50 protein-coding genes (2 of these 50 running past the window's edge) are annotated in these 57,671 nt (G+C 54.9%); 3 read left to right on the forward strand and 47 right to left on the reverse strand.

Going from position 1 to position 57,671, the window contains the following annotated elements:
* The 4 genes from rpiB to RGB73_RS28450 all read right to left on the reverse strand — a co-directional run.
* On the reverse strand, positions 1-42 hold the beginning of the coding sequence (gene rpiB, locus RGB73_RS28435; protein WP_310766787.1) for a ribose 5-phosphate isomerase B. Its footprint begins 414 nt before the window's first position; only the first 42 of its 456 coding nucleotides appear in the window; its start codon is at positions 40-42; its stop codon lies beyond the left edge, outside the window.
* Positions 43-188: 146 nt separating this feature from the next.
* Positions 189-650 (reverse strand): low molecular weight protein arginine phosphatase, encoded by a 462-nt coding sequence (locus RGB73_RS28440; RefSeq protein ID WP_310766790.1) that lies wholly within the window; start codon positions 648-650, stop codon positions 189-191.
* A gap of 32 nt (positions 651-682) precedes the next feature.
* The gene (locus RGB73_RS28445; protein ID WP_310766794.1) at positions 683-1,243 is read right to left on the reverse strand and encodes a manganese efflux pump MntP; all 561 of its coding nucleotides are present in this window, start codon (positions 1,241-1,243) and stop codon (positions 683-685) included.
* 62 nt (positions 1,244-1,305) lie between these two features.
* Positions 1,306-2,397 (reverse strand): L-threonylcarbamoyladenylate synthase, encoded by a 1,092-nt coding sequence (locus tag RGB73_RS28450; protein WP_310766797.1) that lies wholly within the window; start codon positions 2,395-2,397, stop codon positions 1,306-1,308.
* A gap of 230 nt (positions 2,398-2,627) precedes the next feature.
* On the opposite strand from RGB73_RS28450, the gene RGB73_RS28455 reads away from it, so the two are divergent.
* A complete protein-coding gene (locus RGB73_RS28455) occupies positions 2,628-3,416 on the forward strand; it encodes a DUF3298 and DUF4163 domain-containing protein (protein ID WP_310766799.1) in 789 nt (262 codons plus the stop codon).
* A 63-nt stretch (positions 3,417-3,479) separates the two neighbouring features.
* On the opposite strand, the gene spoIIR is transcribed toward RGB73_RS28455, so the two are convergent.
* From spoIIR to RGB73_RS28525, 14 genes are all read right to left on the reverse strand, one after another.
* Complete coding sequence (gene spoIIR, locus RGB73_RS28460) at positions 3,480-4,331, reverse strand: stage II sporulation protein R (protein WP_310766802.1); 852 nt, start codon at positions 4,329-4,331, stop codon at positions 3,480-3,482.
* A gap of 161 nt (positions 4,332-4,492) precedes the next feature.
* The gene (gene prmC, locus RGB73_RS28465) at positions 4,493-5,383 is read right to left on the reverse strand and encodes a peptide chain release factor N(5)-glutamine methyltransferase (RefSeq protein WP_310766804.1); all 891 of its coding nucleotides are present in this window, start codon (positions 5,381-5,383) and stop codon (positions 4,493-4,495) included.
* Complete coding sequence (gene prfA / locus RGB73_RS28470; protein ID WP_310766807.1) at positions 5,367-6,443, reverse strand: peptide chain release factor 1; 1,077 nt, start codon at positions 6,441-6,443, stop codon at positions 5,367-5,369. The genes prmC and prfA overlap by 17 nt, the downstream gene beginning before the upstream one ends.
* A 166-nt stretch (positions 6,444-6,609) precedes the next feature.
* Complete coding sequence (locus RGB73_RS28475; protein ID WP_310766810.1) at positions 6,610-7,107, reverse strand: sporulation protein; 498 nt, start codon at positions 7,105-7,107, stop codon at positions 6,610-6,612.
* Positions 7,108-7,194: 87 nt separating this feature from the next.
* Positions 7,195-7,785, reverse strand: a complete 591-nt coding sequence (locus RGB73_RS28480) for a thymidine kinase (RefSeq protein WP_310766813.1) — start codon at positions 7,783-7,785, stop codon at positions 7,195-7,197.
* A 99-nt stretch (positions 7,786-7,884) separates the two neighbouring features.
* On the reverse strand, positions 7,885-8,085 hold the full coding sequence (gene rpmE / locus RGB73_RS28485; RefSeq protein ID WP_310766816.1) for a 50S ribosomal protein L31: 201 nt from the start codon (positions 8,083-8,085) through the stop codon (positions 7,885-7,887).
* Positions 8,086-8,188: 103 nt separating this feature from the next.
* Positions 8,189-9,454 (reverse strand): radical SAM family protein, encoded by a 1,266-nt coding sequence (locus RGB73_RS28490; protein ID WP_310766819.1) that lies wholly within the window; start codon positions 9,452-9,454, stop codon positions 8,189-8,191.
* 70 nt (positions 9,455-9,524) lie between these two features.
* A complete protein-coding gene (locus tag RGB73_RS28495; protein WP_310766822.1) occupies positions 9,525-10,427 on the reverse strand; it encodes a peptidoglycan DD-metalloendopeptidase family protein in 903 nt (300 codons plus the stop codon).
* 70 nt (positions 10,428-10,497) lie between these two features.
* Complete coding sequence (gene rho, locus RGB73_RS28500) at positions 10,498-11,775, reverse strand: transcription termination factor Rho (protein ID WP_310766824.1); 1,278 nt, start codon at positions 11,773-11,775, stop codon at positions 10,498-10,500.
* Between the two features lie 121 nt (positions 11,776-11,896).
* Positions 11,897-12,853, reverse strand: coding sequence for a class II fructose-bisphosphatase (glpX, locus tag RGB73_RS28505; RefSeq protein WP_310766827.1), 957 nt, complete (start codon positions 12,851-12,853; stop codon positions 11,897-11,899).
* A gap of 28 nt (positions 12,854-12,881) precedes the next feature.
* Positions 12,882-14,165 (reverse strand): UDP-N-acetylglucosamine 1-carboxyvinyltransferase, encoded by a 1,284-nt coding sequence (locus RGB73_RS28510; protein ID WP_310766829.1) that lies wholly within the window; start codon positions 14,163-14,165, stop codon positions 12,882-12,884.
* Positions 14,166-14,245: 80 nt separating this feature from the next.
* On the reverse strand, positions 14,246-14,890 hold the full coding sequence (gene fsa, locus RGB73_RS28515) for a fructose-6-phosphate aldolase (RefSeq protein ID WP_310766832.1): 645 nt from the start codon (positions 14,888-14,890) through the stop codon (positions 14,246-14,248).
* A 15-nt stretch (positions 14,891-14,905) separates the two neighbouring features.
* The gene (gene fba, locus RGB73_RS28520) at positions 14,906-15,760 is read right to left on the reverse strand and encodes a class II fructose-1,6-bisphosphate aldolase (RefSeq protein ID WP_310766835.1); all 855 of its coding nucleotides are present in this window, start codon (positions 15,758-15,760) and stop codon (positions 14,906-14,908) included.
* 98 nt (positions 15,761-15,858) lie between these two features.
* The gene (locus RGB73_RS28525; protein WP_203354473.1) at positions 15,859-16,233 is read right to left on the reverse strand and encodes a response regulator; all 375 of its coding nucleotides are present in this window, start codon (positions 16,231-16,233) and stop codon (positions 15,859-15,861) included.
* A gap of 155 nt (positions 16,234-16,388) precedes the next feature.
* Between RGB73_RS28525 and RGB73_RS28530 the strand changes: the two genes are divergently transcribed.
* Entirely contained in the window at positions 16,389-17,183 is a 795-nt protein-coding gene (locus RGB73_RS28530; RefSeq protein ID WP_310766844.1) for a lipid II flippase Amj family protein, read from the forward strand.
* Between the two features lie 64 nt (positions 17,184-17,247).
* On the opposite strand, the gene RGB73_RS28535 is transcribed toward RGB73_RS28530, so the two are convergent.
* The 18 genes from RGB73_RS28535 to speE all read right to left on the reverse strand — a co-directional run bounded on the left by RGB73_RS28535 (position 17,248) and on the right by speE (position 39,791).
* Positions 17,248-18,849 (reverse strand): CTP synthase, encoded by a 1,602-nt coding sequence (locus tag RGB73_RS28535; protein WP_310766847.1) that lies wholly within the window; start codon positions 18,847-18,849, stop codon positions 17,248-17,250.
* A gap of 208 nt (positions 18,850-19,057) precedes the next feature.
* Complete coding sequence (rpoE, locus tag RGB73_RS28540; protein WP_310766849.1) at positions 19,058-19,612, reverse strand: DNA-directed RNA polymerase subunit delta; 555 nt, start codon at positions 19,610-19,612, stop codon at positions 19,058-19,060.
* Between the two features lie 221 nt (positions 19,613-19,833).
* The gene (gene icmF, locus RGB73_RS28545; RefSeq protein ID WP_310766851.1) at positions 19,834-23,085 is read right to left on the reverse strand and encodes a fused isobutyryl-CoA mutase/GTPase IcmF; all 3,252 of its coding nucleotides are present in this window, start codon (positions 23,083-23,085) and stop codon (positions 19,834-19,836) included.
* A gap of 15 nt (positions 23,086-23,100) precedes the next feature.
* Positions 23,101-23,733, reverse strand: a complete 633-nt coding sequence (locus RGB73_RS28550) for a TetR/AcrR family transcriptional regulator (protein WP_310766853.1) — start codon at positions 23,731-23,733, stop codon at positions 23,101-23,103.
* Positions 23,734-23,958: 225 nt separating this feature from the next.
* Positions 23,959-25,101 (reverse strand): acyl-CoA dehydrogenase, encoded by a 1,143-nt coding sequence (locus tag RGB73_RS28555; protein ID WP_310766855.1) that lies wholly within the window; start codon positions 25,099-25,101, stop codon positions 23,959-23,961.
* An 80-nt stretch (positions 25,102-25,181) separates the two neighbouring features.
* Complete coding sequence (locus RGB73_RS28560; RefSeq protein WP_310766858.1) at positions 25,182-26,321, reverse strand: acyl-CoA dehydrogenase; 1,140 nt, start codon at positions 26,319-26,321, stop codon at positions 25,182-25,184.
* A 33-nt stretch (positions 26,322-26,354) separates the two neighbouring features.
* A complete protein-coding gene (locus tag RGB73_RS28565; protein WP_310766861.1) occupies positions 26,355-27,206 on the reverse strand; it encodes a 3-hydroxybutyryl-CoA dehydrogenase in 852 nt (283 codons plus the stop codon).
* 12 nt (positions 27,207-27,218) lie between these two features.
* Positions 27,219-28,397 (reverse strand): acetyl-CoA C-acetyltransferase, encoded by a 1,179-nt coding sequence (locus RGB73_RS28570; RefSeq protein ID WP_310766865.1) that lies wholly within the window; start codon positions 28,395-28,397, stop codon positions 27,219-27,221.
* Positions 28,398-28,567: 170 nt separating this feature from the next.
* Positions 28,568-29,623 carry a hypothetical protein gene (locus tag RGB73_RS28575; RefSeq protein WP_310766869.1) on the reverse strand — a complete coding sequence of 352 codons (1,056 nt, stop codon included), beginning with the start codon at positions 29,621-29,623 and terminating at the stop codon, positions 28,568-28,570.
* On the reverse strand, positions 29,620-30,159 hold the full coding sequence (locus RGB73_RS28580) for a sigma-70 family RNA polymerase sigma factor (protein WP_310766872.1): 540 nt from the start codon (positions 30,157-30,159) through the stop codon (positions 29,620-29,622). The genes RGB73_RS28575 and RGB73_RS28580 overlap by 4 nt, the downstream gene beginning before the upstream one ends.
* A 110-nt stretch (positions 30,160-30,269) precedes the next feature.
* The gene (locus RGB73_RS28585) at positions 30,270-32,345 is read right to left on the reverse strand and encodes a (Fe-S)-binding protein (protein ID WP_310766875.1); all 2,076 of its coding nucleotides are present in this window, start codon (positions 32,343-32,345) and stop codon (positions 30,270-30,272) included.
* Positions 32,346-32,644: 299 nt separating this feature from the next.
* Positions 32,645-34,003, reverse strand: a complete 1,359-nt coding sequence (gene kamA / locus RGB73_RS28590; protein WP_310766877.1) for a lysine 2,3-aminomutase — start codon at positions 34,001-34,003, stop codon at positions 32,645-32,647.
* A 204-nt stretch (positions 34,004-34,207) separates the two neighbouring features.
* A complete protein-coding gene (locus RGB73_RS28595) occupies positions 34,208-35,632 on the reverse strand; it encodes a sigma-54 interaction domain-containing protein (RefSeq protein WP_310766880.1) in 1,425 nt (474 codons plus the stop codon).
* An 82-nt stretch (positions 35,633-35,714) separates the two neighbouring features.
* Positions 35,715-36,107: a hypothetical protein gene (locus tag RGB73_RS28600; RefSeq protein WP_310766883.1), complete on the reverse strand. Its 393-nt coding sequence runs from the start codon at positions 36,105-36,107 to the stop codon at positions 35,715-35,717.
* A 73-nt stretch (positions 36,108-36,180) separates the two neighbouring features.
* On the reverse strand, positions 36,181-36,600 hold the full coding sequence (locus RGB73_RS28605) for a YwiB family protein (protein WP_310766886.1): 420 nt from the start codon (positions 36,598-36,600) through the stop codon (positions 36,181-36,183).
* 65 nt (positions 36,601-36,665) lie between these two features.
* Positions 36,666-37,910, reverse strand: a complete 1,245-nt coding sequence (locus RGB73_RS28610) for an MFS transporter (RefSeq protein WP_310766889.1) — start codon at positions 37,908-37,910, stop codon at positions 36,666-36,668.
* Positions 37,911-38,067: 157 nt separating this feature from the next.
* Positions 38,068-38,937: an agmatinase gene (gene speB, locus RGB73_RS28615; RefSeq protein ID WP_310766891.1), complete on the reverse strand. Its 870-nt coding sequence runs from the start codon at positions 38,935-38,937 to the stop codon at positions 38,068-38,070.
* Positions 38,938-38,957: 20 nt separating this feature from the next.
* Positions 38,958-39,791, reverse strand: coding sequence for a polyamine aminopropyltransferase (gene speE, locus RGB73_RS28620; RefSeq protein ID WP_310774590.1), 834 nt, complete (start codon positions 39,789-39,791; stop codon positions 38,958-38,960).
* 372 nt (positions 39,792-40,163) lie between these two features.
* Between speE and RGB73_RS28625 the strand changes: the two genes are divergently transcribed.
* Complete coding sequence (locus RGB73_RS28625) at positions 40,164-42,215, forward strand: transglycosylase domain-containing protein (protein WP_310766894.1); 2,052 nt, start codon at positions 40,164-40,166, stop codon at positions 42,213-42,215.
* Positions 42,216-42,252: 37 nt separating this feature from the next.
* On the opposite strand, the gene RGB73_RS28630 is transcribed toward RGB73_RS28625, so the two are convergent.
* The 11 genes from RGB73_RS28630 to RGB73_RS28680 all read right to left on the reverse strand — a co-directional run.
* Positions 42,253-42,507, reverse strand: coding sequence for a hypothetical protein (locus tag RGB73_RS28630; protein WP_310766898.1), 255 nt, complete (start codon positions 42,505-42,507; stop codon positions 42,253-42,255).
* A 270-nt stretch (positions 42,508-42,777) separates the two neighbouring features.
* The gene (locus RGB73_RS28635) at positions 42,778-43,275 is read right to left on the reverse strand and encodes a YwhD family protein (protein WP_310766902.1); all 498 of its coding nucleotides are present in this window, start codon (positions 43,273-43,275) and stop codon (positions 42,778-42,780) included.
* A gap of 82 nt (positions 43,276-43,357) precedes the next feature.
* Positions 43,358-43,690, reverse strand: a complete 333-nt coding sequence (locus tag RGB73_RS28640) for a hypothetical protein (protein WP_310766905.1) — start codon at positions 43,688-43,690, stop codon at positions 43,358-43,360.
* Positions 43,691-43,705: 15 nt separating this feature from the next.
* Entirely contained in the window at positions 43,706-46,516 is a 2,811-nt protein-coding gene (locus RGB73_RS28645; RefSeq protein WP_310766907.1) for a lipase/acyltransferase domain-containing protein, read from the reverse strand.
* Positions 46,517-46,585: 69 nt separating this feature from the next.
* The gene (locus RGB73_RS28650; protein ID WP_310766910.1) at positions 46,586-50,023 is read right to left on the reverse strand and encodes an ABC transporter permease; all 3,438 of its coding nucleotides are present in this window, start codon (positions 50,021-50,023) and stop codon (positions 46,586-46,588) included.
* Between the two features lie 520 nt (positions 50,024-50,543).
* Entirely contained in the window at positions 50,544-51,473 is a 930-nt protein-coding gene (locus tag RGB73_RS28655; protein WP_310766913.1) for an S-layer homology domain-containing protein, read from the reverse strand.
* A gap of 19 nt (positions 51,474-51,492) precedes the next feature.
* Positions 51,493-51,897, reverse strand: a complete 405-nt coding sequence (locus RGB73_RS28660; RefSeq protein ID WP_310774592.1) for a thioredoxin family protein — start codon at positions 51,895-51,897, stop codon at positions 51,493-51,495.
* 269 nt (positions 51,898-52,166) lie between these two features.
* On the reverse strand, positions 52,167-52,688 hold the full coding sequence (locus RGB73_RS28665) for a YwgA family protein (RefSeq protein ID WP_310766915.1): 522 nt from the start codon (positions 52,686-52,688) through the stop codon (positions 52,167-52,169).
* A complete protein-coding gene (locus RGB73_RS28670) occupies positions 52,681-53,976 on the reverse strand; it encodes an HD domain-containing protein (RefSeq protein WP_310766918.1) in 1,296 nt (431 codons plus the stop codon). The genes RGB73_RS28665 and RGB73_RS28670 overlap by 8 nt, the downstream gene beginning before the upstream one ends.
* Positions 53,977-54,298: 322 nt before the next feature.
* A complete protein-coding gene (locus RGB73_RS28675; RefSeq protein WP_310766920.1) occupies positions 54,299-57,412 on the reverse strand; it encodes an efflux RND transporter permease subunit in 3,114 nt (1,037 codons plus the stop codon).
* Positions 57,409-57,671, reverse strand: the end of a protein-coding gene (locus tag RGB73_RS28680) for an efflux RND transporter periplasmic adaptor subunit (RefSeq protein ID WP_310766922.1). It continues 970 nt past the right edge of the window; the window shows 263 of its 1,233 coding nt (coding positions 971-1,233); its start codon lies off the right edge, out of view; the stop codon is at positions 57,409-57,411. Before RGB73_RS28680 ends, RGB73_RS28675 begins: the two co-directional genes overlap by 4 nt.

Genomic DNA, 57,671 nt, shown 5'->3' on the forward strand with positions numbered 1-57,671 from the left:
CAGCTTGTATCCGCCGTGATCAGCAGCAATCGCCACTTTCATCTGTCATCCCTCGCTTGTTCATGGTCTCACTCATTATACATCATAATGCGGCAAGTAAAAAGTGAACATTTCCCTCTTCAACAGAAAAAACGTTCGTACTCTCACAAAAAACAAGGTACCTGGCACTTGCCAGCACCTCATTCTCATCACAATTCACGAAAGCGCTCTTTTTTAAGGAGAACAGACAGCCTGTCCAGCGACTCTTCCAGTTCTTCAGCGCATCTGCGATAGTCCTCCAGCGTCCCGCCAAACGGATCGGCTATATCGCCAAACCCTTCCACACCGACGAAATTACGCAACGTGTGCACCTTGTCAGCTGCTTCCGGAAAATACGCCAGGATGGCATGCCTGTGGCTGGCGGTCATCGTCAAAATCAAGTCCGACCAATCTATGAGCTCCGCATTCAGCCGACTGGACCGATGCTCATGCTCAATCCCGCGCTCCGCCAATACTTCTCTGGCATGCAAGGAAGCCGCCTGCCCATCGAACGCAGCCACGCCTGCCGAACGGACTTCGAAGCCTTCCCCCGCCGTCTTGACGCGGAACAGCGCTTCCGCCATGGGACTGCGGCAAGTGTTCCCCGTGCAAACAAATAAAATCCGTTTCACGCATCTCTCCTCCTTCTGCCTGCGCCTTTGTGCTACAACATAAATTTTAACCCAAAACAGAACAAAATAAGTCCACCTACTAATTCGCTGTAATCCCCCAGCCATCCTCCCACGCTTCTGCCCAGCAGCAAGCCGCAATAAGACATCGCGCCGCCCATGATGCCGAAAAGCGTAATGGCCAACAGTTTGTTCACTTCAATCAAACCGAAAGAAAAGCCCACCGTCAAGGCATCCAGGCTGACGCTGAAAGCAAACAGCAAGAGCCCGAAGCCTTTCGTTTTCAGCATGCTTTTTTGATCGCCGTTGACAAAGCCATTCCACAACATATGCATGCCAATCGCCATGAGGACTCCGCCGCCGATAAAAACGGCGATGTCCCCGACCAAATCGGACAAGTACGCGCCAACAGCAATCCCTACGATGGGCATGCCAATATGAAAAAGTCCGATCGTGATGCTGACTTTGAGAATTTCCCGCAATCGAATGCCTACCATGCCTACACCGATCCCGAGCGAAAAGGCATCCATGCTCAAGGCAAACGCGATCATGAGTAAGGTCAGAAATTGCCCCCACTGAAACAAGACGTGATCCAACTGGCCTCCCCCTCCCCGTCTCTTCAACCTATGCGGACAAGAAGGAGTTTAGACAAGGCAAATTAGACCTTTCGAATCCGGCCGCCGGCTGCTTTCTCCAGCCGATTCATGACCGCCATCCCGAGTCCGTCACGCGGGAAGGTTTCCCCTACGATGAACTGAACACCGGAATCGTCAAAGTCGCGCAGCGCCCCGTACAGCCGATGCGCGACTTCCTGCAAATCGGCCCGCGACCCCACGGATAGAACCACGTCGGCATCCGGGTGAGCGCGCCAGAAATCGGCCGATTCTTCCGTCGCCAGCACCCCGGTTTTGCGTCCGAGCCCTTTTGCTTCGCGCAGCATCTCTTTCATTTCTTCCCGCACCCGGGGGTCTTCCCCCGCTACCAGCCACATTTCTCCCTCTGGGGCATAGTGCGTGTACTTCATGCCAGGAGCTCGCGGCGTCTCCTCGGCTCCTGCCTGAAACGTCGGATCCAGCCTGACCGGACCGATCACTTCCTCCAACTGCTCGCGCGTAATTCCCCCCGGGCGCAGAATCATCGGCGGCTCGACCGTCACATCGATGACGGTGGACTCGACTCCTACACCTGTGGCGCCGCCGTCCACCACACCGGCTATGCGTCCCTCCAGGTCGGCCAGCACGTGTGAGGCTGTCGTGGGGCTCGGCCTTCCGGAGCGGTTGGCGCTGGGCGCGGCAATCGGGACTCCCGCCGCCCCGATCAATGCCAGTGCCACGGGATGATCAGGCATCCGCACACCGACGGAATGCAGCCCGGCAGTCACCAGTGAGGCCACCCGATCGCTATTCGGCAGGATGACGGTCAACGGCCCCGGCCAAAACGCATCCATCAATTGCGCTGCTTTCGCGGGCACTTCCGAGGCTACCGAAGGCAATTGCTCCATTGCCGCTATATGTACGATCAAAGGGTTGTCGCTCGGTCTGCCTTTTGCAGCAAATATTTTTTCCACCGCTTCGTTGGACAATGCGTTGGCACCCAAACCGTAAACAGTCTCTGTGGGAAATGCGACAACCTCGCCATTCTTGAGCAAGCTGGCCGCATCCACAATCTGTGTACAACTCTCCAGTTTCTCCACAGCATTTTCCACATGGTTATCCACAGTCCAAACTTTTGTCACGACTTTTTGTTCCATTTGAAAATATCCTTTCTCCAACACGTTTCGTAACGATAAGTGCCTTTAGTATAGATGTGCGGGGTAAAGTTTTCAACAACCTGTGGGTAACTTGTGAATAACTTTTCCCGTCTTCGTGGAAAAATGCGTTGTTACCATTTTTTAACCCAATCGTACCAGGCTCTTGTAGTAGGATAGGGATATCAACTCCATTTCATTTGTTCCCCAACAGAAAGGATCGTGGCATACCCATGAAATCATTCCAATCTTTGACTTTGAGCCTGGTCGGTACCGCCCTGCTGTTCAGCGCAGCTGCCGCTCCCGCATTCGCCGCTACTGCCCAATCGGCTGCCCCAGCCAAACCGGCCGTTCCTGCCGCAGCGGTCAAACAGGTAGACCACGGCGTCGTCATCGCGCCAAAGGTCATCCAAATGAAAACCGCTGAGTACGAGGCCAATATTTCGATCCCAGTCATCAGCGGCATGGCCGACAAAGCCTTTGAAGCAAAGCTGAATGCGGAGCTGCTTCAGTTTGCCCAGGCAGCGCTCAAGGAGCGGCAAGTCATGAGCAAGCAGGATGCGGCAGACTCCAAAAAGAACGGCTATCCAATGCGTCCCCACGCCCTGGATATTTCCTACAAGGTGCAGTCTGTCGGCAAGCTGGTGGCGTTCTCGGTGCAGACCTATATCTACGCCGGCGGGGCTCATGGCATAACAGACGTGACCTACTACAACATCGCCAACCTGAATACCGCGAAAAGGCTCCAGCTGTCCGATCTGTTCCAGTCGGGCTTCGACTACCGCTATGTCCTGAACAACCTGATCAAGCAGCAAATTCGGACGAACCCGGAGATCGCGGATGTGTACAGCTTCGAGACGATTGCAGACAACCAGTCCTTCTCGTTTGAAAACGGCAATCTCGTCATCCATTTCGGCCAGTATGAAATCGCGCCGTACGCGGCCGGCATGCCGTCCTTCACGATTCCGAAGCACAGCTTTGTGAACCTGCTGAAGCCGGAAGTAAAAGCGCTGCTCCCGTAACACTCTGCTCAACAGCGACAAACGACACCTGGACATCAGTCCGGGTGTCGTTTCTTTTCTGCGTTACGAGAACAGGCTCTCGAGTTTTTCCAACAAATAAAACCTCACTTGGATTTCCGGAGCAGGAGCCGCCGCAGGAGCGATTGGCTCGAGCTGTTGTTCTGGAGCCGTCTGCTCGGAATCCGTCGCAATCACGTCTCTCTCAACTTCGGCTTCGGCTGCCGCTTTGTCACCGACTTGCCTTTCCTCCAGACGCATTTGCCGCCATTCCTGCCACCCTTCCCTCATTCTGCCTTCCGCTGCAGCCGCAGCTTCTTCGGCAGGCTGGGCTTCGCTTTCCAACACGTCAGCCTTCGCTTGCTCCGTGCCGTCTGGCTCGATGATCCCGTTTGTTTGCGCTTGCTCCTGCGTTGCCGCCTGTACCGCATCGCCATTGGACATATCGATAAAGCAGAGCGGAGGAAACAGTACGCACCACCAGTTTTGCCCTTTCGCCTCGCCGATCTGCACCCGCAAGGCCGTGTAATCGCCGGCCGGATACACGTACGAGCCGTACAGCTTGGTCGGAAATGGTACCTGTCCGAAATCGACGACCGCCTTGTAGGAAAATCCGCGATCCCGAATTGTCTGGTCGACTACCTGCTGCATGATAGGCAGGTTGGCAGCCACGACCTTTTCGGCGTCTTCAAACGAGTCGATGTCTTTGGCCCATGTCTCCATTTGCGCGATGAGCGCGTCCCGAACTTCCCGCTTCAGCCATTGATCCTGAAACGAATCGCTGTTTGCGATGATTCGCAGCCGGATCGACTCTTGAGGGATCGGCCCGTTGTCCAACACATTGGCCGAAGTAAGCTGTCCCTCCCAGCTCATCATAAGCATGCATATGCAAAATACCATCCATAGCGTCCGTTTCATCGTTACCGTCTCCCTCTGTACTGTGCTCTTTCTTTCTCGTTTTTCTCTCTCTAGCAACAGTATGGGCAAGACGCTGCGAAATTAAACGCAAGGTTGCGAATTCAGCCGCGAATTTCGAATCTTCGCGCAGGAAGGATGAAAAAAGGCGTGTCGAGCGGGGGCTATTGCCTCATGCCGACCACTACCCGCTCAATTCCCGCCAAATCGGAAATGATGTGTACTTCTTCTATTACACCGGACGCCTTCATCAGCTCCGCTACGTCCCGAGCCTGATGGATACCCACTTCATAGGCTACGAGCCCTCGCGGCTTTAGCACAGTCGGCAGCGCTTCGCACAACCGCCGGTAGCAGTCGAGCCCGTCCGTGCCCCCGTCCAGCGCCAGACGCGGTTCGTGCTCAAGGACCTCTGCGTCGAGCTCGTCCACATCCGTACTGGGAATGTAAGGAGGATTGGATACGAGGATATCCACCTGCTCGCCTGCCGTAAGCAACGGCTGCACCAGATCTCCCTGCAAAAAGCGGATCCGCGCTCCCAGACGTTCTGCGTTTTCTTTGGCGATGGCCGTCGCATCCGGGGACAGATCCACTGTCGTCACGTTCCAGTCTGGACGCTCGCAGGCGAGAGTAATGCAAATGGCCCCGCTGCCCGTGCCGATGTCGGCCACATCCAATTTTTCACCGTCCGGCCAGAGCTTGGAGGCGTGCAGAAGCACCTGCTCCACTAGAATCTCCGTCTCGGGCCGAGGAATGAGTACGCCTGGACGCACGCTGAATGGCCGACCAAAAAACTCCTGGGTGCCAAACATGTACTGCAGCGGTTCATGCCGTGCCCGTCGCTCAAGCAGCCCACTCAATTGTCTGAGAGTCTCGGGAGCCACCTTTTCCATCATGGAGATCAAAAACCGCGTGCGGTCCCAGTCCAGACAATGACGGATGATCAGCTCCGCTTCGAACAGCGGGTCTTTGGCTCCGCTTTCGCGCAAAAAGGAAGAAGCCCGTGTCAGGGCTTCTCGGATCGTCGTGACGCCAGACCAATCAAGCTGTGTGGGCATGGCTTTTCAACAGCTCCGTCTGTTCATGCATAATCAGGTTGTCGATGACTTCGTCCAGTTCGCCTTCGAGAACCGATTCCAAACGATGCAGGGTCAGACCGATACGATGGTCTGTCACACGGCTTTGCGGATAGTTGTAAGTGCGAATGCGCTCGCTTCGGTCTCCGGTACCAACGAGGCTCTTGCGGTTGGCATCGGCTTCGGCGTTTTGCTGCTGCATGTAGTAGTCGTACAGGCGGGCGCGCAGGACGCGCAGCGCTTTGTCTTTGTTGGAGTGCTGGGACTTCTCGTCCTGACAGGATACCATGATGCCTGTCGGGATATGGGTCACGCGAACGGCGGACTTGGTCGTGTTGACGCTCTGTCCGCCCGCACCGCTGGAACAGAATGTATCGATGCGGATGTCTTTCTCATGCACTTCCACTTCGACTTCCTCTGCTTCCGGCAGCACCAGAACAGTCGCCGTCGAGGTATGGATGCGCCCGCCGGACTCGGTAGCCGGGATGCGCTGCACGCGGTGTGCGCCGCTCTCGAACTTCATTTTGCTGTAAGCACCGCGGCCGCTGAGCGAAAAGACGATTTCCTTGTAGCCGCCAAGCTCGGTCGGGCTTGCTTCCAGCACTTCCACTTTGAAGCCCTGGCGTTCGGCGAAGCGCGTGTACATGCGGAACAGAACCGCCGCAAACAAGGCAGCCTCGTCGCCGCCTGCCGCACCGCGCACTTCCACGATGACGTTTTTCTCATCGTTGGGATCCTTCGGCAGCAGCAGGATTTTCAGGCGTTCCTCCAGCTTTTCCTTGCGTGAAGTCAGTTCGCTGATTTCCAGCTTCACCATTTCGCGCATTTCATCGTCCAGCTTCTCTTCCAGCATGGCTTTGGCATCGTCCATCTGGGATACCACTGATTTATATTCACGGTAGGTCGTCACGGTTTCTTCCAGGGAAGACTGTTCCTTGGACAACTCACGCAAGCGTTTTGTATCGCTGATGACGTCGGGGTCACAAAGGAGATTGGTGACTTCTTCAAAACGCTCTTCAACTGCGGATAAGCGTGTAAACATTGTAACTTCACCCCAATCGCAAAAAGTACATCATAACAGATAAATTATAGGAGGAAACCAGAAATAAGTCAAAGCGCATTATTTTACTGGAAAGAGGAAAACAGGCCCGGCAATGCCGAGCCCTTCCTTTGGTCCACATCGCCGACTGCTCTCGCTCTCGGATCAGCTAGCGATGAAACCCTTCATTGGAGGTGACGTGGAAATCGTAGCGCGGGATCTTCTGCGTGAGGACGGCAATTACCTGTTGCTCGATGTTTCTCGCTTCGCTGGCGGTGACGTTGTGCACCAGATCAAGAGTAACATATGCGTTTCCGCCATTCAGTGTGATGCGGGCGCCTTCCACGCCAGGCACCGATTTGGCCATCTCTACCATGTTGTTCAGGTCGGGCTGGTATCCGCGCGTGTTCTGGTGCCCGATGATCAAATTCGGGTTTTGGTTGCGCCCCATCAGCCTGTCGCGATCCGTCGTCGGGGCCGCAGGGCGGTGGAGCGTATCGCCGGTGCGCTCCCCTTTAGCCGGTGTATTATGCTGTTCGTCAAGGGTTTGGGTCCCGTAGCTCTTTTCCTGTGTCAACGTGCGGTTGCATCCGGCAGTGAGCGAGGAAGCAAGGGCAAAGGCACACAGTACCGCTATCATGCCTTTCCCGATTGGCCTGCGTCGCATGAAAAAGCCACCTCCTGTTTTGCCCTTAGTGTGCGCATCGCGCTGTGTGCTCATGCACGGGCAAAAGGGGTGGCTGCAATGGTCCGATCAGTCTTCCGTACGCTCCGGCCCAGCCGGCGGGTGGTAGTAGTGGCGGCGGCACACGCTGCTGTACGTATCGTTACCGGCGATCTCGATCGTCTCCCCGGTGTAGACCGGTTTTCCGTTTTTAAATTTGAGGATATGCGTCGCTTTTTTGTTGCAATAGACGCAAACCGTTTTGATCTCTTCCACCTTGTCCGCCTCGCACAAAAGGGCGGCGCTTCCCGGGAAGAGCTCGTTTTTGAAGTTTTTCAACAGCCCGTAGACAATGACGGGGATGCCGAGCTCGTCCACAATGGCCACCAGCTGCTCGACGTGATGCTTTCCAATGAACTGCGCCTCGTCTACCAGCACGCAATGCGGCTTGACTTCCTCGGCGGCCACGATTGCCAGGATGTCCGTCTCGTCTGAGATCGGAATGGCTTCGCGGCTGATGCCTACACGGGAAGCCACTTTCCCCACGCCAAACCGGTCGTCGACTGCCGGCGTGAATACCATCACTTTCTTGCCGGACTGCTCGTAGTTATGCGCGACCGTCAAAAGCTGGATCGATTTGGAAGCGTTCATTGCCCCATAGCGAAAGTAAAGTTGTGCCACGTCCCTGTCTCCCTTACCAAAAGTGATCCCTCTGTCTTTTCTCCCAAGAAAAACAAAACCAGGCAGATCGCTCTACCTGGTTGCTCCAATCCTCTCCGATTAGGAAAGATTGTATTTGCGTTTGAAACGGTCTACACGGCCGCCAGCATCTACGAATTTTTGTTTACCGGTGAAGAAAGGATGGCAGTTGGAGCAGATCTCCACGCGCAGCGCTTGCTTTACAGAACCGGATTCAAATTCGTTACCGCATGCACATGTTACCTTCACAGTGTTGTACTGTGGATGAATACCTTGTTTCATCTCAAAATGCACCTCTTTCCGCCCTGAATCGTTTGCCGAGACAGAGTTATATAAACACATAAAAAAATAGTAGCACGATGCCCGTTCAAATGCAACAGACTCTTCACGCCATGTTTTTCCTGCGGCGCAGTTGCTCCGGCGGGATGTGGGTAAATGACCCGATCACCACGTCAGGCAGCTCCTCCTGATAGATCTCGATTGCCTGCTTCATGCCGAACACTTCGCCCTTGGCCGGCGGAATCATCGACAGATAGCTTTCCGGATCGATGTTCAGATTGCGCAGCTGAATCAGTTTGATTCCGGTGCGGCGAATGAAGTTTATCATCGCTTCCATCTCTTCCTCGCGGTCAAAAACACCGGGGAAGCACAAGTAGTTGATGGAGGTGTAGACCCCTTTGGAAGCGGCATACTCGGCCGATCGCGCCACGTTTTCCAGCGTGTAGTGACGAGGGCGGTAGTACGCGTTGTAATGCTCGTCGATCGCGCTGATGATGCTGACCCGCATCAGGTCGAGACCCGCGTCCACGATGCCTTTGATATGATCGGTCAGACCGGCATTCGTATTGATGTTGATGAAGCCCATATCGGTCTGCTCGCGCACGCGGCGCATCGCCGGAATGATGATGGACGCCATCGTGGACGGCTCGCCTTCACAGCCTTGACCAAAGCTGATGATGCTCTCCGGTGTCTGCAAGTGGTGCAGCATGACCTCCACCAGCTCGTCCTCCGTCGGCTTGAAGTTCATTCGCGTCTGCGGCGATGGGAAGCCGCTGTCCTCTGGCTGCTCGGAAATACAGCCGTAGCAGCCGGCGTTGCACGTATACGATACCGGCAAGCTGCCTTCCCAGCGGTGGAAGAAGTTGTTTGAGGCCGTCAGACATTCATACTCCAGCGCACAGTGGGACAAATGGTTCAGGATGCGGTTTTGCGGAAACTGCTCCAGCGTTTTTTCGACGCGCTGGCGCAGCTCGTCCATCGGAAAGTTGAGCGGATCCCACTTGTAGATGTCGTCGCTCGCCCGGCCGGCTACCCAAAACGCTCCGTCCTTCCACACCACTGCGGAATAGCCGAAGAGCGGCAGCTTGCTCTCCTTGTTCGTCTTCACATACCCTGGAAGCAAGAGCCTCGTGATCCCTTGGGGAACCAGCGCTCCCACCGCCGTGCAGCCGTCCAGCTTGACCATTTCGCCCGTATCCGGGTCCATGCCAATCGGTACGGTATCCGGCAGGCTGACCAGAGTCGCCCCCTCCGGCAGTGGTATCAGCTCTTCCTCCAGGATTTCCGTCAATATATCTCCGTTGCGCGCCACCGACAAGAGGCCTGGGTGGTCGTACACGTTGCCTTTTTCATCTGCGTACACTAAATACATGGGAAAAACTCCTCGCTTCTTTGCTGTGCCCATTGTATCGCATCGAAAAAGCAAAGTAAATTGCGCAAGGTTACTTGCCCAAATAAGGAAGCGGGTTGATCGGCACGTCGTCCTGCCTTACCTCAAAGTGCAGGTGGTACCCGGTAGAATCGCCGGTATGTCCCATGTATCCCAGTACATCGCCCGCGTTGACCGATTGGCCGGGAGCCACGATGATGCTGCGCATGTGGGCGTAGAAGGTTTGCAGGCCATCTCCGTGATCCAGCACGACCATCCGTCCGTACCCCGATCGGTTGGCCCCTGCTTCGACGACAACCCCGCCTTTTGCGGCGTAGATCGGCGCTTTTGCTTCTTCCTCGTTCCACAGGTCCACCCCTTTGTGGGCCTTCCCCCAGCGTACCCCGAATCCGCTTGTGATAGTGGCGCCTTTCACCGGCCACTCCATTCGTTCCCGTATTCTTCCTATGACTTGCCTGCTTGCCGCCTGGGACGTGTTTCTTCTTAGTTGCAAATCTTCCGCCTGCAGGGTCTTTTCCGCCACAATCGGAACGTAAACGACTTGTCCCACATACAGGTTGTCCGACAGCCATTTCAAGAGCGGATTGCGGTCCACCAAGAGCTCCCGGCTGACACCGTACCGCTTTGTTATGTACCCCAGCGTTTCCCCGCGTTTGACGACATGCTTCACCTCGTCACGGCTGATGATCAGCTTCATCCCGACGGCGACAAAGTGGGGGTTGTTGATTTTGTTCATTTCCACCAGCTTTCGGAGTGTAAGGCCGTACCGATTGGCAATGCCCGATAGCGTATCCCCCTGATTTACGGCATACACCATGACATTGTCTTTTTTCGGCGCATCCGATTTAGCCAGGCCCGCATACGGATTGAACGCCTGAAACAGCGTCTGTTCCACCACGGTCCGTTTGGCATCCGCCACACTCTCGATGTGAGCAGGCATTTGCGCGTAGTCCACAGAGCACTCCTCCTTCGCTCGAATTCTATTCCATACGGTATGCCAAAATGGCAAAAAAAATGACGGTGAGTCATGATGAACTCACCGTCGTATTGGCTTTGCCGCGTCCTTGCTTGGATTCCAGCGTTTGCAAAAACTCTTCGTTCGTCTTGGTATCCGCCAGCTTTTTGATGAACGAATCCACAAACTCGTTGGTCTCGTTCATGTTTTTGCGGATCATCCACAACTTGTCCAGCTCTTCCTTCGTCAGCAGCAGCTCCTCGCGCCGCGTCCCGGAACGGCGAATGTCGATAGCCGGGAAGATCCGGCGCTCCGCCAGCTTCCGATCCAGATGGAGCTCCATGTTGCCCGTTCCCTTGAACTCTTCGTAGATCACATCGTCCATCCGCGAGCCCGTCTCTACCAACGCAGTCGCCAGAATGGTCAGGCTGCCGCCCTCTTCGATGTTCCGCGCCGAACCAAAGAAACGCTTGGGACGATGGAAAGCCGCAGGATCGATACCGCCGGACAACGTGCGGCCGCTCGGCGGAATCACCAGGTTGTACGCCCTCGCCAGGCGCGTGATGGAATCGAGCAGGATGACCACGTCTTTCTTGTGTTCGACCAGACGCTTGGCACGCTCCAATACCAGCTCCGCTACCTTGATATGGTTTTCCGGCAGCTCGTCAAAAGTGGAGGCGACAACTTCGCCTTTTACGGAACGCTGCATGTCGGTCACTTCTTCAGGCCGCTCGTCGATGAGCAGCACAAACAAGTGAATGTCCGGCCGGCTCTCCGTGATGCTGTTGGCGATTTCTTTCAGCAGCATGGTTTTCCCGGCCTTCGGAGGGGCCACAATCAATCCACGCTGGCCAAGTCCAACAGGGGCGAGAAGGTCCATCAGGCGGGTGGATACGCGCTCGGGAGCGGTTTCCAGTACGAGCTTGGTTTGAGGATACAGCGGCGTCAAAGCGGGGAAATGCAGGCGCTCTGCAGCTGTTTCGGGGTCTTCTCCATTTACAGCCTCTACTTGCAGGAGACCGAAATAACGCTCGTTCTCCTTCGGCGGTCTTGCCTTACCCGATACTACGTCTCCCATCCGCAGATCGAAACGGCGGATCTGCGATTGGGAGATGTAAATATCCTCGGAGCTAGGGAGATAGTTGATCGGACGCAGGAAACCGTACCCTTCCGGCAAAATTTCCAATACGCCCTCCATAAACATGAGACCGTCTCTCTCCGCCCTGGCGCGCAGAATTGCGAAGATCAATTCCTTCTTTTTCAACTGTGAATAGTACGGAATGTGGTATTCTTTCGCCAGCTTGTAGAGATCGGTCAATTTCTTTTCTTCCAGTTCGGAAAGTAACATACATCCACCACTCTTTATTTACTCTTCTTGCGTCTCGTCTGATCGATGCCTAGCAGAACCGAGTCCATAGGCGATGCCAGAGCAGCAGTTGTTCGTTGCACCTGATACGAATATGATTCCCTTACAATGCCGGTTTGCGTTCCAACCGATGGTTCCCTTCGATGAAACGCACTGTTCCGGTCTTCGCACGCATGACCACCGAATGGGTCGTTGCGCGAGTTCCTTGGAAACGCACGCCTTTCAGCAGCTCTCCATCCGTCACGCCGGTTGCCGCAAAAATGGCGTCGTCGCCCTTGACCAAATCATCCATGAACAGCACCTGCTGCGGGTTGGTCAGGCCCATCTTGATGCAGCGTTCGATCTCTTCCTGGCTTTGCGGCAGCAGTCTACCCTGGATTTCTCCCCCCAGGCATTTCAAAGCCACAGCCGCAAGCACCCCTTCAGGCGCTCCTCCAGACCCGAACATGATGTCGACCCCGGTATCCGGAAAAGCGGTGTTGATGGCGGCCGCCACGTCCCCGTCGGAAATAAGACGGATGCGTGCTCCCGCTTCGCGGATTTCCTGGATCACTTTTTGGTGACGGTCCCGATCCAGTACGATCGCGACCAGATCGCTGATGTCTTTTCCTTGCGCCTGCGCTACCGCCTTCAGGTTGTCGCGTACAGGCGCGTTGATATCGATCTTGCCAACGGCTTTTGGGCCCACTGCTATTTTCTCCATGTACATGTCAGGCGCATGCAGCAGGTTTCCTCGGTCGGCGATGGCAATGACGGAGATGGCACCCCAGGTCCCTTTGGCGAGGATGTTCGTCCCCTCCAGCGGATCGACCGCCACATCGACGGCAGGAGCTACTCCCTGGCCCAGACGCTCGCCGATGTACAGCATGGGCGCCTCGTCCATTTCGCCTTCCCCGATCACGACAATTCCGTCCATCGGCACTTTTTCGAACTCTTTTCTCATTGCGGTAGTCGCCGCATCGTCAGCCTCATCTTTTTTGCCGAGACCCATCCAACTGGCGGAAGCCAATGCGGCCGCCTCGGTCACTCGTACCAGTTCAAGTGTTAAACTGCGTTCCATTCTGGAAGACTCCTCTCCTGGTAATTCCTTACCGTTGATGATTTTCCGAGCGATGCAAGCCTACCCGTTGTACATCGGCTCCTAGCATTTGCAGCTTGCCCACCAAATTTTCATAACCCCGATCAATATGCTCCAGCCCTTCCAGCTCGGTCGTCCCATTGGTGACCAATCCGGCGATGAACAGCGCGGCTCCGGCGCGAAGATCGGATGCGACTACCTTGGCTCCGTTCAGGCTGCTGCCTCCCTCGATCACGGCAGACCTGCCTTCTACCTTCAATGTCGCGCCCATGCGCCGCAGCTCGTCGATATGGCGAAAGCGCGAACTGTAAATATTGTCCGTCACAATGCTCGAGCCCTTCGCCAAAGTGAGCAGGGTCGTAAACGGCTGCTGCAGGTCCGTTGGGAATCCGGGATAAGGACTCGTCTTCACATCGATGGGGCGATAGACTTCCTGGCCGATGACCTGAATGCTATCGTCCATCTCCACGACTTGCACGCCGATCTCGCGAAGCTTCGCCGTCACCGACTCCAGATGCTTGGGGATGACGTTTTCGACCAGGACGTTGCCGTTCGTCGCCGCTGCTGCGATCATGTACGTCCCTGCCTCGATGCGGTCGGGAATGATCGTATGACGGCAGCCGCGCAGGCGCTCCACGCCCTGGATGCGAATCATGTCAGTGCCCGCACCTTTGATGTTCGCGCCCATATTGTTCAGCAAGGTAGCCACGTCGACGATCTCCGGCTCACGGGCAGCGTTTTCAATAACGGTCACGCCTTCCGCCTTGGCAGCGGCGAGCATGATATTGATCGTAGCCCCGACGCTGACGAGATCGAGGTAAATGCGTGCTCCTTGCAAGCGGCCGTTTTTGGCTTTGATCGTCATGACCCCGTTTTTGTTTTCCACCTGGGCGCCCATCGCCTCAAAGCCTTTGATATGCAAATCTACAGGACGCGGGCCGAGATCGCAGCCGCCCGGCAAACCCACTTGCGCTTCTCCGAATTTGGCCAGCAGCGCTCCCCAGAGATAGTAGGAAGCCCTCAGCTTTTTAATCCGTCCGTTGGGCATGAGCATCAGCTGCATCGCCCGTCCGTCGACTTCCATCCAGTCGTCTTCAAAGAGCACGTCGGCCCCCATTTCTTGCAGAAGCTGGCAGTAAATGTCTACATCCTGAATACGGGGCAAGTTCTCGATGACGACTGGCCCATCTGCCAATAGCGCGGCAGGAATCAAGGCAACAGCGCTGTTTTTCGCTCCACTGATGGTGACCGTCCCCGCGAGCGGTTTCCCACCATTGATGATCAACTTATCCATGCTCTGCTCTCCTCAGGCGTAATCGGGAAAGAAGCACCTTCCCCGGTGGAAAAGGTGCTTGAATCAAATCGGCACGTTTCTTATTTTTGCATGCTTGCCCAGTCAGCGAGGAACTTCTCCAGGCCGCTTTCCGTGAGCGGATGGGCAATCAGCTGTTTGAACACTTTGGCTGGAATGGTCGCGAAATGCGCTCCGCGTTTCGCCGCTTCCGTCACGTGAACAGGGTGGCGAACCGAGGCAGCGATGATCTCCGTCTCAATCCCGTGGACAGAATAAATTTCCGCAATGTCATCGATCAACTGCATGCCGTCCTGTCCGATGTCGTCCAGACGACCCAGGAACGGAGATACGAAGCTCGCTCCTGCGCGGGCGGCCAACAGCGCCTGGTTCGCGGAAAATACCAGGGTGACGTTGGTTTTGATCTTCTTTTTCGCGAAGTGCTTGGCGGCTTTCAAGCCTTCAGCGGTCATCGGAATCTTCACGACGATGTTTTTGGACAGCGAAGCCAGCTTCTCGCCTTCTTCAATCATGCCCTTCGCGTCGGTGCTGATGACTTCCGCGCTGATCGGACCATCCACGATGTCGATGATCTCTTTCAATGTCTCGATGAAATCCCGGCCTTCCTTGGCTACCAGGGAAGGGTTCGTGGTCACGCCCGCAAGCACACCCCACTCGTGGATTTCACGAATTTCGTCGACGTTTGCTGTATCTATCAGAAAACGCATGGGAATCCTCCTTGGTTACGCGCGGTTGCTGCTGCCGAACAAGCGCATTTTTCCTTTGACTACTTCCTTGATCGCGTCGCGAGCAGGGCCCAGATATTTGCGCGGGTCGATCTCGTTCGGCTTGGCTTCCAGCACTTTGCGTACCGTTTCGGTGCATGCGACTTGAGATTCGGTATTGACGTTGATTTTTCCTACGCCCAGGCTGATGGATTTGACAATCGCATCGTCCGGTACGCCGGAACCGCCGTGCAGCACGATAGGAGCGGCGATGTTGTTCGCCACTTTTTCGATGATGTCAAAGCGAATTTTCGGAACGCCCTTGTACATGCCGTGCGCAGTACCTACGGCGATCGCTACGTAGTCTACTTTTGTCTCTTCCCAGAAGCGGATCGCCTCTTCCGGATTTGCCAGAGTGGCATCTTCCTCATCCACGGACAGGTCATCCTCTACCCCGCCGATCGTACCGAGCTCGCCCTCAACAGAAACGCCAACAGCGTGTGCAGCCTCTACTACTTGTTTGGTCAAACGAATGTTGTCTTCAAACGAGTGATGAGAACCATCGAACATGACAGAAGAGAATCCGGCGCGGATGCACTTCATCACCATGTCAAAATTGCTGCCGTGATCCAGGTGCAATGCGACCGGGACACCTGCGCGCTCCGCCGCTACTTTCGCGATGGCCACGGTGTAGTCGATGCCCATGTATTTAAGAGCTCCCTCGGAAACCCCGAAAATGACAGGCGACTTTTCTTCCATCGCGGCTTCGGTAATGGCTTGAGTAAACTCTAGGTTGTTCAGGTTGAATTGTCCGACGGCGTATTTATGCTTCTTGACGTCTTCGGTAAAAGCGGTCATAGGTACCAGTGGCATGTTTGTAAATCCTCCTCTAGCAGACTTCAATCATGTGGCTTATTATATCACAGACACTTGGTTGTTAACAGGTACGCTTGTCTCGGGTGTCCTTGGGCCTAGCAAGCCAGCTGCTGATGAACGGCCATTCGCAGCTCGTCGATATCAAACGGTTTGGTAAAATGTGTCAACGCACCCAGCTGTGTCGCTTCCTTGATCATGTCGAGCTCGCCATACGCTGTCATCATGATGACTTTGATGTCCTGATTGATTTTCTTGATGTGCTTCAAAATCTCGATCCCGTCCATGCCAGGAATCTTCATATCGAGTATAACCAGATCGGGCGACTCTTTTTCCACGATTTCCAAGGCCATCTTTCCGTTTGCCGCCTGGAATGTCTTGTACCCTTCCTTGCCCAGCACCTCGTACAGCAAAATGCGGATTCCGTACTGATCGTCGACTACCAACACTTTTTTATCCTGCTTGTCCAACATTCAATTTCCCCCTGACCAGAGCCTTTTCCTTATGGACTTAAGTTCGCCTAAATTCAGGAAACTCCTTCCCAAACCCGGCGAAATTTTCCCGCGTTGCCGCTTTGGAGTATAATGGTTGTACCATTTTACAGCCGAGTGAGGAGCCCGCAAACGCAATGGACACTGTCCTTTTGATATGCTTGCTGACGTTCGTCATCCATACCACAGAGACTCTTTCCTACGCCGTGCGTTTTGCAGGCGTACAGACGGGGAGACTGGCCGTAGCCTTGTCCCTCGTCGGCATCATATTGCTGCTGTCCCGCACCTCGAACTTGATTCAAGGGCCGTTCACCGGGGGTCTGATCGACCAGGCGGCCTTGCAGCATACCGATCCGAGCCTGAAGCTGCACTTGATTATTGTCGCCTCCACCCTGGGAACACTGACAGCCATATTGTTGTTTCCAACTGCGGTACAGCTCTCGAAAAGACTGATCGCAAGGCTGGAGCTGGCCGGCTCGATCCCGCAAATGCTGCGCACGGCCGTGACAATCGACAGCCTCCGAAGCGTGCGGCACCACGTGCGAGTGCCCAGCCTCCCTGTTATTTCGCGCTTTCGGATCAAGGGGGTGCCCAAGCGCCTCCTGCTTCTCAACTGCATCGGAACGGGCATCTACACGAGCAGCGTCCTTTCCGTGCTGTACGCCACACTGCTGGCGCCGGATTACAAAGCAACCGTGTCGATGTCATCCGGGATGATCAATGGGTTTGCCACCATTTTCATGACGATCCTGGTCGATCCGCAGGTCGCGCTCATGACGGAAAAAGCGATGCAAGGCACATCCTCGCACGACTCAATCCGCGATATGTACCAGTGGCTGATGATCTCCCGCTTTTTCGGAACGCTGCTCGCCCAGGCGCTGCTCATCCCCTCCGCTTACTGGGTCGCGTGGATCGCCCCGCTCTTCCATTAAAAGACCGTACACAAAAAAGCACCTGCGGTTTTCTCACGCGCAGGTGCTTTTTCCTTGCTTCTCTTTATTTCCGGTGGGTCAGGGACGCTTTTACAAAGTCGCGGAACAGCGGTTGCGGGCGGTTCGGACGGGAGGTGAACTCCGGATGGAACTGGGTAGCCACGAACCAAGGATGCTCAGGTACTTCCACGATTTCCACCAGGCGGCCGTCCGGCGAGGTGCCGGCAAAACGCAAGCCCAGAGACGCCAGTTGCTCGCGGTATTCGTTGTTGACCTCGTAACGGTGGCGGTGACGCTCGTACACCAAGGTGCTGCCGTACGCCTGCTCGGTCAGGCTTCCCTCTTCGACTTTGGTCGGGCCGACACCCAGGCGCATCGTGCCGCCTTTGTCTTCGATGTCCTTTTGCTCCGGCAGAAGGTCGATGACAGGATAAGGCGTGTCCGGATTGATCTCGGAGCTGTTCGCCAGATCCATTCCCGCCACGTGGCGCGCAAATTCGATAACTGCGATCTGCATGCCAAGGCAAATGCCCAGGAACGGAACTTTATTTTCACGAGCGTAGCGCGTCGCGATGATTTTCCCTTCGATCCCGCGGTCTCCGAATCCGCCTGGGACGAGGATGCCATCGACATCGCCCAACAGCTCTTCGACGTTTTGCAGAGTGACTTCTTCGGCACTTACCCATTTGATGTCGATTTTGGAATCAATTGCATAGCCGCCGTGGTACAGCGCTTCTGCAACGGACAGGTAAGCGTCGTGCAGTTCCACGTATTTCCCGACAATCGCGATGCGCGTGGTCTTGGACAGGTTTTTGATCTTCGCGACCAGCGATTTCCACTCGGTCATGTCCGCTTCCTGGCAAGTCAGGCCCAGGTGGCGGCAGACGTAATCGTCCAGACCTTGTGCTTGCAGCTGCAACGGCACGTCATAGAGAGTCTCGGCGTCGACGCATTCCACGACTGCGTTTTTATCGATGTCACAGAACAGAGCCAGCTTGTCTTTCATCTCTTGAGTCATCGGCTGTTCGGTCCGGGTCACGATGACAGTAGGCTGGATGCCCAGGCTGCGCAGTTCCTTCACGCTGTGCTGGGTCGGCTTCGTTTTCATTTCGCCGGCAGCTTTGATGTAAGGAACGAGCGTCACATGGATGTACATGACGTTCTCGCGGCCGATGTCGCTCTTGATCTGGCGGATCGCTTCCAGGAACGGCAGGCTCTCGATGTCTCCGACAGTTCCGCCGATCTCGGTGATGACGACGTCTGCACCCGTCTCGCGGCCTGCACGGAATACGCGTTCCTTGATCTCGTTGGTGATGTGCGGAATGACCTGTACGGTACCGCCCAGATAGTCGCCGCGGCGTTCTTTCGCAATGACCGAAGAGTAAATTTTACCGGTCGTTACATTGGAGTTGGCGCTCAGGTTGATGTCGATAAAACGCTCGTAGTGCCCAAGGTCCAAGTCCGTTTCCGCTCCATCGTCCGTCACGAACACTTCCCCGTGCTGGTACGGGCTCATCGTCCCCGGGTCAACGTTGATGTATGGGTCAAACTTCTGGATGGTAACTTTTAGTCCCCGATTCTTCAGGAGTCGGCCCAGAGACGCCGCTGTAATCCCTTTTCCCAACGAGGATACGACCCCGCCTGTCACAAAAATATACTTCGTCATCGTTAACGTCCCCTCTTTCCCTTATCCTCAAGATGATTGAAAAACATATGAAGACGGCTCCCAAAAAAAAGAAAAACAAAAGCGAGTCCTATCCCGTGAACCAATGGGGTAGGGGCACTTTTGTTTTATAGTTTCCCATATTCAAACCTTCTTCATGTGAAGCCCAAGGAGTATTTTATCTGTCCCTCAAGCGGAAGTCAAGGACTTATCATTTGTCATCTTCGTCTTCGGCGTCCTCGTCCAGTTCTGCCTCTTCCAGCTCTTCTTCCTCGAACAGCTCCTCTTCGTCCTCGAGCTCTTCCTCATCGATCTCCGGGTCGATTTCATCGTCTTCGATTTCGGCCTCTTCGTCCACGAATTCTTCGTCGTCTTCAAAGATGACCACATCGTCTTCTTCGTAATCTTCGACGATTTCGTCTTCGGTATCGTAGTCGTCGAAGTCGTCGTCCAGGATGACCTTTTTCTTTTTGGTGCCTCCGCCTTCCTGGGTCTCCTCGACCGTATCGGTCGGATACCAGCGTTTGAGGCCCCATACGTTGTCGCCGAGGCAGACGAAACGGCCGTCGATGTTAATTTCTGTGTATACTTGAGCGATGATGGCCATGAGATCTTCTTTAGACATCTGGCGAATAGTCGCCAGTTCATCCATCAGTTCGCGGAAGTTGTAAGTCCGGTTGGTTTCGCGCAAAATTTCATACGCAATGTCAACCAATGCCATTTCACTCAGTTTTTCTGGATCAATATGGGCAAACAATTGACTCACTGAAGGGCACGTCCTTTCCATTGAAAACTATGGGATACCATGCGGCCTTTCCTTTTTGAGGCTCGGCCTTGTATCGGTAAATCAACAATAATTACGGATTCTTCGATTGTACACCATACGAAGGCTAACATACAGTATTCCTTATTTTAGACGAAAATGCAAGGCTTTCAAACGCTAAGAGAAGGAAAATCCCCCGGCCGACCTGCCGAGGGAGATCCATCCTACATATTCCGGCGGTATTGTCCGCCCACTTCATACAAGGCCGCGCTGATCTGCCCCAGCGAAGCCACCTTCACCGTCTCCATCAGCTCTGCGAAAATATTGCCGCCGGACATGGCGACCTCCTGCAGACGGCGCAGCGCCGGTCCGGCCTTGGCGCGGTTTCTTTCCTGGAAGGCGCGCAGGTTTTGGATCTGCTGCACCTTCTCTTCTTCCGTGGCGCGCGCCAGCTCGATCTCGTAGTCTTCCTCGGAGGAATTCGGATTGATAAAGGTGTTGACCCCGATGATCGGCAGCTCGCCCGTATGCTTCTTCATTTCGTAGTACATCGACTCATCCTGGATCTTGCCGCGCTGGTACTGGGTCTCCATCGCACCGAGAACGCCACCGCGGGAGCTGATCCGCTCGAATTCCTGCATGACCGCTTCCTCGACCAGATCCGTCAGTTCCTCGATGATGAACGCTCCTTGCAGCGGATTTTCGTTTTTCGCCAGCCCGAGCTCTTTATTGATGATCATCTGGATGGCCATGGCGCGGCGAACCGAGTTTTCCGTCGGTGTCGTGATTGCCTCGTCATAGGCGTTGGTGTGCAAGGAGTTGCAATTGTCATAGATGGCGACCAGCGCCTGAAGGGTAGTCCGGATGTCGTTGAAATCCATTTCCTGCGCGTGCAGCGAGCGACCCGACGTCTGAATGTGGTACTTCAGCTTTTGGCTGCGCTCGTTGGCACCGTAGCGGTTTTTCATCACGGTCGCCCAGATGCGGCGCGCGACCCGGCCAATCACGGTGTACTCGGGATCGAGGCCGTTGGAGAAAAAGAACGACAGGTTTGGCGCAAAGTCGTCAATGTTCATGCCCCGGCTCAGGTAGTACTCGACATACGTAAAGCCGTTTGCAAGTGTAAACGCCAGTTGGGTGATCGGGTTCGCACCCGCCTCCGCGATGTGGTAGCCCGAGATGGAGACGGAATAGTAGTTGCGCACTTTGTGGTCGATGAAATACTGCTGAATATCCCCCATCATCCGCAAGGCGAACTCTGTGGAGAAAATGCAGGTGTTTTGCCCCTGATCCTCCTTGAGAATGTCCGCTTGCACCGTCCCGCGCACCGTCGACAGCGTGTACGCCTTGATCTGTTCGCTTTCCTCAGCGGTAGGCTGACGCCCTTCCCGCGCTACGAATGCTTCGATCTGCTGCTCGATCGCCGTGTTCATGAACATCGCCAGGATCATCGGAGCCGGGCCGTTGATCGTCATCGACACCGACGTGCTCGGCGCACACAGGTCAAAGCCCGCATACAGCTTTTTCATGTCGTCCAGCGTACAGATGCTTACGCCGCTGGTGCCGATCTTGCCATAAATGTCCGGGCGGTAGTCGGGGTCTTCCCCGTACAGGGTCACAGAATCAAACGCCGTGCTCAACCGCTTGGCCTCATCGTTTTGCGACAAGAAGTGGAAGCGGCGGTTGGTGCGCTCCGGCGTGCCTTCTCCGGCAAATTGACGCTTCGGATCCTCCCCTTCCCGTTTGAACGGAAACACACCTGCCGTATACGGGAACTCACCTGGGAAGTTTTCCTTGAGGGACCATTTCAAGATTTCTCCCCAATCCTCGAACTGCGGCACCGATACTTTGGGAATGCGCGTACCGGACAGCGATTCGCTGAACAGCTTGGTCACGATCTCCTTGTCTCGGATTTTGGTCACGAATTGATCCTGCTTGTAGGCGGCCTTTAGCTTCGGCCACTGCTCCAAAATGCGCTTGCACTCCGGATGCAGCTTTTCCTCGAACAGCTCGATCTGTTTTTCCAGTACGGCTGCGACTTCACGAGCCGAGTCCTCGCCGGACGCCAGCAGCGTCTCCTTTGCGCCGTGCAGCTGGTACAGCTTTCGGGCAATCGCCGACTGTTCTTCCGCATACTGGCGGTAGCGGCGGACGGTATTTGCGATTTCTTGCAAGTAGTTGACCCTTTCTGTCGGAATCAACGAAGTTTTATGAATTTTGACAGGAGTCGTATCCAGTCCCTCGAGAGGCCAATCCACTCCTGTTTTCTCCACGATCTTGTGCATCAAGGCAGCGAACAGCACGTTGGTGCCCGGATCGTTGAATTGGCTGGCGATCGTGCCGTAGACCGGGACTTTCTCGTCTGGCAGCTCGAACTGCTGGTGGTTGCGCCGGTATTGTTTCCGAACCTCGCGCAGAGCGTCCTCCGAGCCTTTGCGCTCGAACTTGTTGATGGCAATCACGTCGGCAAAATCCAGCATGTCGATCTTCTCGAGCTGGGACGGCGCCCCGAATTCGCTGGTCATCACGTACATGGACACGTCGCACACCTCGGTGACCTGGGCATCCCCCTGACCGATTCCGCTCGTCTCCACGATGATCAGATCGAAATGGGCAGCCCGCGCCACGCGAATCGCGTCCTTCAATGCAGCTGACAGCTCCATCCCCGATTTGCGGGTAGCCAGGCTGCGCATGTAGACGCGCGGCGTGTTGTTGGCGTTCATCCGAATGCGGTCGCCAAGCAGCGCTCCGCCCGACTTTTGCTTGGACGGATCGACGGACAGGATGGCGACTGTCTTGTCAGTGTACTTGCGAATGAACCGGCGCACCAGTTCGTCCGTGAGCGAGCTTTTTCCTGCTCCGCCCGTACCGGTAATTCCCAGCACCGGGACCGCCCCCTGCGGCTCTGGCACGCTGCTTTGGAGCGGCTCCACCCATTCTTTTTGGTCGACGGCGTACTCTGCCACGGAGATTAGCCGCGCAACCGCCTGATGATTTTGCTCGCGCAGCTTTTCCACTTCATCGTTCAGCTCTTTGACCGTCGGAAAGTCGGCGTGCCGGATCATGTCGTTGATCATGCCCTGCAAGCCGAGCTGACGGCCGTCGTCCGGCGAATAGATTTTGCACACGCCGTATTTCTCCAACTCCCGAATTTCCCGTGGAACGATGACACCGCCCCCGCCCCCAAACACGCGGATATGCTCGGCTCCTCGCTCTTTCAACAAATCAATGATGTATTTGAAAAACTCCACATGCCCACCCTGGTAGGAGCTGATGGCAATCCCTTGCACATCCTCCTGGATCGCAGCGGTGACAATATCGCGGGCAGAGTGGTTGTGGCCAAGATGGATCACTTCCACTCCCGACGATTGCAAAATACGACGCATGATGTTGATCGAGGCATCGTGACCGTCATACAGGCTGGCTGCGGTCACAAAGCGAACTTTGTTTTGCGGACGATACACTTCCGTTTCCATCGTTCCACTCTCCCTTTATTCGGAGACACTGATTTCACGCAGCAACAAAGCGATCTGCTTCTCCGTGTACTCCTCCAGCGTATAGTGTTTGCGCAAAGCCCACCGGCGGAACACCCACATCTCGCCCAGCACCATGATATTGTCGGCCATGAGCTTGACGTGTTTTTCGTCCATGCTGATCGAACCGTCGGCGATCCCTTTGCGAATGATCTCTACGAAAACCTGGGCGATTTCCTCTTCCCGTCCCAGAACGTAACGCAGCGTTTCTTTCGGCAGCGATTTGGATTCCTGATAAATGAGCAAAACCCGGTCGCTCATCTGGTCCATCACGCGGATGAAGCTTTTCAGCGCCAGCTTTAAAATTTTCAGACCAGTCCCGTTAAAGTTGATCGCCTCGCGCAGACGGCTCTCCATCTCGGCATGGATCGCGTCGCACACCAAATACAGGACGTCTTCCTTCGATTCGATATACTCGTACAAGGTCCCGATACTAAAACCAGACGCACGGGCGATCTCTCTGGTCGTGGTTTTATGGAAGCCTTTATGGATGAACAAATTGACAGCCGCTTCGATGATTTGCTCCCGGCGCTTCTCGATCAGCTTCGGATCCTTCACTAAAGAAGGAATCGATTTTCGTTTCTCAGACACAACATTATCCACCTTTCCGACCGACTGAGCGTTTGGTCAGCCACCCTATCCAAAGCAAAGGCAAAACGCTCGTCTCTGTATCTTATCGCAACTATTATACGCGAGTAAAAGGCGGAAGCCAAACCTTTCTTTTGCAGTTCCGCTTGCATCGGCTCGGGCGAGCGAAGAAACAGCGGGGGCAGGGCGCCCTGCCCCCCCGGTCGGTAAATGGTGGTAGTATCGATCTTATTCTTTCAGCAAGTAGTTGCTGATGACTACCCGCTGAATTTCATTGGTTCCTTCGTAGATTTGCGTGATTTTCGCATCGCGCATGAAGCGCTCCACCGGATATTCCCGGGTGTAGCCGTACCCGCCGAATACCTGGACGGCTTCCGTGGTCACTTCCATCGCGGTGTCACCTGCGAACACCTTGGACATCGCGGATGCTTTTCCGTACGGCAGGCCTTGATCCTCGAGCCACGCCGCTTGGTACGTGAGCAGGCGGGAGGCTTCGATCTTGGTGGCCATGTCTGCGAGCTTGAATTGAATCGCTTGCAGGGAAGCGATCGGCTTGCCGAACTGATTGCGCTCCTTCGCGTAGCCGAGAGCGTGCTCGTATGCTCCCTGGGCGATGCCCAACGCTTGCGCCGCGATCCCGTTGCGTCCTCCATCCAGCGTCATCATGGCGATCTTGAAGCCCTGGCCTTCTTCCCCCAGCAAGTTCTCGGCCGGCACACGGACATCCTCGAAGTTCACGGCCAGCGTCGGCGAGGAGCGAATCCCCAGCTTTTTCTCTTTTTTGCCCATCGTAAATCCGTCCATGCCTTTTTCTACGATGAAAGCGCTGATGCCTTTGTGCTTCAGCTCCGGATTGGTCACGGCAAACACGATGTAGATCTCGGCTTCGCCCGCATTCGTGATGAAAATCTTACTTCCGTTCAGGATGTAATGGTCGCCATCGCGGACCGCCGTCGTTCGCATACCTGCGGAGTCGGAGCCGGAGCCTGGCTCGGTGAGGCAGTACGCCCCCATCTTTTTCCCTTCAGCCAGCGGGCGCAAAAACTTCTGCTTCTGCTCCTCCGATCCGAACTTGTAAAGCGGCCAGCTGGCGAGCGACACATGGGCGGACAGCGTCACTCCGATGGAAGCGTCCACGCGGGACAGCTCTTCGACAGCGATGACGTAGCTGAGGTAGTCCGCACCTGCCCCGCCGTACTTCTCCGGCCACGGAATGCCCGTCAAGCCGAGCTCCGCCATTTGCTCAAAAATGGAACGGTCAAACCGCTCTTCCTCGTCGCGCTCTGCTGCCGTCGGAGCCACTTGGTTTTCGGCAAAGTCACGGATCATTTTTCGCAGCATCTCATGTTCTTCCGTCAATTGAAAATTCATTTCTCCCACTCCCCCGTGTGCTTGTTCGGCCAATCCGCTCCGGCGCAGGACGCTCTTTCCGGGATTGACTCCTCTTTTCCTTACGAAAGCAAATGCTTGGCGATCACGATGCGTTGAATCTCGTTCGTCCCCTCGTAGATTTGCGTGACCTTGGCGTCGCGGAACAGCCGCTCTACCGGATAGTCGCGCGTATAGCCGTAGCCGCCAAAAATTTGCACGGCTTCCGTCGCAAGCTCCATTGCCGTATCGGTGGCAAAGCGCTTTGCCATCGAGGCTTGCAATCCACAGGCTTTTCCCTGGCTGCGCAGCCACGCTGCCTGGTAGACGAGCAATCTCGCGGCTTCCGCCTTGGTCGCCATGTCTGCGAGCTTGAATGCCACCGCCTGCTGCTTGCCGATCGGTTGGCCGAACTGTTTCCGCTCCTTGGCGTACTCGGTCGCATACCCAACCGCTGCCTCGGCAATCCCGAGCGCTTGCGCGGCAATGCCGATCCGCCCTGTGTCGAGATTGGCCATCGCGATGGTGAAGCCTTCCCCTTCTTTTCCGAGCAGGTTGGCCGCAGGGACTCGAGCGTTGTCAAACACCAGCTCGGTCGTATAAGAGCCGTTCAGCCCCATTTTCTTTTCCTTTTTCCCGACGATAAAGCCGGGGGTGTCCCTCTCCACGATAAAGGCGGAAATCCCCCTCGTTCCCTTGGAAGCATCCGTCACGGCAAATGCGATGTACGTGTCGGCTTCCCCGCCATTCGTGATGAACACTTTGTTTCCGTTCAGCACGTACTCGTCACCCTTGCGAACGGCTGATGTCCGTATGCTGCTCGCGTCAGATCCCGCATGCGGCTCCGTCAGGGCAAAGGCCCCCAAATACTCTCCCGCTGCCAGCTTGCTCACGAATTTGCGCTTCTGCTCGTCGGTTCCGAAGTACAGGATAGGGTTGGTGCCCACCGACGTGTGAACGGACAGGATGCAGCCCACTGTCGCGCTCACCTTGGAAATTTCGTGAATGGCGATGATATAGGAGAGGAAGTCCATACCCGCTCCGCCCCACTCTTCTCCGACAGGGATGCCCATCAGCCCCATCTCGCCCATCTTTTTCAAAACCGGTCGCGGAAACTGATCGATCTCCTCCATCACCGGGACAAAAGGGGCGATTTCCTTTTGAGCGAAATCCCGCACCATGCGGCGCATCATTTCGTGTTCTTCCATCAGTCGAAAATCCATGACAGTCCTACCTTTCTGCCTATCGATCGTCTGTCAGTTGTAAGTGTAGAACCCGCGACCGGATTTTTTGCCGAGCCAGCCCGCCTTTACGTATTTGCGGAGCAGCGGGCACGGACGGTACTTGGAATCGCCGAAGCCCTCGTGCAGTACTTCCATGATGTACAAGCACGTATCCAGCCCGATAAAGTCGGCCAGCGTGAGCGGCCCCATCGGATGGTTCATCCCCAGCTTCATGACCTCGTCGATTGCCTCGGGAGTCGCCACCCCTTCGTATACGCAGTAAATGGCTTCGTTGATCATCGGCATGAGCACCCGGTTGGAAACAAACCCTGGGAAATCGTTGACGCTGACCGGCACTTTTTTCATTTGCTTGGACAGATCCTCTGTCAGCTGATAGACCTCGTCCGCCGTCTGCAGGCCGCGGATGATCTCGACCAGCTTCATGACGGGCACGGGATTCATGAAGTGCATCCCGATGACCTTTTCCGGGCGCTTCGTCACTGCCGCGATTTCCGTAATCGGCAAGGAAGAAGTGTTGCTGGCGAGCACCGTATGCGGCGGACAAACTTCATCCAGCTTGGTGAAAATCTGCGTTTTGACCGCCATGTTTTCCGTCACGGCTTCGATGACGAAGTCGGCTTCCTTGCCGTCCGCCAAATCGGTAGAAGACACCAGCCGTGACAGCACCGTCTGCTTGTCTTCCTCGCTCAAGGCGCCTTTTTCCACGCTGCGGCTCAGGTTTTTCGCGATAGCCGCCAAGCCGCGGTCGACGAATTCTTGCTTGATATCGTTCAGATAGACGCGGAAGCCTGCCTGTGCCGCTACCTGGGCAATCCCGCTGCCCATCTGTCCCGCGCCGATGACCATCATTGTTTGTACATTCATGAAAAGGCCTCCTTACTCCACTTTAATCAAGACGGCATCGCCCTGTGCGGCTCCGCTGCAGATAGCTGCGATTCCGAGGCCGCTGCCCCGGCGCTTCAGCTCGTAGGCGAGGTGCAGGACGATCCTGGCGCCGCTCGCTCCGATCGGATGGCCGAGCGCGATTGCCCCGCCGTTCACATTCACTTTTTCCTCGTCCCAGCCCACAATCTTGCCGCTGGTCAGCGTCACCGCTGCGAATGCCTCGTTTACTTCAAATAGATCGATGTCTTCCAGAGCGACTCCCGTCTTTTTCAGCAGCTTTTGAATGGCGAGACCTGGGGTTGTCGCAATATACGGTGCCTCCGCTCCGACCTGGGCGTGCCCCAGAACGGTAGCCAGCGGTTTGATCCCCAGCTGCGCAGCCTTGTCATCCGACATCAGGACCATCGCTGCCGCCCCGTCGTTTATGCCCGGCGCATTGCCTGCCGTGATCGTCCCGTCCTTCTTGTAGACGGGCGCCAGCTTTGCCAGCACCTCCAGCGTGGTGTCCGGGCGCGGACCTTCATCCTGGCTGACGAGGATCGGGTCGCCCTTTCGCTGTGGAATCGACACAGGGACGATCTCTTCGGCAAAGATCCCGCTCTCGATCGCCCGTGCAGCCCGCTGCTGGCTGCGCAGCGCCCATCTGTCCTGCTCTTCGCGGGTAATACCGTACTCGTCCGCTACATTGCTGCCATGTACAGCCATCGGCACCTGGTCAAACGGACACGTGAGGCCGTCGTACATCATCAAATCCCGAACTGTCGCATCCCCCATCCGCATGCCGTACCGTGCGTCTGGCAAAGCGTACGGAACATTGCTCATGCTCTCCATCCCGCCGGCCACGATAATCTCACCGTCTCCCGCACGGATGATCTGATCCCCCATCGTGACGGCCCGCATCCCCGAAGCGCACACTTTGTTGATCGTCTCGCTGGCCACGTCCCAAGGCAATCCCGCCTTGCGGGCAGCCTGCCGGGAAGGCACCTGGCCCGCACCCGCCTGCACGACCATGCCCATGATGACCTCATCGACCTGCTCTCCGGACACTCCGGAGCGCGCCAACGCTTCCTTGATCACAACCGCGCCCAATTCGACTGCAGACAACGCTTTCAAAGCTCCGCCAAACTTGCCGAAAGGGGTACGTGCTCCCCCTGCAATCACTGTTTTCATGGATGTTGCCCTCCATTCAGTCGCTGTTGTCGCCCATCAACGAAGAGTGAATTGACCGAGCGTTCGTTCATATTTTCTTATCTTCATTTTGCCGCCTTCCTTCGGATTAGTCAATGAATTACGAAAAAAAGAACAGCCTGACTTCTCTCCGCCAGTCAGGCTGTTCGTTGTCATTGTATGGCCAACCAGCCAATTTTCCAGAAGCCCTTTTTGCTCGGCTGCAAACGATAGGCTGTTTTCTCGCGATTGTCCTTGTACGTTATCCATACGACCGCTTCCTTGTCTGCCGTAGGCTCTACCGAAAATCCACTTGCAAATTCACGCAAGGTCTTCACCTGTTTCCAGTTGTTCCTCTCTCCTATCGGATCGTTCTTTGCATCTGCCAAAAACTGCTCCAGCGTCGGCTTCTCGAATTCCCCGTCCTGAATGTGCAAGGCGTACTGCGTGACCAGATCACCTTCTTCCACCGCTTTTATATACAGCTTCAACACTTGGATGGGATTCAGTCCACGCAGCAGTTCGTCCTTCTGTTCATTCTTGAAGGCAGCATAGCTGGATTGCTCGGCAGGCGTCAAGTCAAAAACAGACGGGATGCGCGGAGCATCCATGATCTCTTCGGCGACCGTTCCGTTTCCTCTCATTTTGAATACGTGCACGTCATCGCCTTGCATATAGCTCAATGAATAACCGCAAAGCTTTTTCTCCTTCCACCCGACCAGCAAATACGCCCCCGCTTCTCTTTGGAGCAATTCTTCCTTTTCACCGAAAGCCCCGTCTTCCAGTCCCTTTCCTCCCTTGCGAAAAAAGGCGTAGCCCCAATACTCGTCTGCATCCTCTTCGATGGCATTGCTATGTCCCCTTACCGTGTAGACCAACGGCAGCTGTTGTTTCAACTCCTCCTGTGACAGTCCGATGCGAAGAACATTTTTGATCTCTTCCACCTGTTGCAAAACCACCTGATCATCCACGGCGGCAACAGGAGGAACCTCTGTACCGGAAACGCCGCTTCCGATTTGCTTCAGCAGATAATAGGGAGTGATCCCGATCAGGAGCACAGCTGCGAGCAAAGCGAAACCGACAGAATAAACGAGACGGCGGCTTCTGGCGTGGCTGCTCTCGATTTTCAGCCGTATCCGCTTCTCCAGGTCCGCCGTATCCTCTGTGCCCTGCAGCAACGTTTGGTCAGCTGTTTCTTTGAACCCCGCCAGCATTTGGTCCAGCTTCATTCGAGCTCCTCCTTTTCCCATGACGCCTTGAGCTTCTTGCGCGCCCGATGCAGCTTTGTATAGACCGCACCTGCGGACACTCCCAGAACCTCCGCTATTTGTTCTGCGGGCATTTCCTCATAATAGTGCAAAAGAATCAGCTGGCGGTCTTTGTACGGCAAAGCCATGACGTGCCTGGCAAAGCGGATGCGCAGCTCGTTTTGCACAACGGTTGACTCGATTCCCTCGACGATTTCCAGATCTATCTGCGGTTTGAAAAAAAGATGGCGAAACGACCACGAGCGCAAATGCCTTTTCGCTTCGTTGACGGCGATCCTGTACACCCATGTTTGCATGGAGCTCTCCATGCGAAAGCTGCCGAGATTCTTATAAGCGCGAAGGAACACTTCCTGCGTGATGTCCTCTGCCAGGCTTCGGTCTTTGACCATCAAATAAACAAGTCGCAGCACCTTCTGCAAATAGAGATGGATCAATTCTTCAAACAGCGCCTCCTTTGTTTTGTCCAGGCTCTTTTCCGCGAGTTCCAGGCTCCTCACTCCTTCCTACTCTTTAGATGCAGCTGCTTGCTTTCTCTTACCATTTTTCGGGCAGAAAAAAGAAAAAGCCCCGCCGCTGAATGATCAGCACGAGGCTCGCGTATCTGACGTTATATCGCGTCGGCCAAAATTTCCGCAACATCGCGGGTTTTGACGCTGTCTTCCTGTTCTTTCGTCTTGATCCCGTCGTTCATCATCGTCAGGCAGTACGGGCACGCGCTGGCGATTGCCGTCGGATTGACTTCCAGTGCCTGCTCCGTGCGGGTCACGTTGACGCGGGAGCCCTCGTGCTCCTCCATCCACATGAGGCCGCCGCCTGCGCCACAGCACATGCTGTCGCAGCCGCTGCGCTTCATTTCGACCACTTCCACTCCCGGAATCGCTTCGAGAATGACTCGCGGCTTGTCGTAAATCTCATTGTAGCGCCCCAGGTAACAGGAATCGTGGTACGTGATGCGCTCCCTGACTTCCTTGGTCGGTTTGAGGCGTCCTTCTTTCACCCACTGAGCGAGCAGCTCGGAGTGGTGGTACACTTCTGCCGTAAGTCCGAACTCCGGATATTCGTTTTTGAACGTGTTGTAGGCGTGCGGGTCGCACGTGACGATCTTTTTCACTTCGTATCCTTCGAACAGGGCGATGTTTTCCTGCGCGAGCTGCTGAAACAAAAACTCGTTCCCGATCCGCCGCGCGGTGTCGCCGGAGTTTTTCTCCTCGTTGCCGAGAATGGCGAACTTGATTCCCGCTTCGTGCATCAGCTTGACGAAGGCTTGGGAAATTTTTTGGCTGCGCAGGTCGTACGAGCCCATGGAGCCGACCCAGAACAGGTACTCGAACTCCTCCGCTTCTTTCACCGTCGGCACCGCGTACTCGCCGTTCAGCCCTTCGATCCACTTCGTCCGGTCTTTGCGGTTGATCCCCCAAGGGTTGCCCTGGCGCTCGATGTTGTTCAGCGCCCGCTGCGCTTCCGCCGGCATGCTTCCTTCCGTCATGACGAGATAGCGGCGCATGTCGATGATTTTTTCCACGTGCTCGTTCATGACCGGGCATTGGTCCTCGCAGTTGCGGCAGGTGGTACAAGCCCACAGCTCCTGCTCCGTGATGACATCGCCGATCAAGTTTTTGTCATAGATGGCGACAGCGCCTTCAGAAGCAGCCGCCACTTCCGTGGATTGCAGCGCGATTTGATTGGCGGTCGTCTGCGCAAAGGCAAAGCTCGGCATCCACGGGGTACGCGATGTCACCGCTGCTCCCTTTTCCGTCAAATGGTCGCGCATCTTCGTGATCAGATCCATCGGGGACAGCATCTTGCCGGTTCCCGAGGCTGGACACATATTCGTGCAGCGTCCGCACTCCACACAGGCGTACAGGTCGATCAATTGCGTCTGCGTGAAGTCCTCGATCTTGCCGACGCCGAATACTTCCTGCGTCTCGTCCTCGAAGTTGATGCTGGTCAGCTTGCCGGGCGGGTCGAGCTTTTTGAACCAGACGTTCACCGGCGCAAACAGCAGGTGAGCGTGCTTGGATTGCGGCACGTAGACGGCAAAGCCGAGCAGGATGATCAGGTGCGCCCACCAGAATACGTAAAAGAGGACGGCTCCTCCCGTCTGTCCGACGCCGATCGCCGAGAAAATGACGGCAAGCAGCGAAGAAATCGGAGCGAACCCGGACGGCTCATGTCCGAGCCAGAGCTGCTCGAATGCGAGAGAGAGTAGGACCGACGCCATCAGCGAAGAGATCAAAAGCAGCACAATTCCTGATTTGAAGCCGCGCTTGAGCCGTTTCAGCTTTTCGATATAACGGCGGTAAAACGCGTAGCCGACGGCAGCCAGGATGAGAAAGGTCGTGACCTCCTGCATCAGACTGAAGTATTTGTGAGCGCTGCCAAAGGGAAGCTCAAAGCCTTTCACCAGTCCCTTGATGATCAGCTCCAGGGCCCCGAACTGCAAAATGATGAAGCCGTAGAACATCACCACGTGCATGACGCCGCTCTTTTTGTCCTTCAAGAGCTTCTTTTGAAAGATGACATTGTCCAGCATCAGATTGATGCGTGCGCCGAAATCATCCTTCACGTCCGGCTTTTTCCCCAGTTTGATGAACAAATACCGCGTGTAGATGACATGTCCGGCCAAATAAAGTCCGTAAGCGAGCACCAGAAAAAAGGCGATCAGATTAATGAGTGCCAGCATGATTCTACTCCTCCTCAATGGTTTGCGTTTTCTTTTGTTTCTAGTTTATCAGAATTGGGCAAAAAAATGAATGACTATTCAGTCTTATTGTTGATCTTTTCCGAAAAGTGAAATAAAACTGAGCGATCGTTCGGCTCGGAGTATGTCTTGATCTTATCACACTTAAAGCAGGTCAACCATCATAAAAGTTGCCCGAGAAAAAAGTCTAACAAAACTTTATTGGTCGAAAATTCAATTAATTATTCACAAAAAAGTCGCCCGGCTCCCTACGCTCCAGGCGACTTTCTCTCAGATTCCCCTTATTTTCCCGACGCTTCTTTTGGCGAGGAATCCGTGTGTTCTTTTTTTATTTTCTGTTCCAGGCGCACATCTGCCAAAGACTTGACCTTCGTGGCTTTGATGCGCTTGTTGCGCGGCAGGTCCGCAGGCTCCAGATTGTCAGCCTCATCCTGCATGAGCGCAGCGATGCCCACCGCTTTGCCTTTGGCCTCCTGGCAGAACTCGCAGTTTTCCTCGTCGTGCTCGTGGTAATGCTTCGGCTCCGGATACGAGGTGATTACTCCCTCGAAGTTGCGCAGGACCACTTTGTCGGAGGATTGCGAGATGATGTAGTTCGGGCTCACCGGGATCTTTCCGCCGCCGTGCGGAGCATCTACCACGAACGTCGGCACTGCGTATCCGGAGGTATGGCCGCGCAGGTGCTCGATGATTTCGATCCCTTTGCTTACAGGCGCCCGGAAGTGGCCAATCCCCTCGGAGAGATCGCACTGATAGATGTAGTACGGGCGAACGCGGATTTTCACCAGATCCTGCACCAGCTTTTTCATGGTGTTGGCGCAGTCGTTGATGCCCGCGAGAATAACTGCCTGGTTGCCCAGCGGCACGCCCGCGTTGGCCAGCATTTCACAGGCCTTTTTCGCTTCCGGCGTAATTTCCTTCGGATGGTTGAAGTGCGTATTCAGCCAGATCGGATGGTACTTTTTCAAAATGTTGCACAGGTTCTCGGTAATGCGCTGCGGGAATACGACCGGGGCCCGGGTACCGATGCGTATGATTTCCACATGCTCGATCTCGCGCAGGCTGCTCAGGATGTACTCGAGAACGCGGTCGTTGATCAGAAGGCCGTCCCCGCCGGACAGCAGCACGTCGCGTACCTCCGGGGTGCGGCGGATGTAGTCGATACATGCGTCCAGCTGCTTTTTGGGAACGCCCATGCCGATCTGCCCGGAGAAGCGGCGGCGCGTGCAGTAGCGGCAATACATCGAGCACTGGTTGGTCACGAGGAACAGCACGCGGTCCGGATAGCGGTGCGTCAGGCCCGGAACCGGGGAATCCGCGTCCTCGTGCAGCGGGTCTTCCATGTCGTATTTCGTGCGGATGATCTCCGAAGAAATCGGTACGGACTGCATGCGCACCGGGTCTTTCGGGTCGTCCACGTCCATCAGGCTTGCATAGTAAGGAGTGATGTTCAGCGGAATGGTCTGCGTGGAAATTCGCACGCCTTCTTCCTCTTCCGGCGTCAGGTTCACCACTTTTTTCAAATCATCTACTGTTTTAATGGTGTGGGTCAGCTGCCACATCCAATCGTTCCATTGTTCGTCGGTCACGTCTTTCCAAAGCTCAATCTCGCGCCAGTCGCGCTTGGTCGCTACTGCCATCTGTGAAACATCTCCTCTCGTCAGTAGTGAAGCGATTGCCTTTCACTCACTGAAACAAGAGATGCAAGGGTCGTGCCAATCAAATCAAAAAATTTAGAAAATGGGGAATGCGCGTGTTTGCAGCGCATTTCTTCGCGTTTTTCATCGCAAGGGCGTCCTTCGCTTTGGTTCTCTCTACCGTTTCTAATGCCGAATATTCGGCAGTCACCTTGGAGGTGTCGTGCGCTGGCTCAGCTTGTATTGCAGGGTCTGCCTGGGAATCCCCAGGAGCTTGGCGGCTCGCAGCACATTGCCTTCCGTGGAGCTCATCGCTTCCTGGATCACGCGCTCCTCCAATTCCCGGACCAGCTCCGGAAGCGTTTTGCCCGATTCCATCTGAAGCGCCGTCTGCGTCACGAGCGGCTCCGCCTCCGCGAGACCCGCCGGCCTTTCCAACACATGCAAGGGCAAGTGCTCCATCTCGATCCAGTCCGAATCGACCATGTTCATCGCCGCCTCGATCACGTGCTCCAGCTCCCGCACATTGCCCGGCCACGGATAAGCGGCAAACAACCGCTTCACCTCCGGACTGATTCCCCGGACGCTCATGCCAAACTGCCGATTGAACTTTTCCAGAAAATGACCCGCCAGAAGCTCGATGTCTTCGCGCCTTTTGCGGAGCGGTGGCAATTCAAACGAGACGACATTGATCCGGTAGTACAGGTCTGTCCGCATCAATCCCTGCTGGACGAGCATTTTCGGCGGTTCATTGACGGCGGCGATCACGCGTACATCGACTTTGACCTGCTGGCTTCCGCCAATGCGGCGAATATGTCCGTCCTGCAGAACGCGGAGCAGCTTGGCCTGCAAATCCAACGGCATGCTGTTCAGTTCATCCAGGAACAATGTGCCTCCATCTGCCAGCTCGAACAGCCCGGGTCTGTCGTCTGCCCCTGTAAAGCTCCCTTTTGTCGTGCCGAACAGAATGCTCTCGAGCAGCGAGGAAGGGAGCGCCGCACAGTTCTGGGCGATAAACGGCCCCGAGCTGCGGGTAGACGCCTGATGGATCGACTGGACGAACAGCTCCTTGCCCGTGCCCGTCTCTCCGTAAATCATCACCGGCGACGACGTCCGCGCTGCCCGGCGAGCGCGTTCTTTGACCTGGTTCATCTGCTCGCTGCAGGTCAAAATGTCTTCGAACTGGAAGGAAAGTCCGTCCGCAGAGCGCTTGGTTCGCTTCGGCTTGCTGATTTTCGCCTGGAGATCCACCAGCCGCTCCGAGAGCTCCTTGAGTTTCCCGATATCCTTGGCCACTTCGACGGCCCCGACCAGCCTTTTTCCCACCCGTACCGGCAAGGTCGTATTGATCGTCTCGACCCGGACGCCCTTCCAGTTTTTATAGACCTGGGGCTGGTTGTAGATCGACTCTCCGCTGTCGATGACCCGCAGCAGCGTACTCGACTGCCGGTCCAACGAAGGAAACACTTCGAGCAGCGGCTTGCCGAGCACTTCCTCCGAGGTCAAGCCGTCCAGCTTGGCTGCCACGTGATTGTAGTAGATGGTGATCCCGTTCGCATCGACCACGTGAATCCCTTCGTCAATTGCCCCCAATATCGCCTGCAGCATCTCTACGGTTTCGGACATGGCCATACGCGGCATTCCTCCTTTCATCCATGCTGCCAAAAAATCATCACTATGCCGAATATTCGGCATATTTACTTTCTTATGGTCTTCAGCTCCTTGCCACTCGCAAGGAAAGCACGACTGTGAACAGCAAGTGTCCCGTGATCCAGATCCAAAACGCTTTCCATGACAAGGGAGAGCCGCTGAGCAGACTAAACGGCAAATAGGCTACAGCGAATGCCAGCATCCAGTACAGCGCGTATCTTCCCGCCGCCACCTTCCCGCCTCTAGGAAAATAGCGCAACCATGCATAGGCGATCCCCACACTGATCAGCAGATGGATCGACAGCTCGGCGACGGAGGGCAGTTGCTCCAGGCCGGGAACATAGCTGACATCGATCAGCACCGCAAACGTGCCAGTCCCAAACAGCCCGTCGGCTACTGCCAAAAACGCTGCCAGCGCCAGCCCTGCGAGCAGTCCGTTCCCCAAGGCAAAGAGCATGATGGCTTCCTCCTCCCGTCAGCCGCAAGTACTCCTATTGTACGTGCGGAAAACCGCCCTTGCCAAGGGCGGCTTATGATTGCGCCAGGATCTGAATCGACAGTTCGTGCTCCCCCGCATACTGTTCGTTCATCCACAGCTGATAAGAAAGCTCCACAGACAAGGGCATTTCGTTTTCGTAGCGGATGCGCAGCTTGTTGGTATGCGTCTCCATCGCGAATGGGCCATAGGGGCTCTGATAGCTGGAATGCGTGCTGGCCCCTTTCTCAAACTGCTGCCTGGTCGAGACTCCCCCCTGGCGTACCAGCGTGATCGACTTCTCCGTCAGCCTGAGGGTCGTGCTGACCTCCCCCGCTCCCTCTACCTGCTCCGTATAGGTCAGGTACCAGGCAGATGCCTTTTGCACGCATTTTCCCGGATAGCTGTGGGTTGTTTCTTCCCAGTCGCCTTCTACCCGATGTCTGGCTGTCAGTCTGATTTGCACGTCTTGCATGACGATTTCCACTCTCCACCGTTTCTTCGCGCATTGCGCGCTCGTTCATCCGTTCATTTTACCCGTTAACGCTCTTCGGTTGCAACCGCGACCTGTGCGGCGGCCTCCGCGAGCAAAAAGCGCATGGTCGCGGCGACTCCGACTGCGGCCAAAAGCAAGAGTCCCGCCAGAATCAAATAGCCGATGCTTGCTCCCGTATAGTCGATCATCGCCGTGAACCAGCCGATCAGAACCAGCCGCATCATCATTCCTACCGAGTTGAAGAAGCTCATGACCCGCCCCATCAAATGCTTGGGGACGACCGTCATATACAGCGATTGGCGGATCAGGCGAACCGACGCATTGCACCAGCCGTACACCATGTAGGACGCCACCAATGCCCAACCGTACGGCAAAGCCACCATCGCCACGATCACGACCGCGAACAGCAGTGTGGACCCTACCATTGAGGAAAGCTGCCCGAATTTCGCGACCACCACAGAGACGAGCACGCCTGCAGCTACCGCTCCGATGGCGTAGGCCATCTCCCCGAAGGAAAAAATCGAGACATCGGCTTTGAGCGTCTGACTCACGTAGACGGGCTTGAGCAAATTGCTCGCCATAATCGCGATGAACGGCATGAGCGCAGAGATGCCGAAAATCAAAAAGCCCCGTCTTTCCCGGATGTAGCGCCAGCTCTGCCCGAGCTGTCCCAGCCAAGTGACTCCCCGGTTCGCTTTGGCCTCGCCTTCCAGCGTAAAGGTGTACTTCATCGTGGAGAGCAGCCCGAATGCAAACAGATACGTCAGTGCATTGAACAGGATGACGATGTGCAGGCCGTAGGAATTCAGCAGCAGCCCGGCGAACCCGCCCGCCAGTACCGACGCGGTCTGGCCCTCGATCTCCAACAGGCTGTTGATGCTGTTGTAGTGCCGTGGTTCAAAGCCTTCCTGCACCAAGGCCGATTGGGCCGGATAATGAATCTGGTACATGAAGGTCGTCACGAGATAGATGGCGATCAGCATCCACTCGGCGTACGCCCCGAAAAAGCCCCATACGCCCAGCGCGCCCAGGACGGTAAAGCCGATCACGTTTTCGATCAGCAGCATCTTCTTGCGGGAGAATCGATCAATCAGCGTCCCGATATACGGACCGATAAAAAACATCAGGACGGCAGATGTGAACATCGTCGATCCCAGCAGCTGAGCGGAGCCGGTCGTTTCCACCAGATACCAGGCGATTCCGATCATCGTCATGCCCTGGCCGAACCCGGAAAAGAGATTGGAGAAAAACAGCTTGCGAAATTCGGGATGGGCGAACACTTCTTTCATAGGAAACATCTCCCTCTTGCCTTGTTACGTCCATCGTACCTTCGTTATTATATTTTGTAAACAGAAATGTTTAATAATAGGTCGATTCTTTCCCTGGGACATAGCAAAAAACGCCTCCGGTATGTCGTACCGAAGGCGTTTCATTGAAGATCGTCGTTTATTTTACAAAGCTGAGGAGCAGCTCACGGACAATTTTGGACGCCACGATTTGCGTCATCTCGCTGTGATCGTACACAGGCGCTACTTCCACCAGGTCGCAGCCGATGACATTGGCACCGTTGTTTGCCATATAGTGGATCGTGTCCAAAAGCTCGCGGGAAGTGATGCCGCCCGCTTCTGTGGTACCGGTACCCGGCGCGTGGGCAGGATCGAGCACGTCGATGTCGATCGTCAGGTAAATCGGGCGGTTGCCGATAGTCGGCAGCACCTTCTTCACCGGCTCGAGCACATCGTATTTGTACAGGTGCATGTTTTCCTTCGCCCACTCGAACTCTTCGCGCATCCCGCTGCGAATCCCGAACGAGTACACGTTCTTGCCGCCGATCAGGTTGCACACCTTTTTGATCGGAGTGGAGTGGGAATACTGGTAGCCCTCGTAGTTGTCGCGAAGATCGGTATGCGCGTCGAAGTGGAACACGACCATGTCCTTGTACTTTTCGTAGACCGCTTGGAACACCGGCCAGGAAACGAGGTGCTCACCGCCCAGGCCGAGCGGGAACTTGCCGTCTGCCAGCACTTTCGCCACGAAATTGCGGATCATGTCCAGACTGCCTTCCACATTCCCGAAAGGAAGCGGAATGTCGCCCGCATCAAAGTACTTGATGTCTTCCAAAAGGCGGTCGAGGTACGGGCTGTACTCTTCCAGCCCGATGGATACTTCGCGGATCCGGGCAGGGCCGAAACGGGAGCCCGGACGGAAGCTCACGGTCCAGTCCATCGGCATGCCGTAGATGACCGCTTGGCTTTCCTCGTAATTCCCGTGGCTGCGGATGAAGACGTTGCCGGAGTATGCTTCGTCGAAACGCATTCTTCTTCGTCCTCCTCCGATTAGTCGCGGGTCAGCTCAGCCACGAAGTTCGGGAGTTTGAAGACAGCGTGGTGAAGGTCCGCATTGTAGTATTTGGTATCCAGCGCTTTGATCTGGGAAGCGTCCACTTCCAACGGATCGTACTTTTTGGAAGCGATGGTGAAGCTCCAGAGGCCGGATGGATAAGTCGGGATGCTGCATGTATAGAGACGGGTCACAGGGAAGATCGATTTCAGGTCTTTAAACACGCGCTTGATCAGCTCGCGGTTGAACCATGGCGATTCGGTTTGCGCTACCATGATGCCATCCGGCTTCAGAGCGTCGAAGATCCCTTGGTAGAAGCCTTTTTCAAACAGGCCGACAGCCGGACCTACCGGTTCTGTGGAGTCGACCATGATCACATCGTACTCGCCTTTGTGATCGTGGATATGTTTGATGCCGTCGATCACTTGCACGTCTACGCGGGAATTGCCCGTCAGCGCGCTTGCGATGTCAGGGAAGTATTTTTTGCAGGATTCAATTACGCCACCGTCGATTTCAGCCAATACCGCTTTTTCCACGGATGGATGCTTCACGATTTCGCGGATCGCTCCGCCGTCGCCGCCGCCCACTACCAGGACCTTCTTCGGGTTCGGGTGGGTGTTGAGCGCTACATGAGAAATCATCTCGTGATAGACAAACTCATCGACATCGGTGGTCATAACCATGCCGTCGAGCACTAACATGCGACCAAATTGCTTGGTAGTAATGACGTCGATTTGTTGAAACTCGGTTTTTTCACTGTATAGGGTGTCGGTAATTTTCGTCGTAATCCCGTGATTTTCCGTTTGTTTCTCGGTGTACCACAATTCCATGTTCATGGCTATGTAACCTCCTTCAAGTAACCGCATGTATTCAAACCTCTATCATCGCTGGCCGAAATCAGGAAGGGCCGCGATTCAGTGGAAGGTTTCGCTCCGGGAATGAAATCAGGGCTTCTGCAAGCGAGCCAAACGCCGCCGAGCCTTGGCTGCTCTTGTTCCGTCTGTATTCGTATCCCGTTATACTTTCGACAGTACAAGAAAATTATAGTGGCTGTCCTTCAAATTGCAAGTTTTTTTTGGACTCTCTTCCTTTCCTTGGGGAAGGCAAGTTTATCCATTGAATTGCTGACCCATACTAGGATTAACTTGTGTCTTAGTATGTCCCGATTCCAATATTCCATCGGGAGAAAGGAGGATGGGCACATGGAAGTGATTCGGGAAGCGCCGTTGATTCGCTGCCTTCGCTGGGCCAAGAAATTCGTAAAATTTGTCATACTCAGCCTATTGTGCGTATCGTTTGCCATCCTGCTCCTGGTCTTGTATTTGCGCTCGCAGCCGCTGCCTGAGACGTTTGTCAAACAGACGACGACCATTTACGCCTCCACGGGAGAAGTGCTCGATACCATGCACCGCGGAGAAAACAGAATCGTTGTGCCTTTAAGTGAAATCTCCCCGGCTCTTGTCAACGCGACCATCGCGATTGAGGACAGGACGTTCCGGGAGCATTACGGCTTTGACTGGAAACGCCTGGCGAAGGCCGCCTATCTTGACGTCATTCATATGGACATGCGCCAGGGCGCCAGCACTATCACCCAGCAGCTGGCGCGAAACCTGTATTTGAGCCTGGATAAGACGTGGGAGAGGAAGTTCAAGGAAGCGCTCTTGGCTATTCAGCTGGAATTGAACTACAGCAAAGACGACATTCTCGAGATGTACATGAACCAGATCTACTACGGGCATTCCGCTTATGGAGCTCAAGCGGCAGCGCAGACGTACTTCGGCAAGGACGCCAAAAATTTGACCTTGGCTGAAAGCGCCATGCTGGCCGGCATTCCGAAAGGGCCATCGACCTACTCCCCTTATGCCGATTTTGAAAAGGCGAAAGCTCGGCAAAAGCTGATTTTGAACGCGATGGTACGGGATGGCGTCATCACCGACAAACAGGCGGAGCAGGCCTACGCCGAACCCCTCAAGCTCGTGGAACGCACCGCGAGTTCGGACACGGAGCTCGCTCCCTATTTCCGCGACTACATCGCGAATCTGGTCAAGAACAAGTACGGAATCGACGAGGAGCTGTTCATCCACGGCGGCTTGAAAATCCATACCACTTTAGACCCGGTCATGCAGAAAAAGGCCGAATCCGTCGTTGCATCGGTACTGCCGAAGGACAACCCCAACCTCCAGGTAGCACTCGTCGCCATGGACCCCGCTACCGGATACATCAAAGCGATGGTGGGAGGCAGAGATTACAAGCAAAGCCAGTATAACCGCGCACTTGGCAAGCGGCAGCCCGGCTCGTCGTTCAAGCCGATCATGTACCTCGCCGCCTTACAGAACGGGTATACGCCGCTGACCATGATGAAAAGCGAGCCGACCGTCTTTACGTACGACAACAACAAGCAGTACATACCCAGCAACTTCGGCGGCAAGTATGCCAATGCCATGATCAATATGCGGGAGGCGATCAAGACCTCCGACAACATTTACGCGGTCAAAACCATCGACTTTTTGGGACCGCAAAAGGTGGTAGATCAGGCGAAGCGATTGGGGATCACAAGTCCGCTGCAAGCAGTTCCCTCCCTTGCATTAGGGACGTCGCCTGTATCTCCTCTGGAGCTGAATGCCGCATACGCTGCCATCGCAAACAAAGGGGAAGCCGTGAAGCCGATTGCCATCACGTCGATCGAGGATAGTCAAGGGAATGTGCTGGTCGAAGAAAAAATCGAAAAAACGCCTGCTGCCGACCCCGTTGCATCCGCTCTATTGACGAATCTGATGCAAAGCGTTTTTGAGCGCGGGGGCACCGGTTTCAGGGTCGTGAACGAGCTGAACCGGCCTGTGGCAGGAAAAACCGGTTCCACAGACTACGATGCATGGCTGAGCGGATTTACGCCGCAGCTCGTATCGACTGTCTGGATCGGGTACGACAAAAACCAAAAGGTAGACGACGTCACGGAAGGCTATTTGTCCAAAAAAATTTGGGTGCAATTCATGGAAGGCGCCTTGAAGGACCAGCCTCCTGCCTTGTTCGACATGCCCGCGGGAGTCGTCTCCGTCTACATCGACCCGCACTCGGGCAAGCTGGCTACGGAAAATTGCCCCAACCCCGAACTGTTCTACTTCGCCAGCGGAACGGAACCGCAGGAATACTGCACGGACCACTTGCCGGCCAACCAGGCTCCTACACCGTTGAAGCCGCCGGATTCATCATCCTTCTGGCAACGCATGGGCAGCTGGTGGAAGCCAAGCGAGTAAAAGAAAGAGGACGTGGAAATGGACCACGTCCCTTTTTTTATCTCAGCGACTCCTGCTCGCCGCCTGCTATGACTCCGTTCCCATCCGTAAAGACATGGTCGTTGACGATGCTGATCATCCCCGCCTGATCTAGCTGCTCCAATACTTCAAACAAGCTGTCCCTTTTCCCGGCAGGTAGCTTGCGAATAAAGTTGTTGATTTCCTGGGGAGACACATGCGTGCGGAAATGGACCCCGCCATGCTTTACAAAATGGTCGTTGTTTGTATCCTGTACACGTGGATCTTCGCTCATCGGGTAACGCCCCTTCCGTCAGACTTTAGTCGTCATGCCTTTGTAGTGTTCCGCTCCGTCTGGGCGAACATGAGCTGAAAAAATAGCCTCTCAAGGCCAGGCACGAAAGGGGGCCAAAAAGCAAGACAAACAGGGAAAGAGTGACGGCTCTCTCCCTGTTTGATGACCTAGTGTACATGTACACAGTTATGAAAATAAGTTTACCTTACTCCTAAACTGGTAACAATTACTTTCACCATTTGTTCACAGACCGTTCACGATTTCCAAGGATTAGGACAAAGCTTGCTTTAATTCCTCCGAGGAATTGTCGTACATGGCCGCATTATTGTCGATCAAAAGCTTTTTCAGTGCTGCTTTTTCCTTCTCGCCCAATTCGGACAGCATGATGCGCCGTTTCATGGAATAATCCATGCGGTTGACGTGGTCTGCCAAAATTTTGTATCCGCGTCGAGCTTCCCGGTCGATCTCCATATAGCAGGCAGTCGCTCCCGCATAGTACGGCCCGGCTTCGTTCCGGTCAACCGTCACCCAGACGATCCAGTACGGTTTGCCGTTCGGCACGTCATCCTTGTTGGCCGTCCATTTGATGCCTTTTTCTACGGAGCTCTTCGCGTGCAGCGCTCCCATATCGATATACGCTTCGTCACCGTCGATAATGACGGAAGAAACGGCGTTCAAGTCGAGAACACCTTGACCGAAACCTCCGTGAACATCGGTCTTGCCGCTCATGATTGTAAAGCCGCCCTTTTTATTGTCAAAAATATCCACGTTCAAACCCTCCAGACTTCGTTCTCCTTTCTTTATTCTACTCGGAAACCAATACCGAAGCAATTTGCCTGTATGCCCGGTGTCAATTTGGAGGGTCCTGAGTGTCCTCGGTCTTTTCGTTCCGATGCCCACGCCGCAGTTTGTCGTAGATCCAAAGAACCATTGTAACGAACAGCGCTGTGTGGAGCCCCATCACCAGCTTGAGAATCCACAGTCCTCCCAGCATCCCGTCCGACGGAATGATGACGACGTAGTACAGGAAGCTGGAACAAAAGGAAGAGAGCAAGGTCGCCCAGATCCGAAAGCCAAACAGCGCGCGAATATACCCCGCCAGAAACAGTCCCACGAAGGGCCCAGCCAGTTGCCACGAATATAGGAAGGGGCCCAGAAACAGCCAAACCAGCAAGTTATCCATGCGAGCCCTCCTCGTCTATCGTGAATCACTGTGCACTTCCCTCATTCCTTCTTGATCCAGGCGGTACCTTTTCCCCGTTTCTTGCTCTTCCTCGGGATCCTCCGACGAAAAGCGCTCGATTCGCAGGTCGAAGCCAGCCTCTTCTTCCGGATGCGCGGGGACAAATTCCAGCTCTTCGCCATCTTTCACGTGGATGACGACGAGATTTCCATGATATTCGATAGAGAGATCGTCCCACACTTCTTTTTCCGTCGGGGAGAGGGTCATTTTCTTACCTGCCTTGGCAATCGTGACCTCAGGAAACCCGCCGTCTGCCCGGGAAAGAATGTAGGTCAAGTACTCACGCTGGTTGCTTGCTGATTTGCGCAGCCCCGGCTGCGTCGTCTCGTCTCCTTTGAGCAGCTGCGTTACCTGGCTGATGACCTCAGGAATAGTGGGCAGCTTTGCGTGCTCCCCTTTGACGTAGTACTTTTTCTTGATGTCCTTCTGGGCGTAGCTGGCACTGAGGTACGGGACCGTGCCATCCCCCATTCCTTTGTCGTAATACGGAGTCCATGTCTGATGGTATCCGTCGAAGAAATATCCCAGCAGCGTAGGCTCCCCTTGCCCGATAATGGAGTATTGCGGGACGTTGATCGTCTTGTTGTCCCACTTTTCGTGCAGCTTCCCCGCCTGCTTGACCAGCGGAGAATAGGAGAGTCGAATCGCTTTGTCCTGCAAAAATTCGTCGTAGCTGTATGGATCGTTCTGGTTCTTTTTCAGAAAGCCGGCGGTCTGAAAATATTTTTTGGACGGTAGCAGTTCATATACAGCGGGAGCGTACTCGGAAATGATTTTCCCTGTCCCCTCGTCCATCCACGGAATGGAGAAGTTGTAGCCGTACCGGATCGCCTGGTACGCTCTTGGGGCTCCCAGGAACGGCGTGCCCATATAGATGACCCGATGAACTTTCGATTGATAGGAGATGTTGTTCAAGAGCGTCTCCCGGATCAGCAGCCCTCCCATGCTGTGTGCAACCAGCTGTACCTTGCCCGCACCCGACCTCTCCAAAGCCGTATCGATCTTTTGCTTGAGCTCCGCCGCATTTTTGGCGTTGCTATAACGCCAATCGTACGGCATGGCAAACAACGTACGGAACTTCTTGTACCCCATTTTCTCCAATTGCTTGACCATGCTGTAATACTGCTCGGTCATGTTGCGCACGGGATCGAGCGGCGTATAGGAAAGGTATTCAATCGCACTGAACCCTTCATCGGCCCTCTCCGGGAAGATCTTCACATTGCTTTCTCTCGGCTTGACATCGACGCTGTTGGGACGGATCGGCTCCAGCGAGAGCAGCCTGCGATGTCTGGGATCGTTGATTCCAATCAGGCTGTCGGCGAGCCCGAGCCATATTTCCGAGATCTTCCCGTCTTCCTCCGCCTCCAGCCGGGAGCCTCCAATTCCCGGGATGAGAATGACCGGGATCGTCTCGATCGCCACATGCAGGCTGTACGAATTGGGAGTAAATCCGGATCGTTTGCTTGCAGCTACTTTGACGAGATACGTACCGGGGTCTGCCTGAAAGACGATTTGCTCACTGGCGTTTTTCGGTTTTTCAGACTTCCCCAAGACTTTGTTTCCCGTCTCGTCAAGCAGGTACAGGTCGACGTCCATACCTGTCGGCAATTCGTTCAGTTCCAGCTTGATCGTCGAAGCCAGCGTCATGCCGATGCGATAGAAATCAGTATCCGACAGGCTGTGGAGGTTCCCCTGAATCTTCGAGCTGTAGTCGCTCGGCAATTCATACGCATCCGAGACGGAGTCGTTCGGTTCGTACTGATCCAGCTTGCCGTCCCCCTGGTCCGCCATAAAATCTGCCCGCAGGCGGTAGTAGTAGTCTTTATGGTAAGAGTCCTTGCTGCCTTTCACCTGAATGTAGTACCAGGCCCCCCTTTCCATTCGAATCCCTTCGATCTCCTCGTCTGCGCTCCCTGGCTGTTCGGAGCGGGCCAGCTCCTGATCCTCTTCGGAAAATACGTAAACGCTGTAGTCTTGGCCAGCCGGGATGTCGCGGAGAGTGACGTTCATCGTCCCGTTGCTTGTTGCTTTGATTTTCCATGTGTCGACGTCCCCGCTTTTTCCGATCCGTCCATAGGCGTCCGTGGCGTCAAACAGCCAGTCTGCCTTGCTGAAGGAATCGTTCGGTTCCATCTCAAAGAGAGACTTCCTGCTGCGCAGCTCCACCTCTGTCGGCTTTTTGTCGCCCGAGTATTCGCTGTAAAAATCGTCAGCCCATCGCTCCACCTTCGCCTGTTGTCTGCTCGGCCCATCTGATTCCACCGGTTCCGATTTTTGATCAGCACTTTCCGCGTCGGATTTCCGCTCGGGCGTCCAATTCGCAGCATTCTCCAGCTCGAGCCTGTCCTCCCGCTCTTCCGCATGACGATCCCACGGGGCTTCTCTTACCTCTATCCCATTTTCGCCGAACGAGACAGTATCGGGCACAGGGATTCGCCAGCGAAGGATCGGCTTCTCTTCACCCGCCACTCTCCATTCAACGGTCAGCGGACTGTTCTCCGCACTCGGCCTCACTGCGACCGAAAAGCGCTTTTCCCCCCGCAGGGAGTAGGATGCCTCCTGCCCATCCTGCCGGAAGCCGACCACGAGCTCCTCATCTGCTCGGGAAAGCGACGCCTGGATGCGCAAATCGCCAGCCTCTTCCCAAGCCCATGCCTCTTTTACGATTGAACGCCGTTCCTTCGCCCACCCTGACGGAACCGCTCCTCCCCACACCAGCGCGATGATCAGCAGAAAAAACGCCAGGCGCTTGGCCGATTTCCCCACAAAAATAACCCCCTCGTCTCTTTTTCTTCCTTCACAGTAGAAAAAGAAAGAGAGGGGGTGCAAATATATTTACTGTGTCGTATGGTTGCGGATTCCTTGGCGTTCCCAGGCATTCGCGATGATGCGGAACCCTATCCGGTAATCGCCTGGGCCGTGTCCCTGCCCAGCGCTTTTATTGAAGGTCGGAAAGCCTTTGCTTGCGCCAAATCGGAACTGCACGAAATAGTGCACGGCGTAAGTCGAATCCTTCTGGAAGCCGCGCTGCTTGTCGCCCATCAGCGGAATATCCACTCCTGTCTCGCGCTCGCCCAGCTTGGATGCCGAATAGGTCGGCCCCCTCCAAAGCTGAGGGGTGGTTGACTTGAGGGTCAGGGAAGATTGCAAAGCTGTCTGCCTCTTGCCCGTCTCCGAAATCCATGCTTGCGCGGCAACCACGACCGGGTACTGACCGCTGACCGGATGGCGATGGCGAGCTTGGAGCTCCACCTGGGTCAAAATCCGCTCGCCGGCGTAATAATCCAAAGGCTGGCTGTTCGGATAGCGGTCACGGGCATGGTATTCCGACCATTCCGCTGTGTGGCGGAGCGAGCCCGTAGCGTTTGGCTCAAATACTTCAAACAGGCGCTCTCCCCCTTTCACCGTGATGGTGTAGCGGCCCGACATCGTTTTGGACTGGCTCTGCGGCTCACACGTCTCCTCGCCGTCATCGTCCGTGGAACAGCTGTCGTATGCCAGCTCAAACTGGATGCGGTAATCCATCGAGATCACAAAGCCGTTGATCTCTGCCTTGTACTTTTGGCTTTGCAGCTCCTCGCGCCACGTCGTTTGCGTCGGCACAACCGTACCGGTGTAAAGATAGTCCCCTCCGGTAGAAGCGCTGCTCACCTGCCACTGTTGGGCGGTACCGGGACCGCTGACTTTCAGATCGAGCTGCTGGGGACTGTACACGGCCATGCTTTTCGAATCGGAGATCCAGCCTGGCTGTGCTGTCACGGTCACGTTTTGAATTCCTTCGCCGCTCACGGATTGCTCAAGCGCTGACTTGTAAGCGCTGATTTTTGAGTTGATTTCCTGCTTGGTTTTTTGAAAGCCTTCATTGATTTTCGTCTGGTCAATCACGACGCGAATAGTCGCTGGCTCCCGCTCCCATACCCCGTCTGCCTGCAAAGAGAGCTTCTGAAGCTGGCGATTGTCGCTATCGTAAATTTCCAGCCCAATCTCGCCGCCATCGAATTCACCGCCCCCGCCCGGCGGATAGGGTATCGCGGGTGCTCCATTCAGCTTGACCGGCCACATGGCCCGGTTATCCGTCCAGATGGTCTCGTTGTCCGGCTTGTTTTTTCCGGGATTGATGTTTGCGATGAAGTTTTCCGCTTGCTGCGGGTACTGGGTCGGCACTTGAATGGTCCGTACCTCACCCGGCTTGAACCCGTCCACGTCGAGCATCGTCTCATGCGGAGAGCTCTCCCAGCGCACCGCCAGCTTGGTGTCATGCTCCTCGCTGCCGGCATTTTTGACCTGGAACGTAATCGTGCCGGCCGTTCCCGCTGCTTGCGGCTGTTTGGGCGAAATGGCAAAGCTGCTCTTGATGATCAGCAGATTCTCGCCTTTTGGGGCCGCATCCCCAATCTGGATAAATAGATGTCCGTCGCACTGGTTGGTCGAGTTGTCGTCATCGTAAAACTCGACGATGTACAGGCCGCTTAGGATCTCTTTGGTGTCCTTGTCTTGCGGAAGGCGCAGCCAATGTCCTTCCGACGCCTTGGAGCTCCCCGGCAGGTTGGTAGAGCCGCGCCTGTATTCCCACGCTCCGGTGTCGGGGTCAAGCCAACGCACCTGGTAATTCGTATCCTCGCTGGTGAACAGATTGAGCGCGTACCCGTCATTGCCAAAATCGGACGTGCCAAGCTCAATGGTCTCGCCGCGCTCCACGCTTCTCATCCATTTCTGGTCACCAAGTACCGTCTCCATGCTGATCAAAAGCTCGTAGCATCGCTTGTACGTAAGAACGGTAAAGGAAAACTCTCTGACGCAGCCTGTTTCAGAAATAAAGACGAGCTTCATCTCTTCTCCCACTGCAAAATCATCCGGGAGCAGCACATCCTGCCTTTCATCGGCCATTCGCTTCTGGCCGATCGGCACTTTTCGCCCATCGTACTCCAAATACCACGTACCCGCCGCGTTCGCCGAGACGGCCATGTGCATGTCGTACCCATCTGCGGTTTTCGTGAACGTTTCCTTGTAAAACGGGTCGAACATAAAGTCATAAAGGGGTGCCCCTCCAGACGGAAACTCGGATGGCGGTTCACCGTACACCTTGAATTTGATTTTCGCCTGCTCCGTGATCGTGCAGGAAGAATCGCGCACCTTGATCGTGATCTCCCAGTTGCATTCCGGCCTCCCCTCCCATAAAAGGCCCGTGTAGTTCAGCTTGACCCGATACGTTTTTCCCTTTTCCAAGATGACATCATGCGAGTCCTTCCCGGTCCCGAACGGCAGAGTCAGTCTGTCGGATTCCCATGTCGCCCACCTTTCTCTCCCCTTTTCATCGCTGTAGCCACCCGGCAACCTCTCGATCGAACCATCCGGCCGGATCACATCCCATTTCACTTTGGCTGCAAGCTGGTCTCCTTCCGCATCGGTGTATTTCGCGATCAGGGTTACCTCTTCGTTGGGAGCGACCTCTATCGTAGCCCCATTTTTCAGGGCAGTTCCGCTGTGGATCACAATCGGGCAATGGTCTTTTTCTTCCTCGCCGCCCTTTCTCACTTGAAAGGTCTTTTGCCAGCATTCGGTTCCATCGTCGCTTTCATAGGTGATCGTAAAGGTCCCGGATGTAGGCGCATCGGTTATCCCGACTTTGCGGTTGTTGCCCGAACCGCTCTGCATCACCATCCCGTTGTGCTTGAACGTCCCCGCCTTTTTGGCGGTCGCAATGATCCGTGTGTCGTCTTTTACGGAGATTCCCTCACCCCCGCTGACGACACCGCCCATCTCCTTGCTGCTGTTCTCCTGCTCCAGACGCAAATCCATCGTGGTGCGCTTGCATGAAGCGGGAGGGTCCGGATCAGGGTCGGGGCCGGGATCGGTAGGAACGTCCCCGACGGTGAATTGATACGTGTACGGAGTCGACGTGCTCATGCTAGAGGAGCCTTGCCTGGCGCGATGGTGTCTGTCTGTAATGGTAAGCGACACCTCGTAAACCCCTGCTTCCGTGGGTTTGTACTGGTATGTCTGGCTCCAGGGAAACGGCTTTGGACTGCTTGTCTCGTTCACCGGCGGAAGGTAACCGCTCTGATCGGCGATCTCCCTGTTGGTTTCAAAGGCGTAGTATCCCTTTCCGGTCGTCTTGTTGATCACGGACAAATTCCAAACAAGAATGCCACGGTCATAGTAAGAATAGTCCGTGGCATTCGCCGAGATGGTCACTTGTTCATTGACCTGGTATGCGGTTTTGTTCGTGGAGACTTGCCCGGTCGGGGCTGGTGTCGTGCGGAAGTGGCCCACGGAAATATATCCGTTTCCGTTCGGCTGGAGGTTGTCGCCGATGGTGTAACCCGCCCCTCCGGAGGCTGTGGCTAGTTCTGCGAGGTTGTAGGCTTGGTAGGGGGGAAATGAAGGGTCACTTAGATTACTAACTGTCTTACTATAGACATTTGCCGCTCCACCAAAAATGTAATTAGGATTACCACCAAATTTGTTAATCCAATAAGCGCCTTCAATATTGTCTACAAAATACCAGCCTTGATCCGCTTTTCTATCTATATCTGCAAAGCCAATAACTTGTTTATCATCTTTTATTCCATTCACTTCAATGTTTGCTAATGTACCACCGAGAGTAGCTGAAATCCCATTAATTGAAATCTCGTGAAACTCGCCCTTTTTTACAATTACTTTGTCCTTGTCAATTGTTCCAAGGACTATCCCATGGAGATTGGGGAGGATTGCTTTCCCATACAGAGGTGACCCCAGAAGGCAAAGAAGTAAAAACACAGAAAGAAAAATCCTTCTGTGTTTTCGATAAACGCTATTCATTATTTCCCCCCGAGTTAGGTGATGAAAATTGAATTGTTTTATTTTCTTTTTTGAGAGATGGTACGGAATAGTAGTACAATCCCACATTTGAGGAATCGTACGTATTTCTAATGCTGAGAATTATAAACGGCTTGTAATCAATAACTTTTATATTGATCAATTCACCGTTTAAAAATCCCCTCATTCCATTGTTTACTGGTATTACATTAGCCATAATACTAAATTCATTATTTCCTTTTGGTACATTACCTTTTAATACTCCATTATTAATAACTAAACTACGTTCAAACTCCTCCGCCCACTTTGCCCCCAACTCCAACTGCCACTTATCCTTCCATAAATAAGCCAATATCTTCGCCGCATCCCCTCGCGTCACCGGCAGGTCCTCCCGAAACTTTGGCTGGCCTGCCGGGGCCGGGTCCATCCATCCCCAGGTGATGAGGGCTCCCGTGTTGGAGTAGCCTTTCATCTTCACGCCCCGGTACGGCTTCCACGCGTTGAAGACGAGCTGTGCCGCCTCCTCTTTGGTCAGAGGCTTGTTCGGGTCGATCTTGACCTCGCTCAGGATACCCGCCTTTCGGGCCCGCTCGTACGTCGCTTTGGCCCAATGGCCTGCGGGAAGCTCAGGCACGGGTGCAGTTTCTTTCACGCCGCGAATCGCCACCAGACTCGCTACGAATTGGGACTGCACGATCTGCCTGTCGGGATCGAAACGTCCGTCTGGATACTTCCACAGATAGCCTTTTTGCAGCCCGAGGAGGATCGCATCCTTGGCAGGGTGCTTCGCGAAGTCGGATACGGTCGGATTTGGTTGTGGCTGAGCAGCTTCGGCTCGACCAGCTCCCCAATCAACCGCAGCCTGGCCCCAAAGTAATCCGCTCAACAGGATACTTATCCCCAAACATTTCCACACCATGTTCATGATTTCTCCCCCTTTTCTCTTACAGAATATTGTACCTGTCCACATTTCTTCCAGAAAGAGGAATGTCCAGATTTTTCTGCAAAAAGTTTCGGAGTACCCCCGCAGGCACTTCACCTTCCAGCTTGTCCACTACCTGCCCGCCTTTCACGACGAAAACGGTCGGAGTCGCCTCCGCTCCCAAGTCTAAGGCAACCGCCAAATCCCGATCATCGTGGATATCCAGACGTTCCACAGCGAGCTGTGGATATTCCGCCAGGACAGATTCGAACGTCGGGCGGAACGACTGGCAATATCCACAGCTATCGCTGTACACGTACATGACTTTTTCCTCATTGGCTTTCGCCGCTTGCCAGCTCCAGGCCGCCAGAATGGTTATCAATAGACACGCCGCTATAGTCCACAGCCACTTTGCGCAAATCCGCATCGTTATCAACAGCCTTTCTTCTGATCCGTTTTCTCTTGCCTATGCAGTTGTCAAGGAGCCTTGTTCTCCCATTATGACCACCGCCCATGAGACAAAAAAACAGACCTGTCTCCTAGGTCTGTGTATCCTTGATTTATGTTACGAATCGAATCATAGGTCTGCACTTCGTCGGTTCACCAGGCTGCCCATTTTATGCAGAAAAAAAGACGTATCCAAAACCGTGACAGTTTCGTACGCCATGTGACGCTTTTATGTCATGTCCCTTCTGTTTACATCAAAGGGCCGTCTTCTTTCATCATATCCCGCAATTCTTCCACAAACGCCTGTCCCTTCTGGATTTCCTCCTCGGTGTAGCGCTGTTTGCTCTTGAAGGTGAAAATCTTGGCTTTCATCTCTTCGTATGGCAGGTCGTTGAAGTACAAAATCGTAGAGACCAGCTCCAAGAAGCGGGAGTTTTCCTCGTTCATGCGGCGAATGGCGCGCTCTCCCCTGCCGAAGTCCACCTCATGGAACCGGAGAAAATCGCGTCCGGTCTCGTTCAAGGTGTAGCGATACATGTGGATCGCGCCTTTACTCTCGACTTGCTCGTCCAGAAGGCCCATATTGCACAGCTCGTCCACCCGCAGCGTCAGCTCCTCGGAGTACGGCCCATACATGTGAAACTCGTAACGCTCATCGAAGTCCATCTGAAGATGTTTCCCTATGTACACCATTTTCTGCAGCTTTTTCCGCCCGTTCATTTCGCCGACGATCTCGATCAGGCGAATGATTTTGGCGTGACGATTAAGCATCTTGCCTCACTCCCAGACGTTCTCGAATCTTCCGGGACGAATCCCCGGGCAAAGCCATGACTTTATCTAAAGGAAAGTACAATTTGTAGTCAAACCGGCGCTTCCCGCTGATCGCCTGCACAATCTCCGACTTCTGCGACAGCTCGACAAGCTCCCCTGACGGCATCTGGAGCATGATCGGAATCCGCTCCTCCTCTTCGCCGGCACGGTAAAAATCATACGGAAGATCGGAGGTGGTGTCTACCTCCAAATAATACATCGGATCGATGCCCGCCTTTTGGAACTCCTCTTTCAACTCTGCCAGCAAGCGGAAATCTCTTGGGTTATATTCGACGTACTTGTAAAGATTCCTGTCCAGAAAACGCGCGCACAAATCTTTCAGGATCGGATCCGCTTCGCTGCGCCACATCTGCATGTAAAAAAGAATGATCGACTCGTCCAGAGCCAAATAGTCCTTGAGCTCTACCTTGTCCTGCAAAAACGGCAGGAGCATAAGCGGCTCCTGGACAAACGCATAGCCTTGCACGAACAATTCCTTTGCCCGCTGAAATATTTTCCGGAGCACGACTTCCGCGCTGCGCGTCACCGGGTGAAAATAAACCTGCCAGTACATCTGGTAGCGAGACATGATATAGTCCTCGACCGCGTGCATGCCGCTGAATTTAAAGACGATTCCGTCCTCCTGCGGCCGCATCACGCGCAAAATCCGCTCGATCTCGAAATTGCCGTAGTTGACCCCGGTATAATAGGCATCGCGCAGCAAGTAATCCATCCGGTCTGCATCCAACTGGCTGGAAATCAGGCTGACGATGAGCTTGTTGTCGTACGTTTTGTTGATGACCTCCGCCAGCTTCTTGGGAAAATCGTCGTCAAACCGGCGCAAGATGCGGTTGATTTGCGTGTCTCCCAACAGGATGGCACGCGTCCAGTCCTCGTGATGGTAGCGGAACACCTTTTCAAAGGAATGGGAAAAGGGGCCGTGGCCGACATCGTGCAGCAGACCGGCGCATAGGCAGAGTAGCTTTTCCTCGTAGGTCAGATGAATCCGCTCTTCGAATGTCTCCAGGATCCTCCTCATCAGCTCGTATACGCCGAGCGAATGATTGAAGCGGCTATGCTCGCCGCCGTGAAAGGTAAAATAGCTGGTGCCCAGTTGCTTGATCCGGCGCAGCCGCTGGAATTCTGCAGAATTGATCAAATCCCAGATGAACTTGTCACGCACGTGGACGTACCGGTGCACCGGGTCTTTGAATACCTTTTCTTCGTGGAGAAGCTGGGGCTGTTGCATCCTGGACACTCCCTTCCTTTTTCACATTTTCTCTCTTTTCCGCTCTCGCAGATGCCCCTATCATAACACAGCCAAAACGTGCGGGAAAACGCTAAAACTTCCGGCATTCCACGGTTTCACTGCCATCCGGACGGCTGGCATGGGACGGGTCGGGGGGACCGGTACGGCTCGCTTCTGAAAGGGAACGATGAAGGGGAAAAGGAAATCCGCTCCGCTGTACAGAGGATGTAGGACAAAAATATCATCTGTGAACGGACGCTCCCGGACAAAAAGAAGAAGCGCTCCTTCGAGCACTTCTTCCTACTCCTCCTCGGATACGCTCCTATCCGTTCAACTCTGCTTGTGGTCCGTACAAATCGGGTCGCTTCGCTGCCTTCTTGGCCAGCTTCTTCATTTTCCGCCGGGCTAGCACCGTGTAAAACGACGGGACGACAATCAGCGTCAGCAGCGTCGAGAACAGCAAACCGGAGATGATCGTGACGGCGAGCGGTTTGAACAGCACATCGCCGGATATGGCCAGCGGCATCAATCCGGCCACTGCCGTAAGCGAGGTCAAAAGAATCGGCCTGAGACGCGCTTCCCCCGCCTGAATCACCGCTTCCTTCAACTCTTTGCCTGCGTGGCGAGCTTCTTCGATGAATTCGATAAATACGATTCCGTTTCGCACGACGATCCCGGAGAGGGAAATGACCCCCATCATTGTCATAAAGCCGAGCGGCGTCTGGGTGACGAACAGCCCGATCAGACTGCCGGACACCGCGAGATAGACGGTGCTCATGACCAGCACCGGGATGGTCAGGGAGTAAAACTGCATGGCGATCAAGATCAAAATCAGGAACACGACGAGAATGGACAGTTTGCCCATGTCGATAAAAATATCCGTCTGCTCGGACGTCTCCCCGCCAATTTCGTAGCGGTATCCTTCCGGCATGGACAAGGCATCCAGCTTGGGCTTCAGCTCCGTCATCACTTCTGTGGCCGTGCGCCCCTTCAAGTCGCTGGAAATGGTTACGCTGCGCGACAGGTCCCGGTGCGGTATGGCCTGGGTACTGAACGTCGGTTTGACCTGTGCCAGCTGGGACAGGGGAATGAGCTCGCCTCGGGCGTTGGCGATGCTGAGACGCTGGAACAGGACCGACGGCTCTTCCTCACCCTTTTGCAGGAACAGCTTCATGTCGATCAGGTCGTTGCCCGTATCGAACTCGCTGACGGTGATGCCTTCGCTGACCAGGCGAAGCGTCTGGGACAAATCGGTATAGTTGACCAGCTTTTGCTCCATCAGCTCTTTGTTGACGACGAATTCAAGCGTGTATCGTTCCACCCCGAAATCGTCCTGCACATCGTACGTTCCCTGTACATTCGCCACCAAATCTTTGACCTGGGCGGAAAGGGAACGAAGCGCTTCGATATCCTCGCCGTACACGCGGATCACGACTGGTTTGCCGACAGGCGGCCCCGCTTCGAGCTGCATGGGAAGGATCGTCGCTTCCGGGTACAGCTTTTTGAATTCTTCCTCCCAGGGCTCGATCATGTCCTCGATTTTCACTTTCTTCTCATCAAAGCGGACGACGAGCTGCCCGACGGTGATTCCGCTGCCTGCCCCCGTGTCGCCCCCGAACATCTTCGGCGCGCTGCCACCCGCATAGGAAGCGACGGATTCGATCGCAGGCTGCTTCAAAATCCAGTCGGAAACACCGCGAACCACCCGATCCGTTTCGTAGATGCTGCTTCCTACGGGCACACGGATGTTGACCAGAAACTGCGGACGGTCGTCGTTTGGAAACAGCTGCACCGGAGTCAACGGGATCAAGCCGTAGGCCGCCGTTCCGATCAGGACGCCGACCATCCCCGCGAGCAGCGGACGGCGCAGAATCTTGGGCATCAGCTGATTGGCGTACCACTTCGTCAGCTGGTTCAGCTGTTTGCCCAACAGGCCGGCCGGTTTGCGATAGCCCTCCGCTCCCCCTTTTCGCCGGTGTTCATACCATTGCCGGAAGATCGGGATGATCGTCAGCGACATGATCATCGAGGCCAGCATCGAGAGCGAAATGATGGCGGGCACCGGGCGAATGAACTGTCCTGCATTCCCGCTCAGAAACATGAGGGGAGCGAAGGAAGCAATCGTCGCCAACGTGGCAGTCACAATCGAGATCGATACCTCTTTCGCGCCATTTACGGCTGCCGGGAGCGGCTTTTCGCCCAGGACGGAGAGACGGCGCTCGATATTGTCGTTGACGACCACGGCATCATCGACCAAAATCCCCAGCACAATGATCAGCGAGACGATGGAGATCATATTCAGGGAGATGCCGAGGGATGGCAGAAACAGCAGTCCGACTGCCAGCGAGATGGGAATGGCCAGCGCCACGACGAACGAAGTGATCAAGTTCAATCCGAGAGTACATACCAAGAGCACGGCTGCAATGGCGATCAACATTTCCCGGGTAAGATCGGAAAATAGTTCGTCTACCCGTTCATTCTGGCTGTAAATGGAGTGCTTCTCGGCCCACACCGGGAGAGACTTGCCGAGCGTCGCCATCATTTCGTCCACGCGCTTTTGCAAGGAAGGGACGTCGCTCCCCGTTTCCGCATTCACGCTGACAGACAGGGAAGGCTTGCCGTTGAAGTAGGACATCGCTTTGACGTCCTCGGTCGTCAGCTTCACGGTACCGATGTCCTTTAAATAGATGGGGTAGCCCTGTGCGGTACGGCTGATAATGACCTGGTTCAGCTCATCGACATTCGCTGTCTCCGCCAATTTGAGCTGATAGGTCCTGCGGTCGGTGGTCAAGTCGCCAAGCGGAATCTTTTCATTTTCCTTTTTGACCGCCATCATGACCTGGCCCCATGTCAGTCCATACTGGCTCAGCTTTTGCGTATCGACCTCGATATGGACTTCCTGCTCCGGCAGTCCTTCCACCGTCACATCCGCGACATTGGGGATAGTGCGGAGCTGCTCTTTCCACGACTTCATCAAATCGCGCAGGCTGTACAGCTGCTCAGTCCTATCGGCCGTGACGGCAAACGTCTGGACAAAGGTGCGGTTCAAATCGTCATTGATGATCGGCTGTTTCGCGTCGGCAGGCAAATCTGCCTCCGCATCCTTCACTTTTTTCCGAAGTTCGTCCCACTTCTGCTTCGGATCGACGCCGCTCTTTGTTTCCAGGATGATCGACGAGACGCCCAGCGTCGACGTAGAGGATATGTAATTCAGGCCTTGCAGCTCGTTGATTTTCTCCTCGAGCTTTTTCGTGACCGTCTGCTCCACCTTTTCGGGCGAGGCTCCCGGGTATATCGTCGTGACGGTCGCCATGTTGATGATAATGTCCGGAGACTCCTGCTTCGGCAGCTGAAAAAAGCTGAGGAAGCCGACAAGCACGACCATCACGAAGAACAAAAGAGTAATCTTGCGCTTCTTCACGATGTACTCGATCACGGTTGTGTACCTCCCGCTGCCTCGATGGGATCTCCGTCAAACAACCGGTCCACGCCTTTGACGATCAGCTGGTCCCCCACCTTAAGGCCGCTGCGGATCTCCAGTCGGTCATTGGACAACTGGCCGATGGTCACAGCCGTCTTGACCGCTTTGCCGCCGACATTCAGGAACACATGGGCATCGCTTTGGCCTCTGCTCAGAACTGCTTCCACCGGCACGTAGATCCCTTCCTGCCCCTTCATCGTCTTGGTCGCCTTCA

It is taken from the genome of Brevibacillus brevis (assembly GCF_031583145.1).
Taxonomy (GTDB): Bacteria; Bacillota; Bacilli; order Brevibacillales; family Brevibacillaceae; genus Brevibacillus; species Brevibacillus brevis_E.

Bases quoted from the DNA above. Each gene is read 5' to 3' on its own strand.
- RGB73_RS28450 (WP_310766797.1), bottom strand. From the start codon at position 2,397: ATGGAACAAAAAGTCGTGACAAAAGTTTGGACTGTGGATAACCATGTG.
- RGB73_RS28455 (WP_310766799.1), top strand. From the start codon at position 2,628: ATGAAATCATTCCAATCTTTGACTTTGAGCCTGGTCGGTACCGCCCTG.
- spoIIR (WP_310766802.1), bottom strand. From the start codon at position 4,331: ATGAAACGGACGCTATGGATGGTATTTTGCATATGCATGCTTATGATG.
- prmC (WP_310766804.1), bottom strand. From the start codon at position 5,383: ATGCCCACACAGCTTGATTGGTCTGGCGTCACGACGATCCGAGAAGCC.
- prfA (WP_310766807.1), bottom strand. From the start codon at position 6,443: ATGTTTACACGCTTATCCGCAGTTGAAGAGCGTTTTGAAGAAGTCACC.
- RGB73_RS28475 (WP_310766810.1), bottom strand. From the start codon at position 7,107: ATGCGACGCAGGCCAATCGGGAAAGGCATGATAGCGGTACTGTGTGCC.
- rpmE (WP_310766816.1), bottom strand. From the start codon at position 8,085: ATGAAACAAGGTATTCATCCACAGTACAACACTGTGAAGGTAACATGT.
- RGB73_RS28490 (WP_310766819.1), bottom strand. From the start codon at position 9,454: ATGTATTTAGTGTACGCAGATGAAAAAGGCAACGTGTACGACCACCCA.
- rho (WP_310766824.1), bottom strand. From the start codon at position 11,775: ATGTTACTTTCCGAACTGGAAGAAAAGAAATTGACCGATCTCTACAAG.
- glpX (WP_310766827.1), bottom strand. From the start codon at position 12,853: ATGGAACGCAGTTTAACACTTGAACTGGTACGAGTGACCGAGGCGGCC.
- RGB73_RS28510 (WP_310766829.1), bottom strand. From the start codon at position 14,165: ATGGATAAGTTGATCATCAATGGTGGGAAACCGCTCGCGGGGACGGTC.
- fsa (WP_310766832.1), bottom strand. From the start codon at position 14,890: ATGCGTTTTCTGATAGATACAGCAAACGTCGACGAAATTCGTGAAATC.
- fba (WP_310766835.1), bottom strand. From the start codon at position 15,760: ATGCCACTGGTACCTATGACCGCTTTTACCGAAGACGTCAAGAAGCAT.
- RGB73_RS28525 (WP_203354473.1), bottom strand. From the start codon at position 16,233: ATGTTGGACAAGCAGGATAAAAAAGTGTTGGTAGTCGACGATCAGTAC.
- RGB73_RS28530 (WP_310766844.1), top strand. From the start codon at position 16,389: ATGGACACTGTCCTTTTGATATGCTTGCTGACGTTCGTCATCCATACC.
- RGB73_RS28535 (WP_310766847.1), bottom strand. From the start codon at position 18,849: ATGACGAAGTATATTTTTGTGACAGGCGGGGTCGTATCCTCGTTGGGA.
- icmF (WP_310766851.1), bottom strand. From the start codon at position 23,085: ATGGAAACGGAAGTGTATCGTCCGCAAAACAAAGTTCGCTTTGTGACC.
- RGB73_RS28555 (WP_310766855.1), bottom strand. From the start codon at position 25,101: ATGAATTTTCAATTGACGGAAGAACATGAGATGCTGCGAAAAATGATC.
- RGB73_RS28560 (WP_310766858.1), bottom strand. From the start codon at position 26,321: ATGGATTTTCGACTGATGGAAGAACACGAAATGATGCGCCGCATGGTG.
- RGB73_RS28565 (WP_310766861.1), bottom strand. From the start codon at position 27,206: ATGAATGTACAAACAATGATGGTCATCGGCGCGGGACAGATGGGCAGC.
- RGB73_RS28570 (WP_310766865.1), bottom strand. From the start codon at position 28,397: ATGAAAACAGTGATTGCAGGGGGAGCACGTACCCCTTTCGGCAAGTTT.
- RGB73_RS28575 (WP_310766869.1), bottom strand. From the start codon at position 29,623: ATGAAGCTGGACCAAATGCTGGCGGGGTTCAAAGAAACAGCTGACCAA.
- RGB73_RS28585 (WP_310766875.1), bottom strand. From the start codon at position 32,345: ATGCTGGCACTCATTAATCTGATCGCCTTTTTTCTGGTGCTCGCTTAC.
- kamA (WP_310766877.1), bottom strand. From the start codon at position 34,003: ATGGCAGTAGCGACCAAGCGCGACTGGCGCGAGATTGAGCTTTGGAAA.
- RGB73_RS28595 (WP_310766880.1), bottom strand. From the start codon at position 35,632: ATGGCCATGTCCGAAACCGTAGAGATGCTGCAGGCGATATTGGGGGCA.
- RGB73_RS28600 (WP_310766883.1), bottom strand. From the start codon at position 36,107: ATGCTCTTTGCCTTGGGGAACGGACTGCTCGCAGGGCTGGCGCTGGCA.
- RGB73_RS28605 (WP_310766886.1), bottom strand. From the start codon at position 36,600: ATGCAAGACGTGCAAATCAGACTGACAGCCAGACATCGGGTAGAAGGC.
- RGB73_RS28610 (WP_310766889.1), bottom strand. From the start codon at position 37,910: ATGAAAGAAGTGTTCGCCCATCCCGAATTTCGCAAGCTGTTTTTCTCC.
- speB (WP_310766891.1), bottom strand. From the start codon at position 38,937: ATGCGTTTCGACGAAGCATACTCCGGCAACGTCTTCATCCGCAGCCAC.
- speE (WP_310774590.1), bottom strand. From the start codon at position 39,791: ATGGAATTGTGGTACACCGAGAAACAAACGGAAAATCACGGGATTACG.
- RGB73_RS28625 (WP_310766894.1), top strand. From the start codon at position 40,164: ATGGAAGTGATTCGGGAAGCGCCGTTGATTCGCTGCCTTCGCTGGGCC.
- RGB73_RS28630 (WP_310766898.1), bottom strand. From the start codon at position 42,507: ATGAGCGAAGATCCACGTGTACAGGATACAAACAACGACCATTTTGTA.
- RGB73_RS28640 (WP_310766905.1), bottom strand. From the start codon at position 43,690: ATGGATAACTTGCTGGTTTGGCTGTTTCTGGGCCCCTTCCTATATTCG.
- RGB73_RS28655 (WP_310766913.1), bottom strand. From the start codon at position 51,473: ATGAACATGGTGTGGAAATGTTTGGGGATAAGTATCCTGTTGAGCGGA.
- RGB73_RS28660 (WP_310774592.1), bottom strand. From the start codon at position 51,897: ATGCGGATTTGCGCAAAGTGGCTGTGGACTATAGCGGCGTGTCTATTG.
- RGB73_RS28665 (WP_310766915.1), bottom strand. From the start codon at position 52,688: ATGCTTAATCGTCACGCCAAAATCATTCGCCTGATCGAGATCGTCGGC.
- RGB73_RS28670 (WP_310766918.1), bottom strand. From the start codon at position 53,976: ATGCAACAGCCCCAGCTTCTCCACGAAGAAAAGGTATTCAAAGACCCG.